Source organism: Corallococcus sp. bb12-1, assembly GCF_026626765.1.
GTDB classification, from domain to species: Bacteria; Myxococcota; Myxococcia; order Myxococcales; family Myxococcaceae; genus Corallococcus; species Corallococcus terminator.
In genome coordinates, this window is the sequence record NZ_JAPNJZ010000015.1 from 348,329 (window position 1) to 405,115 (window position 56,787).

The window sequence follows — 56,787 nt, forward strand, 5'->3', positions numbered from 1 at the left end:
TCGGTGAACCCTTCCGCGATGGACAAGGTGAAGGGCAGCTTCGAGGACGCGCTGGACGACGCGAAGCAGGTCGTGTCCCAGAAGTCCGCCAACGCCTCCGCGCCGCGCGAGCGCATCACCGAAGAGGACCGCGCGGCCATCAACAACATCATCGCCAAGAAGAAGTAGGCACCGAACCAGGCGCCGGCCGCGGCTGATCGCACCGCCGCCCCCTTCCGCCCGCCCGGCACCGTTCATACCTTGCGCCGGGGCGTTGGGTTGGACGGTGGTGGAGAGGCGGGCCCATGGGTTGGACGCGGTTCGGGGGCGTCATCAAGGTGGCGGTCTTGGCATGCGCGCTGGGAGCTGCGGCGCGCGCCGAGGCCCGGGACAAGAAGCTGTGGATGGAGGCGCAAAACCGCGCCGTGTCCCGGCAGCACTCCAACATCAGCGAGGTTGCCCGCAAGGCGATGCCCGCCGTGGTGTCCATCACCACGCGACAGGACAGCGCCGACGTCCCCGAGGGCGAGGAGCCCCAGCGCGGCATCGGCTCCGGCTTCATCATCCACCCGGACGGCTACATCCTCACCAGCGCGCACGTGGTGGAGGGGGCCTCCGAGGTCACCATCTCCGTGCGCAGCGCCAACGGCTACGTGGAGGAGTTCCCCGCGACCGTGGTGGGCGAGGACGAGCGAACCGACTGCGCGCTGCTCAAGGTGGACGCGCCCCGGAAGCTGCCGGTGCTCAAGCTCGCGTCCGCGTCCCACGTGGGCATCGCGGACTGGGTGGTCGTCATCGGCAACCCGTTCGGCCTGGCGCACTCCGTGACGGTGGGTGTGGTGAGCTACCTGGGCCGCACCGACGTGACGCCCAACGGGCGCGACGGCGACTTCGACTACGTGCAGATCGACGCGTCCATCAACCCGGGCAACTCCGGCGGGCCGGTGTTGGACCTGCACGGCGACGTGGTGGCGGTGGCCAACGCGGTGAACGTGTCCGGCCAGGGCATCGGGTTCGCCATCCCCATCGACATCGCCAAGACGGTGATTCCGCAGCTCAAGGCCCACGGCCGCATGCGCCGGGGGTGGATTGGCATCAGCGTGCAGGACTTCTCCCCGGAGGTGGCCGCGGCGTTCAACCTGATGCCGCGCGGCCGGGGGGTGGTGGTGACGGACGTGGTGGAGGACAGCCCGGCGGATCGCGCGGGCCTCCGGGCCGGCGACGTCATCCTCGACCTGGACCGCCGGACGGTGGAGCGCGCGCACACCCTGCGCTGGCAGGTGGCCGCGCGGGGCGTGGGCCAGCACATCCGCCTCCAGGTGCGCCGCGTGGGCCGCCCCATGACGATGCGGGTGAAGCTGGACGCCCTGCCCTTCACGGAAGCCGACGTCCCGCCGGCCACCCTGGCCTCGAACGCCGCTCCGGGCGGACGCTCGGCGGAGGCGAAGTCCGTCCTGGAGGACCTGCTGTCCCCGGTGCCGCGTGCGAGCGCGGGGCAGGCGGCCGGCCAGGGCACGGGCGGTTCCGGGGGCTCGAAGGGCACGCCCGTCCCCTGACAGGACGGACCTCCGGGGCCCCTCCGGGCCGCCAGCCTCCTTGCGTTCCGCGAAATCGGGCGATACACCGTGCGCCTTCCATACTGCGGCGGGTCCACCCACGTGGCGCCGCGGGTTTTCGCGCATCGATTCGCAGGAGAGTCCGCACCATGGCCGAGGCCACCCAGACGAAGAAGTCCACCCATTGGCCGCGTACCGCCAAGGGCAACGGCAAGAAGGCGTGCACCGTGGAGGGCTGCAAGCGCCCCTACCGCGCCAAGAACTACTGCTTCTTCCACTACAAGCAGTGGCGTCAGGGCGACCTGCCGCACTCGCGCTACCGCGTGTGCTCCAAGCCGGAGTGCCGCATCAAGGTCCTCAAGGGCGGCCTGTGCGAGAAGCACTACGCTGAGACGTACAAGAAGGACGCGGCTTAAGTCGCCCGTCGTTCCCGCTTCACGTGGCGCCGGCCGCCCCTCCCGCCCTCACTCGCGGGAGGTCCCCGGCGTCACCGCGCGGCCCAGGTGCTTGAAGGCGTTGAGCCAAAGCTCCGCTTCCCGCTGGGTCAGCCGCGAACGCATCAACGTCTGCTCCAGTTCGTGCAGCACATGGTCCGGCGCCTGCCGGTTCAGGAAGTCCGCCGCCAGCATCGTCTCGCGCATGCGCTTGCTCAGCGCGCCGAGCGTCCCCAGCCGCGCCCCGGGCTCCTCCGCCGGCGGGCCGGAAGGCTCCACGCCCTGACGGTGGCAGAGGTACAGCAGCACCGACGCCGACTGCGCCAGGTTCATGGACGGCTGCACGTCCGACGTGGGGATGACGAGCACGTCCGCGCAATGCGTCAGGTCCTCATCGGACAGCCCGCGCTGCTCGCCGCCGAACAAGAGCCCCACCCGGCCCCGCTTGCTCTCCTCCGCCAGCCGCCGCGCGGCCTCCTCCGGGGTCAGCGCAGACCGCCCCACGACCTGGGTGCGCGACGTGCTGCCCACGACGTACACGCAATCCTGCACAGCCTCCCCCAGCGTCGGGGCGACGGTGAGGGCCTTGAGGACGTGGTCACTTTTGACAGCCAGACGTTCCGCGCCGGTGAAGTCCCGGGTGATGGGCTCCGAGAGGACGAGGCGTTGGAAATCGAAATTCGCCATGATCCTGCAGACCGCCCCAAGGTTGTCGGGTGAGCGGGTCTGATGAAGGATGACGGTGAGTTCCGAACCTGGACGCATGCCCCCGAGTTTAGCTGGTGGTGCGTCAGGGTGATCGGTATATTCCCGCTGATGCGTCGCTGGGTCCCTGGCTTGCTTCTGTCGCTGTCGCTCCTCACCACCGCGTGCGGTGGCGCGGGCACGCCCGTGCGTCCGTCGCTCACGTCGCGGCAGGCGCTCACCAGCTCGCCCGAGGTGGTGGAGTTCGAGTCCCCGGCGGTCCGCTTCGAGCTGTTCCGGGACATCGCCCGGCAGTCGGAGCAGGAAGCCGGACAGTCCGCGCAGGGCGTGGCGCTGTTCCCCATCATCCAGGGCAACGAGTTCGTCGCGGCGCCGGGCTTCGAGGCGCGCGCGGACCTGCTCCAGCCGCCGGACGCGGGCAGCAACCTCCAGTTCGTCTTCGACGGCCGGGCAGCCGAGCGGTGGCCGGAGGATCGGCGGGAGAGCCTGCAGGGGCTGTCCGAGCGCGAGGCCGCGGAGCTGGTGGCGCGCACGCTGCTGGCACTCTGGGACATCCACCCGGAGGGCGTGGTGCAGGTGGACCGGGCCGCGGGCGCTCCGTACGCGGTCGCCTACGTGGACGGCATCCTGCGGATCAACCCGGCGTTCCTCTATCTGGCGTCGGCCTACGGTCCCGCTTCCATGGCGGCGGGCCTCCAGTAGAGTCGCGCGCCTCATGAGCTGGCCCCGCTCCCGCCCCTTTCCGGCGGAGTGGCCGGGGCCGCGAGGCGCCTCCGACGTGAACACCCCCGCCCTCCACGCGCAGCTTTCCCACACGCTCCGGCAGACGGACCTGCCGACACTCGGCCAGCCCTACAAGGGCAAGGTCCGCGACACGTACCGCCAGGGCGACAAGCTCATCCTGGTGACGAGCGACCGGCTCTCCGCCTTCGACCACGTCCTCACCACCATCCCCTTCAAGGGCGAGGTGCTCAACCGGCTGGCGGCCTTCTGGTTCGAGCGCACGAAGCACATCTGCCCCAACCACGTCCTGGACGTGCCCGACGCGAACGTCACCGTGGCGCGCGCGTGCGAGCCGTTCTCCGTGGAAGTGGTGGTGCGCGGCTACCTCACCGGAAGCCTGTGGCGCGACTACGAGAAGGGCACGCACACCGCCTACGGCCTGCCCTTCCCGGAAGGCCTGCGCAAGGACAGCGCGTTCCCCACGCCCATCCTCACGCCGTCCACCAAAGCCGAGTACGGCAAGCACGACGAGCCCATCTCCGAGAAGGAAATCCTGGCGCGGGGACTCGCGACGCCGCGCGACTGGGCCCGCATCACGGAAGCCGCCCGGGGCCTATTCCAGGAGGGCCAGAAGTGGGCGCTGACGCGCGGCCTCATCCTCGTGGACACCAAGTACGAGTTCGGCAAGGTGGGCGACGAGCTCTTCGTCATCGACGAGATGCACACCCCGGACTCCAGCCGCTACTGGGTGGCGGACGAGTACGAGGCGCGCTTCGCCAAGGGCGAGGACCAGCGGATGCTCGACAAGGAGAACATCCGCCAGTGGCTCATCCGCGAGCGGAACTTCTCCGGCCACGGGGAGCTTCCCGCCATCCCCGACGACGTGCGCGTGGACCTGGCCACCAAGTACGTGGCCGCCTACGAGCGCATCACCGGCACGTCGCTCGCGCTGACGCCCGGGGACGTGCACGCGCGCATCGAACAGAACCTGCGGGCGAAGGGCTATCTGTAGGCCCCGTCGCCCTTTCTGGCCCTTCAGCTCGGAGACGCCGCGCTAGCTCGCGCGGCCGAACACGCGCTGGAACACCGCGTCCATCTGACGCGTGTGGTAGCCCGGGGAGAAGCAGTCCGAAATCTCCTCGGGCGACATCATCTTGAGCAGGTCCGCGTCCGCGAGCAGCGCCTGCCGGAAGTCCACGCCCTCCTCGAACATCTTCATCGCGTTGCGCTGGACGACGACGTACGCGGCCTGCCGGTCCATGCCCTTGCGCGCCAGCTCCAGCAACAGCCGCTGCGAGTTCACCACGCCGCCCAGCAGGTCCAGGTTCTTCTTCATCTGCTCCGGGTAGACGCGCATGTTCTCCACCAGCCCCGCGAAGCGGTGGAGCATGAAGTCCAAGAGCCCCGTGGCGTCCGGCCCGATGACGCGCTCCACGGACGAGTGCGAGATGTCCCGCTCGTGCCACAGCGCCACGTCCTCCATGGCGCTCACCGCGTAGCCGCGCAGCAGGCGCGCGAGGCCGGTGAGGTTCTCCGACAGGATGGGGTTGCGCTTGTGCGGCATCGCGCTGGAGCCCTTCTGGCCCGGCGTGAAGGCCTCCTCCACCTCACGCACCTCCGTGCGCTGGAGGTGACGGATTTCGACGGCGAACTTCTCCAGGCTGGAGCCGACGAGCGCGAGCGCGGTGAAGAACTCCGCGTGCCGGTCTCGCTGCACCACCTGGCTGGAGGCGGGCGCGGGCTTGAGGCCCAGCTTCTGGCAGACGTGCTCCTCCACCGCGGGCGGCAGGTGCGCGAACGTGCCCACCGCGCCGGAAATCTTCCCCACCGCGATGGTGTCCCGCGCGTGCTCCAGGCGCGTGCGGCCCCGGCGCAGCTCGTCGTACCAGATGGCCAGCTTGTGCCCGAAGGTGATGGGCTCCGCGTGGATGCCGTGGCTGCGGCCCATCTGCAGCGTGTGCTTGTGCTCGAAGGCGCGCTTCTCCACCGCGGCCATCACGCGGTCCATGCCCTTGAGGATGAGGTCCACCGCGTCGCGCAGGGTGAGCCCCAGCGACGTGTCCAGCACGTCCGAGGACGTCATCCCCAGGTGCAGCCAGCGCGCGCTGGGCCCCACGCGCTCCTCCACGAAGGTGAGGAAGGCGATGACGTCGTGCTTGGTGGTGCGCTCGATTTCGTCGATGCGCGCGGCGTCCTCGGTGGAGAAGTCACCGGCGCGGGCCAGGCAGTCCTCCAGCGCGTCCTTCGGGGCGAGTCCCTGCGCGACCATGCCCTCCAGCGCGGCGAGCTCCACGTCGCGCCAGCGGCGGTAGCGGGCGACGTCGGACCAGAGGGAGGCCATCTCCTGACGGCTGTATCGTGGAATCACTCGTAGACCTTCACGGCAAAGTCCCGGCGCGCCGCGAACCGGAGCACTTCCAGCGCGACGTCACAGGACGGACCTGACTTCTTCGCGGCGGTGAGGTTGAACGAGAGGTCCAGGCCTTCAGGCCGCGCCACCGCCAGCGCACCGGGATCGACCCTCTCGTGGATGATGCGGTTGGCGAGCCTCCCCGCCTGCTGTCCGAGCGCCAGCGGGGCCGGCGAGAGGGCAATCGTCGCGCCCTCCTTCACCTGGCTGGCCGTGAGCGCCACCAGCGGGATGCGGCGGGCGGCGCTGAAGGCGATGAGCGCCTGGACGACGGACGCGTTGCCCACGGTCTTGTCCGCAACCATCAAGAGGCCGTCCACCTTCCCGACGGCGCCCTCCAGCACTTCACCCACGCGCTCCTGCGACTCCACGGCCAGCGGAACGATGCTGAGACCCAGCCCACTTCCCGCGGAGCGCGCCTGCGTCACCGAGCCCGCCGAGGAGCGCGGGTCGTGCAGGATGCCCACGCGCTTCGCGGCCGGAGCCAGGGCCTTGAGCGCGGCCAACTCCGGCCCGAAGTCGCTGGTGAGCGCGATGCCGGTGACGTGCGGCGCCTCCAGGCCGTACTTCTCGTGATACGGCACCATCGCGAACAGCACGGGCACGTCACCGCCCAGCGAGCGCCGCGCGGCATTGGCCGCCAACGGGCCCAGGGCCAGCACCAGCGCCGGCTTCTGCGCGGCCAGCGACTTGAAGACGCGCGCGGCCTCCGTGGGGCTCTCTTCCAGCGTCACCTCGGTGACGTCGGCGCGCGCCTCCGAACTGAAGCCAGCGAGGAAGGAGGCGTACGGCGCGAGGCTCGCGGATTTCACCGCGACCACGCGGGGACGGGCGGGACTGCGCGACGGGGCCTGCGCGAGGACGACGACAGGCAGGAGGAGCGTCAGGAGCGGGAGGCCCCGGAGCCACCTCATGGCAGCACGTTCGCGCAGCAGCGGAAGCCCAGGTCCGGGGCCGTCATCTTCGGAGCGCCCTGCTTGCGCGCGGCGCACCGGGACGTGTCGCTGGCGCCCATGAAGGAGCCCCCCTTGATGGTCATGTCGGCACCACCCTTCTTGAACTGGGTGTCGGTCCACTCCGCCGCGTTGCCCGACATGTCCGACGGCAGGAATTCAGAGTGCTGGCAGGACGGGAAGCCCCCGGCGTGCGCGAGGGTCGCCGCGGAGCCCGTGGCCGTGCCGGTGTTGCAGGCCGTAGGGCTGTCCTCCCCGCGCGAGTAGCGCGCGTTGCCCGGGCCCTTGCAGGCCTTCTCCCACTCATCCTCCGAGCACAACCGCTTGCTGGCGGCCTCGCAGAGGGACTTCGCATCGAGCAGGCTCACGGAGACCCTGGGCAGGCGGCCCCGCTTGTTGGGGAACTCGAATTCGTCCACGCAGAACGAGCCCACCATGACGCTTTCGAGCGCCAGCTCGTCACTGGAGCCGGACGACTGCCGGTCCTCCTTGGTGGAGCCCCGCTTGAAGGTGCCTCCACTCACCAGCTTCATGCCGGGGGGACATTGCCCCGTCGCCATGAGGCCGCCCGCTGTACCGGCGGCGGCGCCGGGCGTGGCGGGCACGGTCGCGTTCTTCGCGGCCCGGGCCTGACGGATGCGCAGCCAGGCATAGCCGCCACCCGCGCCGAGCACGATGCCCATCACCGCGAGGATCACCATCCACATCATCGAGCTCGGACCCGAACGGGCCGGCTTCGGCTGCGTGGCGCGAGTGGACGGCATCGTGTGCAGGCCGGAGACCGAGGGCGGCAGGTTGCGCGACGAGGCGCGGCCTCCCGACGGTTCGCCCTTGCGGGCGCGTCCGCCCGTGGAGTTCTCGCCCTGCGCGTTGGTGGAGCGGGCCGGGCCCTGCGCCGCGGGGGCGCGCGAGGAACCGCGAGGCGCGGCGGCCTCCGCACCGCGTGAGGCGTTCGTGCTCCGGGGGTTGCGACCGCCCCGGCTCGACGAACGGGACTCGGAGGACTCATCGTCGTCGGAGTTCCGGCCGCCCTGGCGTCCGTCGCTTCCCGTCGCGTCCGTGCCGCGACCTGACCGCGCGTCCTGGCTGGACTCCGCACCGCGACCGCCCGAGCGCCCATCGCTGGACGAAGCTTCTCCGCTGCGGCCGCCCGCGCGCGAGTCCTGGCCGGCCTCGGATCCGCGCCCCCCTGAACCGCCCTCGCCGCTGCGACCCGCGCGCGCGTCCTGACCGGAGTCCGTTCCGCGTCCGCCCGACGAAGCCTCTCCGTTGCGCCCTTGACCGGAGTCCGTTCCGCGTCCGCCCTGCCGTGCATCCCCGGACGAAGCCTCACCTCCGCGCCGTGACTCTCCGGCGGAAGCCTCGCTGTTGCGACCCGCCTGACGCCCCTCGCCAGTGGCCCCCTCCGCGCTCCGGTTCCCCTGACGCGCGTCCGCACCTGACTCCGAGGAGCGGGACGCCGCGCGGGGATCCGCCGGGAACGAGGGCTCCTCCGCCTTCGCGAAGATGCGCATCACCGGCTCAGCGGCCTTCGCCGCCGGAGGACGCGCCTCGGGAGCCGCCGCTCGGGGCTCCTGCTGCGTCGCCGCATCCGGCGCCTGGCCCAAGAGCCGCGGATCCTGCGCAGCGCCAGCGTCCGCGCCACGCCCACCACCGCGCCCCGTGGGACGCTCCGGCACCGCGCGCATCTCCTGCTGCGTCGACGCATCCGAAACCGAGCGCGCTTCGGGGCCCGTGATGTAGTCGAGCGCCTTCGCATTCGAGCCCAGGATGGCCGCCAGCGTCGCCGCATCCAGCGGCTGGGTCGCATCCGGAGGCGGCGCTTCCTCCTCCGCCTGCACGGGCTCGGCAGGTGTAGGCACGGTCGCGATGGGCAGCATGCCGGTGGGCACCGGCGGCAGCGGCTTGCTCGCCGCTCGCGCGGCCACCGCGGCGGCGGGAAGCGCGCCCGTGGGCGGCACCGCGCGCGGCCGGGACGCGGCGGCCGGGTGACGCTGCACCAGCGCCGCGAACTCCGCGTGCAGGTCTCCGCCTGACTTCGGACGCGCCAGCGGGTTCTGGTTGAGCGCACGCCGGTAGAGGGACTCGAACGCGGGCGGCAGGTCCGGGTGGCGCACCGTCACCTCCGGCACACCGCCGTCCTCCGGCAACAGGCCGGTGACCATCTCCCCCATCAACACGCCCAGCGAGTACACGTCCATGCGCGTGTCCAGCTCCGCGCCATTCACGTACTCGGGCGCGATGTACGCCGCCGCGCGGTGCCCCCGCTGCGCCTGCACGAAGGGCAGGTGCGGCACCGCGAGCCCCAGCCCGTAGTCCGTCACCTTCAACAGGTCCGGCAGGACGAAGACGTTCTCCGGCTTCAGGTTCGAGTGCGGCCCGAAGCGGTGCGCCCCGTCCAGCGCCGCCGCCATCTGCGCGAGCAGCGGCTCCACTTCCTTCAGCGAGAACAACTGCCCCTTCGTCGCGCGTTGCTCCATCATCCGGCGCAGCGTGATGCCCTCCAGCAACTGCATCGCGAACCAGGGCCGGTCCCCGTCCACGCCCTCCTCGTACACGCGCACCAGGTTGGGGTGGTTGAGCTTCTTGCCCACCCGCATGGACAGCGCGAACTGCGTGCGCTCCTCTGGCTGCTGCACCAGCCGGGGCTGGATGACCTTCAGCGCCACCTCCACGTCGATGGCCTGGTCCTGCGCGCGGAAGACGAACCCCAGCGGCCCGGAGCCGACGACCTCCTGGATGGAGTAGCGGTTGGCGACGACGTCGCCCGGCTTGTAGGGCGCGCCCTCCGTGCCCCGTTTGCGCGCCGCCCCCGCGGCCTGACGCGCGGCCGCGTCGAACTTCTGGCCACACGTGGCACAGGTTTCACTCGTGTCGGGGACATGGCTGCCGCAGCGATAGCAGAGCAAAGCAGTGAAACTCCGGAACGAGGTCGCGGGGGGGGCGACCTCCCGGCGGACGGCCGGGGGACTCCATTCTGCCCGCTCTGGCGCCGTTGCGGAACGACGTTGCGCGCCGGGCCTCAACGACCCGTGGAACCGAAACCTCCGTCACCCCTGGAAGTCCCTTCCAACACGTCCACCTCCTGGAGCGCCGCCAGGGTGACGGGGGCCACCACCAGTTGGGCCACCCGGTCCCCCCGACGCAGCGTGAAGGGCGCATGGGACAGGTTGATGAGCAGCACCTGCACCTCCCCCCGGTAGTCCGAGTCCACCGTCCCCGGGGAGTTGAGGCACGTCACCCCGTGGCGCAGCGCCAGCCCGGAACGGGGCCGCACCTGCCCCTCGAAGCCCGGGGGGAGCGCGAACGCCAGCCCCGTGGGCACCGCCATCCGCTCCAGGGGCTGGAGCACCCGCTCCCCGTCGATGTCCGCCCGCAGGTCCATGCCAGCGGCCTGCTCCGTCTCATAGCGGGGCAGGGGCAGCGGGTCGGGATGCGAGCGCACCCGGCGCACGGAGACGGTCAGCGTGGAGGCCATGCGCCCACGCCCTAGCATGCGTCCCCCGCCGTCTTCCAGGGGACATCCAACGTCACGGGTCCTCCCGGAAACGCGGGAGGTCGGAGTGCTCAGAGCTCGGTCGCGCCGCCGTCCGCCACGCGCAAGGCGGTGCGGAACCCGAACGGGTCCACGGGGCGCGCGGCCAGCTCCAACTGGTAGTGCAGGTGGGGCCCCGTGGAGCGTCCCGTGCTGCCCGACAGGGCGATGGCCTGCCCCTTCTCCACGCGGGTGCCGGCCTTCACCAGCAGCTCGGAGTTGTGACAGTACGCCGTCGTCACGCCCCGCCCGTGGTCCAGCACCAGCACGCGGCCATTCACCGAGTCCTCGCTCGCGCGGCGCACCACGCCCGCCGCCACGGCGGACACGGTGGTGCCGGTGCGCACCGCCAGGTCCACGCCCGTGTGCATCCGGCGCGTGCGCAGCGTCGGGTGGACGCGGTAGCCGAACGGACTCGTCACGTGGGCGCTCTCCGCCACCGGCCATCCGAGCATCAGCGCCGTCGACAGCGCCAGCGCCTGCGCCGCCCCCACGGACGAGCCGTCGAAGCCTGGAGGCAACTGCTTCGCCAGCCGCTCCAGTGTGGGCACACCCCCCTCCGCGTCCACCCGCTCCATCGCGAAGCGCGCGGGCACCCGCCCCGCGAACACCGCCGTCAGCCGCGCCTCCTCCGAAGGAAAGTCCTTCGCCAGCGAGTCCAGCAGGCGCCGCGTCGCCGCGAGTCCCTTCGCCGGATCCAACAGCGTCTCCGGAGCGATGCCCGCCTCACGGGCCAGGGCCAGCGCGGGCTCGCGCGCCTTCGGCTCAAGGCCCTTCAGCGCCGAGTGCGTCCCCCACGCCAGGGCTTCCGCGCTCGTGGGCACCCGCGTGAGCATGGAGGCCGGCAGCGCGCCCGGCGTGGGCACCGACGTGCCACTCACGCCGTCGTAGTACGCCAGCAGTGGCCGGGCCGTGGTGCGCGTGTTGAAGGCCCAGGCTCCCGCGCGCCGCAGCAGCGCCCCCGCGGGCGTGTGGTGGTACGCGCACCACACGCACAAGAGGGCGAAGGTGAAGTCCAGCAGTCCCCGGGCGCGTTGAGCGAACATGCCAGGGCCCTCAGCGAAGGAAGGACAGCACCGGAGACGCGTCCCACACCGCGGCCACGCCCAGGGGTGCCACCAGCACGCAGCCCAGCAGCCCACGCGTCCACGCCCTCCGGGGGCCCACCGCTTCGCAGGCCTCGTCCGCGTGCTGGAGATTGCGCAGCACCGCGCGCCACCCCAGGGACACGCTCACGCCACACAGCGCCGCCACCGCCAGGCCGCGGGCGGACAGGTCCGCCACGGCGTCACCGAACAGCGGCCGCCACGACAGGTACACCGTGCCCTGGACCAGCCGCGCCACCGTGCACGCGCCCGCCAGCACCACGCCCGCGGTGGCCAGGGGCCGCACCCACCGCATCGGTGTGGGACTGCGCAGACAGCGCCGCAGCAGCCCCCGCCACGACGCGGGCCCCGAGGCCTCGGGTTCCGACGCCTCCAGCATCGACCGCCAGGCTTCCACCGGATTGGGCGCCGCCACCTCGCGGTAGCCCAGCGCGGGCATCGCCAGGAGCAGGTCCGCCGCCAGCTCCCATCCCAGCGCGAGTGCCTTCGCGAGCCGCGTGCGCCGCTCCAGCGACACCCAGTCCACCAGGGACGCCGTCACCTGATACCGGCCCACGAACGCGTCGAACGCCGAATCCAGGCGGTCCACCACCGTGAGCAGCCGGTCATCCAGCGTGTCCGCCGCCGCGTGCACGCCCACCGCCACCAGCGCCAGCAGGCCCAGCGGCATGAACGCCCAGCGGAACGCGCCCAGGAAGCGGGACACGTCCGTGAAGAAGCCGCTCGACGGGGCGGAAGAGCTGGACGGATGGGACGGCATGCACGCCTCCAGGGCCATCCCCCATCAACGCGGGAAGCCCCTCGGAGGGTTTAAACCACCGGCCCCCGCAACGAAAACGCCCCGCCCCTTCGCCCGGAGGCGAAGGAAACGGGGCGCCTGGGTGGAGCCTTCACGAACAGCGACCGTCGCGAAGGCTCCAGCCTGAATCAGGCCTTCGCGTCGGGCGTGGGCGCCGTGGGGGCCGCGGCCGGAGGAGGCGTCTGCGCGGCGGTGCGCTCGGCCATGGCCTCCTTGCGGGACAGGCGGATCTTGCCCGTCTTGTCGATGCTGACGACCTTCACCAGCACCTCGTCGCCCTCGCTCAGCACATCCGACACCGCCTTGACGCGCTTGTCGGACAGCTCGGAGATGTGGATGAGGCCGTCGGTGCCCGGGAACAGCTCCACGAAGGCGCCGAACTCGGCGATCTTCCGCACGGTGCCCGTGTAGATCTTCCCGATCTCCGCCTCACGCGTGAGCGCCTGGATCATCGCGATGGCGGCCTTCACGGCCTCGCCGTTCGCGCTCGCGATGTCCACGCGGCCCGTGTCCTCGATGTTGATGGCGGCGCCCGTGCGAGCGATGATGTCCTTGATCACCTTGCCGCCCGGCCCGATGACGTTCTTGATGAACTCGGGACGGATCTGGATGGTGGTGATGCGCGGCGCGAACTGGCTGATCTCCTTGCGGGGAGCGTCCAGCGTCTTCGCCATCTCCGCCAGGATGTGCACGCGGCCCTGACGCGCCTGCTCCAGCGCGCGGCTCATGATCTCCGTGGTGAGGCCGGTGATCTTGATGTCCATCTGGATGGACGTGATGCCCTTGGACGTGCCGCAGACCTTGAAGTCCATGTCGCCCAGGTGATCCTCGTCACCGAGGATGTCGGAGAGGATGGCGATCTTCTCGCCCTCCTTCACGAGGCCCATGGCGATGCCGGCCACCGGCGACTTGATGGGGACGCCCGCGTCCATCAGCGCCAGCGTGCCACCGCACACGGAGGCCATGGACGAGGAGCCGTTGGACTCGAGAATCTCCGACACCAGCCGCACCGTGTACGGGAAGTTCTCGCCCGCCGGCAGCATGTTGCGCAGCGCGCGCTCCGCCAGCGCGCCGTGGCCAATCTCACGCCGGCCGGGGCCGCGCAGGGGCTTGGTCTCGTTCACGCTGAACGGCGGGAAGTTGTAGTGCAGGAGGAAGCGCTTGAAGGCCTGGCCGCTCAGCAGCTCCAGCCGCTGCTCATCCTCGCTGGTGCCCAGCGTGGCCACCACGAGCGCCTGCGTCTCGCCGCGGGTGAACACCGCGCTGCCGTGCGCGCGGGGCAGCACGCCCACTTCGTTGGTGATGGTGCGCACCACGTCGTGGCCACGGTCACCGATGCGGCCACCGTTCACGGTGAGCTCACGCATGTGGTCGTACTTCAGGTCCTCGACGACCTGCTTGGCGTGCTTCTCCACCTGCGGGGTGAACTCCGCGCCCAGCTTCTCCTTGAGCGCCGCCACGGCCGCCTTCTTGGCCTTGGAGAGCGCCTCGTAGCGCGCGCCCTTCTCCTTGATGGCGTAGCCAGCCTTGACGCCGTCCATGGCCAGGGCGCGCACCTGGGTGCGCAGCCCCTCGTCGATGGTGGCCGGCTTGTCGTAGGAGCGCACCTGCTTCTTCAGCTCCGCGCGCATCTCGTCCTGGAGGTCCAGGGCGGGCTTGGCCGCGGTGCGGCCGAACTCCAGCGCGGCCACCATGTCCGCCTCGCTGACCTCCTCCGCGCCGCCCTCCACCATCACGATGGCCTCGCGGCTCACCGCCATGACGAGGTCCAGGTCGCTCTGCTCACGCTGCTTCGCGGTGGGGTTGGCGACGAACTGGCCACCCACGCGGCCCACGCGAACGCCCGCGATGGGGCCGTTGAACGGGATGTCCGACACCCACAGCGCCGCGGAGGCGCCGGTGAGACCGTGGATGTCGCCCTCGTTGTCCGGGTCGGAGGAGATGACGCTGATGATGACCTGCGTCTCGTACGCGTAGCCTTCCGGGAACAGCGGACGGCAGGAGCGGTCGATCAGACGGCTCGTCAGCGTCTCCTTCTCCGTCAGCCGGCCTTCGCGCTTGAAGAAGCTGCCCGGGATGCGGCCCGCCGAGTACAGCTTCTCCTGGTACTCCACCGTGAGGGGCAGGAAGTCGATGTCCTTCTTCTCCCGGGCGCTCACCGCGGTGACGAGCAGCATGGTGTCGCCGTAGCGGACCACCACGGAGCCATCGGCCTGCTTGGCCAGACGGCCCGTCTCGATGCTCAGCTCGCTCTCACCAATCTTGACGCTCTTCTTCAACATGTCGTGTGGCCTCTGTGCCTGCTTCGCGTGCGAAGACCCGCGTCAGCCACGGCCGGCCCGCATGAATGGGGCCGGGCCGCCCGACAGGGGCCCTCTAGGGAATGAGCGGTCGCCAGGGCCTTGAAGCAGGCACGTGCCAGACCACCGCTGCCTGTACTGCGGAAATGGGCTCCATTGCGGAGCGCCGGAGGGATGGCTCGAACCTCTTGATCCCTGATCACACCCGCCCACCCGTTGCTTCAGGTCGGCCGGTCTGAACGGAAACCAAAAGAGCCCGTCTCCACCACTCCCTTGCCCGCCACTCACCCACACCCGCGCTTCTTGAAACACTTCCAACAACCCACCGCCCGGAGCATGGAACACCGGGCGATGGAAAAACCTTGCCGCACAAACGCGCGGGGCGCTGGTGAATGCCAGCGCCCCGGGTGCTTGCGAGTGCCTACTTGCGGATGCCGAGGCTCTCGATGAGCTTCTTGTAGCGCGCCACGTCCTTGGACTTGAGGTAGTCCAGCAGACGGCGGCGCTGACCGACCAGCTTCAGCAGACCGCGCCGGGAGTGGTGGTCCTTCTTGTGGGTCTTGAAGTGCTCGGTGAGCATGTTGATGCGCTCGGACAGCAGCGCCACCTGCACCTCGGGGGAGCCCGTGTCGGACTCGTGGGTGCGGAACTTCGAGACCAGCTCGCTCTTGCGATCCTGATGCAGAGACATGGGGGCTTCTTCCTGAATCCCACTCCGGGATGATCGCTCGTGCCGCCTGGGTCCGCGGAGGGGTACAGACCCGGCCATTGTTCTTCTAACGAGCGGGCCGCTTATAAGCTTCACCCCCCGTAGGGTCAACCTTCGCCGGCTGCCCGTCCGCCCCTCGGCGGCCTGGAGAGTGCGAAGACGTACAGCCGGCAGCCCGTCGGAAGTCCCGCCTCCCCCGTCGCCAGTTCCTGCGCGGACGCCGCGTCCAGGGCCACGTGCAGGTACAGGCCGCCGGGTTCGCCGCCGTCGCCCGCCAGGAGCGAGCGCGTGCGCGGGTACAGCCTGAGGAGGGCCTCCACCACGTCGCCGATGCCCGCCGCCGCCGGCACGCCCAGCGTCAGCTCGCGCCGGCCGTCGAAGGCGCTTCGCAGGCCCGGAGCGACGCTCACGGAGATGTCATGCGAGCGGGTGGCCACTCAGAGGAAGACCCGCAGGTAGCGCAGCCGCCCGCCCACCACCTCGGCCATGGCGAGCAGCGCGTCATCCGGGCCCAGCACGCGCACCTTGCCCGGCTGGGGCGCGACCTCCACGGGGACGCCGTGCGACACCCGCTTCGCGTCCTCCGCGCCCACCCGCACCAGGGGCAGGTCCGTCAGCGCGTCGCCCAGCGACACCAGCCGCCCCGCCACGGTCTCCCGCGACAGCGACGCCAGCTCCCCCAGGGGCAGCGCGCGCGACAGGTTGAAGGGACCGCTCGCGGTGCGCCGCAGGGCCTCCAGGTGCGCCCCACAGCCCAGCGCGCGGCCAATGTCGTACGCGAGCGTGCGCACGTAGAAGCCCTTCGAGCAGCGCACCGACAGCGTCAGCCGGTCCGCGGAGAAGTCGCGCAGCACCAGTTCGTACACCGTCACGGTGCGGCTGGCGCGCTCCACCTCTTCGCCCGCGCGCGCCAGTTCGTACAGCCGCTTGCCGGCGATCTTCACCGCCGAATACATGGGCGGCACCTGTTCGAAGGTGCCCCGGAAGGGCGCGAGCACCGCCTCCAGCACCGTGGCCGTCAGGGGCGGCACCGGCGCTTCCGCCGTGGGCTTGCCCTGGGCGTCCTGGGTGTCCGTCTCGGTGCCAAGGCGCACCACCGCGTCGTAGGCCTTGTCGCCTTCGGTGATGTAGCCCGCCACCTTGGTGGCTTCCCCCAGGCACACCGGCAGCACGCCGGTGGCCATGGGGTCGAGCGTGCCGGTGTGGCCCGCCTTCTTCACCTTCAGCAGGCTGCGCACCTGGCGGACCACGTCGAACGACGTGGGACCGAGCGGCTTGTCGATGACGAGGACGCCGTCCATGACCTGGGTTCTACCAACCTTCCTTGCTGCGCACCTCCCGCAGGAGGCGGTCGATCTTGTCGCCCTCTCCCACGGAGGCGTCGAAGGCGAAGAAGACCTCCGGGGACACGCGCAGCTTGACGGCGGACGTCACCGCGCGGCGCACGAAGGGCTTCGCCGCATCCAGCCCTGCCTGGGTGGCCTTCTTCTCCTCGTCGGTGCCCATCATCGAATAGAAGACCTTCGCCACGCGCAGGTCGGGCGACACCTTCACGCCGGTGATGGTGATGAAACCGATGCGCGGGTCGCGCAGCTCCCCCCGCGTCAGCAGGGCGCCAATGGCCGCCTGGATTTCCTGCCCCACGCGCTCGGGTCGTGAATGCGTCGTCATTTCTTCTCCCAATCTCGCGGGTTGCGCAGCGCACGGGCACGGGCCCTCGCGTCGTCCAGCGTCAGGTTTCCACTTTCGGCGGCAGGCCGGGAAGCCCCCGGGGCCGCGCCTTCATGCCGCTGATCCCAGGAGCCCAGCCCTTCGGCCTCCGCCAGCGACCGGTCGCTGCGCAGGAAGCGGGCAATGGCCGCCTCCGAGTGCGCGTGCGCAGCCTCGGGCGACAGCCCCGCCTCCGCGTCCAGGTCCTCATCCGGCACCTTCGCCGGAGCCCGGAACATCCCCGCGCCGCTGTCCGGATGGAGCTGGTCCCCAAAGGCGAGGATCTCCGTCTCCCGGGCCATCAGCGGCGCGACGTACATCTCTTCGATGAAGTGGATGATCTTCTCCAACTGCTCATCCACGTGGCGGCGCTCGTTGCCTACCACCGCCAGCGCGACCGACGCCTTCTGCCAGAGGTCCTGGTCATCCACCTCGGCGACGGCCACGTTGAAGCGGGCCTTCACCCGGTCCGTCACCCGGCGGAGCACCTGCCGCTTGGACTTCAGCGAGGCGCTCTCCGGAATCTGGAGGGTGAGGCGTGCGACACCCACGAACATAAAGGTCCCCCAGGCCGGCAGCGGCGCGACGCGTCAACCGCGCGCGCCGACCGCCGGCACATCGTCATTCCCCCGGAGAAGGTGGGGCCTTCCCGGGGGTCCGTCGAGTGCGTACCGCGGGGCTCAGGAGAGGCTCTGACGCGTCTCCTCGATCTCGTAGGCCTCGATGATGTCGCCGGCCTTGAGGTCGTTGAAGTTCTCGATGCCGATACCGCACTCGAAGCCCTGCGCGACCTCCTTGACGTCGTCCTTGAAGCGACGCAGCGACGCCATCTTGCCGGAGAAGAGCTGCTTGTTCTCGCGCATGAGGCGCACGAACGAGCCGCGCTTGATGACGCCGTCCAGGACGGCCGCACCGGCGATGGTGCCCAGCTTGGGCACGTTGAAGGTGTTGCGCACTTCCGCACGGCCCAGCTTGCGCTCGGTGCGGATGGGCTCCAGGAGGTTCTCCATCTCCAGGCGCACACCGTCGATGAGCTCGTAGATGATGGAGTAGCTCTGCAGCGTGACCTGCTGGACCTTGGCAGCGGCCTCGGCACCGGACTCCGGCTTCACGTTGAAGGCGAGCACGACGCCCTTGGAAGCAGCGGCGCGCATGACGTCCGTCTCGGTGACGGCGCCCACGCCCGCGTCGATGATGACCACCCGCACCTTGTGCGTGGTGAGCTTCTCCACCGCCTGGCGCACTGCCTCCGCCGAACCCTGCACGTCCGCCTTGATGACGACGCGCAGTTCCTTGGGACCGCCGCCCGCCTTCGTCTTGGCGAACAACTGCTCCAGGGACTCGCGGCTGACCTTGCTGAGCTCCTGCTGACGATCCTTCATGCCGCGGTGGTCGGCGATCTGCTTGGCCGCCTTCTCGTCCGCCACCACGTTGATGGCATCACCCGCGGTGGGCACGCCGGACAGACCGATGACCTCCGCGCAGTAGCCCGGCTTCACTTCCTTCACGGACTCGCCACGGCTGTTGTTCATGGCGCGGACGCGGCCGTAGTGCGTGCCGGTGACGATGGCGTCGCCCAGCTTGAGCGTGCCCTCCTGCACCAGCACCGTGGCCACGGGACCGCGGCCACGATCCAGCTTGGCTTCCACGATGGCGCCCACGGACGGACGGGTGGGGTTGGCCGTCAGCTCCAACACCTCCGCCTGCAGCGCCAGGTTCTCCAGGAGGAGGTCCAGGTTCTGCTTCGTCTTCGCGGAGACGGGCACCATGATGGTGTCGCCGCCCCACTCTTCCGGGACCAGTTCGTGGCTGGCCAGGTCCTTCTTCACGCGGTCCAGGTTCGCGCCCGGCACGTCGACCTTGTTGATGGCGACGACGATGGGCACTTCCGCCAGCTTCGCGTGCTTGATGGCCTCGATGGTCTGGGGCATCACGCCGTCGTCCGCGGCCACCACGAGCACCACGATGTCCGTCACGTTGGCGCCACGGGCGCGCATGGACGTGAAGGCTTCGTGACCCGGCGTGTCCAGGAACGTGACGTCGCCGCGCGCCGTCGTGACGCTGTACGCGCCGATGTGCTGGGTGATGCCGCCCGCCTCGCCCGCGGCCACACTGGCCTGGCGGATGGCGTCGAGCAGGGACGTCTTGCCGTGGTCGACGTGGCCCATGATGGTGATGACCGGCGGACGGGGACGCTCGTCCTCCACCTTGGCCGCGACCTCCGGCAGGTAGTCCTCCACCTCGAAGCCCACGCGCTCCACCTTCCAGTGGTAGTCGGTGGCGATCAGCTCCGCGGTGTCCGCGTCCAGGATGAAGTTCGCGGTGGCCATCTTCTGCATGGCCATCAACTTCTTGATGAGCTCCGTGGTGCGCACACCCATGCGCTGGCCCAGGTCGGACACGCTGATGCCCTCCTGGAGCTTGATGACCTTCTTGTCGTCGGCCATCTGGGTGATCTGCGTCTTGGCGCCCTTCTTGGTCGGCTTGCGCTTCTTGCCACGGATCGGAATCGCGATCCGGCCCCAGACCATGTCGGACAGCTCCTGCTTCGACACGGTCGTCGTCTCAGGCCCCCCCGTGCGCTTGCGCTGGCCACGCTCCTTGTTCTTGGAGACGTCCACCAACTCGCGGCCGCGACCCAGGTGATCCGGGACGACCTTGTACTCACGCTTCTCGGTGCCGAGCGCCGTGCGGCCCGGGGCCATGGGGTACTGCTTGGCCTGGGTCGTGGTCGGCGTGACGCGGCGGACCTGGATGAGCGGGCGCGAGATGACCACGGCCTGGGTGGCCGTGGGGCGCGCCTGGGCGCCCGGCGTGGGCGCGACCTGGGCGTGCGGCACGCCGCCCACCATGATGGTCGGACCGCTGGGCTGCACGGGGGCCCCCGCGGCGCCCGGAGGCGGCGAGGACGGACGCACCGGACCCGTCTGGCCCGGACGCGCCTGCATCGGCGGCCCACCCGGACGGCTCTGCATCGGCGGCCCACCCGGGCGGCCCTGCATGGGCGCGCCAGGACGGCTGCCCGGCCCGCCAGGGCCTCCCGGACGACCGCCCGGCCCGCTCGGACCACCGGGGCGGCTGCCCGGAGGACCACCCGGACGCCCACCCGTGGAACCCGGACGCTGCACGTAACCGGGACCTCGGGAGATGACCGTCGCGGACGTCGACGTGGAAGGCGTCCGTGCGGTGGGCGGAACCGGCGAGCGCGTAGGGGGGTTGGGCAAGTGGGTGCTCTCCTGAGCAGGGGTGCGCGGTGTCGCCGGAGCCTGGGTCGGCGCGGCGGCCCGCGGCGTCTCCACCACGGCCGCGGTCGGCGGAGTGGAAGGCGGCGTCACGGGCTGGGTGGCGGAAACAGATGCGGTCGTCGCCGGGGTCTCGGGGGCGGACGGCGCCTCCGGTGCGGCGGGGGTGGCGGAGGCTTCCGTGGGCGCGGCCGTCACGGCCGGTGCCTCCGGGGCGGCATGCGCCTGGGGAGCCTGCTCCACGGCAGCGGGAGCGGTCTCCATGGCGGAAGCCTGGGCGGCCTCCGTCTGCTCGGACTGCTCGTACGAGGTGTCGGGATTGTCGTAGCCCTGGTCGTTCGACTGGGCGTAGGCGTCCTGGGCCTCCGTGTGGGTGGCACCCGCGGGCGGACCCACCCGACGGCGCACCACGAACCCCTTGGCGGCGACGGGCGCGGCGGCCTGCTTCGGCTTGCGCTTGTCCAAAATCTTCTGGACCGCGGCAGTGGCCTGGTCGTCATCCAGAGAGGACGAGTGGCTCTTGACGTCGTAACCCAGCCCAGAGAGCTCGGTCACGACCTCCTTGTTGTCGAGCTCAATCCCGTGGCTCTTGAGCTCCTTGGCGATTTCGTGAACGCGCTTCTTCGACATACCTTGATTGGCCTTCTGCTCCGCCAGCGACGAGGCCGAGCACCCTAGTCCAAAGCCGAAATTGTGTGCGAGTGGTGCTTAACAGCCACCTTCCCCCGCAACCTCTCCACCCACCCGCCCTCACTCCCAAGCCTGTCCGAGCTGCAACGGGTCAACCTGCCCCGCCTTGCCTCGGAAGGCCCTGCCCAGCGCCTTACGCTTGAGCGCTGCCGTCAAACAACCGGCACCGCACAGGTACGCCCCCCGCCCTGGCAGCCTCCGCCGCCTGTCCGCCACCACGCCGCCCTGGGGACCTACCACGAACCGGGTGAGTTCCGCCTGTGCCTTGCGCGAACCGCACCCGACGCAGGTCCGGACGGGACCTGACGTCGTGATTTCAATCGGATGTATCCCAGGCCGTTTCGTTGCGCGGCGCATCTCCCCGTCCCCCGTGAGCTTACGGTGCCTTGGCCGCTTCCGCGCCCTCCGAGCCGCCGGCCGATGCCAGCAGACTCCTCTCCGCGTTCAGTTCGGCGCGGAGCTTGACCTCTTCCACAAGGTAGTTCTCGGCCGCGCTCTTGAGCTGGCGGGCCTTCTTGATGCCCACCCCTGGCACGTCGCCCAGGCGGGTGAGGTCCTTCTCGTTCGCGATGTCCTCCACCGTGCGATAGCCGGCGAGGATGAGCTGCTCGATGGTCTTCTCGCCGACGCCGCGCACGCGCGCCATGCGCTCCGGCTGGGACAGCTCGTCCGGGTGGCGACGGGCCTCGGCCAGCCGGGCCTGCTCGCGCTCGTGGTCCATGCGCGACAGCTCCTGCTGGTCCTCGACCATGCGCTTGCGCGCCTCCTCCTGCATGGAGGGGATGCGAGCGGGGTCGATGCCGGGGATCTGCGCCAGCATCTCCGCGTTCGCGTCCGCCACGTCCCGCGCCTGTCGGAAGCCGTGGGCGTAGAGCGTCTCCACCAGCATCTCGTTGACGCCCGGCAGCGCGCCCAGCGAGCGGCTCGCGAACTCGCGCATCTCACGCACGCGGCTCTCGCTGTTGATGTCCAGCTTCCAGCCCGTCAGCTGGGCGGCCAGGCGCACGTTCTGCCCGCGCCGACCGATGGCGAGCGAGAGCTGGTCGTCCGGGACGATGAGCTCCATGGCGTGGTTGGCCTCGTCGATGATGACGCGGCTGACCTCCGCCGGGGCCAGGGCCGAGCACACGAAGCGGGCCGGGTCCTCGTCGTAGGGGACGATGTCGATCTTCTCCCCGCGAAGCTCCTGCACCACCGCCTGCACGCGGCTGCCCTTCATGCCGACGCACGCGCCCACCGGGTCCACGTCCGAGTCGCGGCTGGACACGGCGATCTTCGCGCGGCCACCGGGCTCGCGGGCCGCCGCCTCGATGACGACGATGCCTTCGGCGATCTCCGGCACCTCCATCTCGAAGAGCTTGGTGAGCAGGTTGACGGACGCGCGCGACAGGACGATCTGCGGGCCCTTGGACTCGCGCAGCACGTCCAGCACGTAGGCCTGGACGCGGTCGCCCGGGCGGTAGGTCTCACGCGGGACCTGCTCGCGCACGGGCAGCACGGCTTCCGCGCGGCCCAGGTCCACCACGATGTTGCCGCGCTCGAACCGGCGGGCGATGCCCGTCACGATCTCGTTCTTGCGGTCGCGGTACTCGTTGAAGACGTTCTCGCGCTCGGCGTCCCGCGTGCGCTGGAGGATGACCTGCTTGGCCGTCTGGGCCGCGATGCGGCCGAAGCCGCGGCGGAAGGTCTTCAGCCGGAGGATGTCCCCGTACTGGTCGTCCTGGGCCTTGGCCTCCGCAGCGTCCTCGTCACGGTAGAAGATCTGGAAGACGAGCTCGTCTTCAGCTTCGACCTCCATGCCCTTCTTGTGGGCCTCTTCCATGGCGATCTGGTTGACCGCCTGGATGGGGTCGACGATCTGCTCGACGACGGTGATGGCCTGGAACAGCTCCACCACGCCCTTGTCCGGGTCGTACTTGGCCTCGAGGTTGCGCTCCTGGCCAAAGTGCTTCTTGGCCGCGGTCTTCATCGCGTCTTCGAGGGTCGCGATGAGCACAGCCCGCTCGATGCCCTTGTCCTTGGCGACCTGGTCCAGAACGAGGTTGAGGTTGACGGCCGGGTTGGCTGGGGTTGCCATGACGTTCTCCTAAAATGGGTCCACGGGCGGCCCTGGCGCGATCAGGGTCCCCTGTATGTCGACAACTAGAACTCGAACTCCAGATTGGCCTTGGCGATGTCCTTGAAGGGGATGCGGAAGTTGCCGCCCCCTTCCACGTCCACGGAAATGGCGTCGGCCGCCACGTCGGTGAGCGTTCCGGCGAAGTTCTTTCGCGGAGGATCGCCCAACGGACCGAAGGTCTTCACCTTGACCTTCTGTCCCTTCACCCGCTCGAAGTGCGCCGGCTTCCTCAACGGCCGGTCCACCCCGGGGCTGGAAACCTCCAGGTTGTATTCCTGGGGGATGAAGTCCTCCACGTCGAGCACCAGTTCCACGGCGCGCGACGCCTGGGAGCACTCTTCCAGACCGACCCGGCCGCCTGGCTTGTCGATGAACAACCGCAACACCCAGCCCTCACGCTCGCGGACGTACTCCAGGTCCACCAGCTCCAGGCCTTCGTTCGCCACGATGGGGTCGAGCAGCGTCGCCGCCTTCTCTTCCACCGTCTGTTTGATGTTCTTCGACTCCATACCGGGATGCAGGTCTCCAAAAACGCGAAAAGCGGGCACGGCGGCCCACTTTTCGATGTCGTGCGTCGAAAAATGTCGGGGCGTCCGTAACACACGCCCCCTCGGGGTGTAAAGGAAGGACACACCCCGAGGCGCCTGATCAACGCGGCCCTGGATTGAAGGATTCCCAGGGGTTCGCGAGCCCCCCGGTGGCGTTATAACGGCCGCCATGCACCTCATCGCCGCCGCCCAGATGGTGTCCACCGCGGACAAGGGCCACAACCTGGACGTGGCTGCCCGTCTCGTGCGCCAGGCCGCTGCCCTGGGAGCCCGCCTGGTGGGCCTGCCCGAGAACTTCTCCTGGATGGGCCCGGAGCCCGAACGCGCCAGCGCCGCCGAAGCCCTGGACGGCCCCACGCTCAGCCGGATGGCGGACCTGGCCCGGGAGACGAAGCTCACCCTGCTCTCCGGCTCCATCCTGGAGGAAGGCGCGCCCGGTGGCCGGCTCTACAACACCAGCGTCCTGTTCGGCCCGGACGGCGCGCGGCTCGCGGTGTACCGGAAGATGCACCTGTTCGACGTGGATGTGGGTGATGGTGCCACCTATCAGGAGTCCGCGGCGGTGGCGCCGGGGACGGAGGTGGTGGCGGCGGACACGGAGGTGGGACGGCTGGGGCTGAGCGTCTGCTACGACCTGCGCTTCCCGGAGCTGTACCGCCGGCTGTCCAAGGACGGGGCGACCCTGCTGGCGGTGCCGGCGGCTTTCACGATGATGACCGGCAAGGACCACTGGGAGGTGCTGCTGCGCGCCCGGGCAATTGAGAACCAGGCGTACGTGCTGGCGCCGGCCCAGGGCGGGCGGCACTCGGCCCAGCGGCTGACGTACGGGCACGCGATGGTGGTGGACCCGTGGGGGCTCGTCACGGCGCGGGCCTCCGAGGGCGAGGGGCTGGCGGTGGCGCCGGTGGACCCGGAGCTGCAAGCACGCATCCGGCGCAATCTTCCATGCCTGGCGCACCGGCGGTTGGACTAGGCGAAAGCGCGTCCGGGGCGGCCCCCTTTCCGGGGGCGCTTTGGGGTTAGACTCCCGTCCCACGGTGGTGAACAGAAGACGCTGGCCTCCCCTGTTGCTCATGGTCGCACTCGCGGCCCTCCCTCCCGGCTGCACGGCCGATGAGAAACCGCGTGGGCCCACGGAAGCGCCGCTTCCGTCCCCGGTGCCGCGCGCGCACCTGCGGGATTTGACGGGGGATGTGCAGATCAAACGCGCGATCGCCGACGAGTGGAGCGCCGCCCGGAACGAGCTGCCCCTGTACGAGAACGACAAGGTGCGCACCGAGTCCGGGGCCAGTGCCCAGGTGGTGTTCGCCAACGGCAGCGCGGTGCACCTGGGGGGCGATTCCCTGGTGGGAATCGCGGAGAGCAAGCTGCGCACGGATGTCACCGTCCTTCGGGGACGGGTGGATGCCACGCTGGAGAAGCCGGCCACGCAGTCCTTGTCCGTCACCACGCCATCCGCCACGGTTCGGGCTGGCAGGAAGATCGAGTTCCAATGAAGGCCGCCCTCTGGCTCAGCGCATGGATGGGGCTGTCCGCGGTGCCGTCGGCCCCGGCGGTGGTGGGACGCGAACCCGCGGAGCCCCCCGCCCTTCGCGGCAGCGGGGGTTCGGGGACCCCGACGAAGTCGCCGGGCGCGGAGCCGCAGACGGCGCTCAAGGCGCTGGAGATGTCGCGCGCGGCGGTGAAGGCCGCCCCGGAGGATGCGCGTCGCCGCGAGGCGGAAGGCCGGCTGAAGGACGCCGAAACGCACTTCCAGCAGGCGCGCTATGCGGACGCGCTGCACAAGGCGGACGAGGCCTGGGCGCTGCTCAACCCGCCCCAGCCCTCCCTCTTCACGGTGGAGGTGGGCAAGGATGGTGGCACCACCACCGTCACCCACCGCCAGGGGCCGCCCGTCACGGTGGAGGCCCAGCACGCCACCCGCATCCTCGCGAAGGGCGAGTCCGTACGCGTGCAGCAGGGCACCGTCCTGCCGGAGCCGCCCTCCGCGCCCCAGCCGGTGCAGCCCACGGACAAGTACCGCTTCACGCTGAAGCCGTCGGCCGGAGGCCTGCTGGGGCCGGTGACGCTGTCGTGGGCCGCGGTGGAGAGCGCCACGCGGTACGAGGTGGAGGTCATCGCGGAAACGGTGGAGGCGGGCCCCCTGCCCCTGCCCGTGCGCGAGGTGCTGGACGCCCGGAAATGGGCGTTGCCGGCGCTGCCAGCGGGCCGTTACCGCTGGACGGTGACGGCGGTGAGCCCGGGACAAGGCCGGTCCGTCCCTTCTCCGGCACGGCGTTTCGAGCTGGCCGCGGATGCGCTCGAACTCAACATCAAGGTGAAGGACGGCTGGCAGAAGTAGCCAGTCGGTGAGGAGCGACCGCCCGTGCGTCTTTTCAAAGCCATCCTCCTGCTGATGCTCGTGGTCAGCATCATCCCCACGGTGATGGTGGGCTGGTTGTCGGTGTCCCATACGCGCGAGCTGCTCATCCGCGACGCGCAGGAGCTGGCGCAGGAGCGCGTGAAGCAGCTGCGGCTCAAGGCGGAGCGCTTCCTGGAGGACCCCACGGAGATGGTGGTGGGGCTGTCCAGCGTGCCGGGCGGCTTCTTCACCCTGCCGCGCGACACGCAGCGCTCGCACATCGCCGCGGTGCTCAACCAGCGCCAGGAGGTGCTGGCGCTCACCGTGTTCGGCGCGGACAAGCAGCGGCAGCCGGGCCTGCAGGCCTTCGCGGTGCACGACATGGCCCCCAGCGCGGTGGCCGAGCACGAGGAGCGCGCCCGGGCCCTGCTCGACGCGGGACTCACCGGGGTGCGCTATTCGGACGTGGTGGCGTCCCCGGGCGGCGGTGGCCCGGTGGTGACGCTGGCGTTCCCCGTGGGCGACCCGGTGCAGGGCTACATGGCGGCGGACCTGACGCTCGCGGGCCTGCGGCAGATGCTGGCGCAGGAGCGCGTGGGCAGCACGGGGTTCGCGTATCTGGCGGACCGGCACGGACGGCTCATCACCGGCGGCGGAGACCTGGGCGCGGTGGGTGAGGACGTGTCGAAGCGGACGCCGCTGGCGCATCTGATCAAACAGCGTGAAGGCTCGCCCGACACGGAGCTGTTCCACGTGGGCAACTTCGGCGAGGGACGCGACGCGGTGGTGGCGGCGTACTCCGTGTTGCCGGAAGCGGGCTGGGCCATCGTGTCCGAGCAGCCGGTGGAGCATGCCTACCGGCAGGTGGAGACGATGGAGCGGCGCATCCTGGCGGGCCTGGGCGGCGCCATCCTGGTCGCGCTGGTCCTGGCGGCCATCTTCTCCCGCAACCTGACGCAGCCCTTGAAGACCTTCATGGCGACGTCGATGGAGCTGGCGCGCGGCAAGTTCGGCGTGGAGGTGAACCTGCGCCAGAAGAACGAGCTGGGGGAGCTGGCCCAGACGTTCAACTACATGAGCAAGCAACTGCTCGCGTACGACATGGAGACGCGCGGCCTCTACGAGAGCCTGGAGAAGGGCTACCTGGAGACCATCGTCGCGCTCGCCAACTCCATCGACTCCAAGGACGCGTACACGCGCGGCCACAGCCAGCGGGTGGGCGACGTGGCGGTGGAGATCGGCAAGGAGATGAAGCTCACCGAGCGCGAGCTGCGTCAGCTCCAGTACGGCGGCATCCTCCACGACATCGGGAAGATTGGCATCGTGGAGAGCATCCTCACCAAGCAGTCCCGGCTGACGGACCAGGAGATGGCCACGATGCGCGAGCACCCCGCCATCGGCGACGCCATCATCGGGCCGGTGACGTTCCTGGGCCCGGTGCGCGCGTGCGTGCGCCACCACCACGAGCGCTGGGACGGCACGGGCTACCCGGACAAGCTCAAGGGGGAGTCCATCCCGCTGCTGGCGCGCATCGTGGCGTGCGCGGACACCTTCGATGCGTGCACCTCCACGCGCCCGTACCAGAAGGCCATGCCGCTGGAGAAGGCGATGGAGATTTTGGACAACCTGAGCGGCGCGCAGTTGGACCCCAAGGTGGTGCTGGCCCTGCGCGCGGTGCTCGCCCAGCGGGGCGTGCGAGTGGAAGGTCACCGGCAACCGGTCAAGCTGGCGTCCTGAGCGCATTCCGTCCGCGCGCCTTGCTCCGGCGCGTGGCGAGGCCCCCACCCCGCCGGAAGGATGGTAGGGAGGGGGCTTCCTGCCCAAGACTCTGGAAGGTGGATCGGTGAGCAACTTCTGGGACCGCATCAAGCCCGCGGCCAAGCCCATCAGCGCGACGGACGCCAAGCTGTCGCCCGACGGTGAGGCCCTGACGCTCACGTGGGATGACGGCGTGACAACGACCGCCACCGCGCAGGTGCTGCGTCAGCAGTGTCCGTGCGCCGCGTGCGTGGACGAATGGACGGCGAAGCGCACGTTGGATCCCGCGCAGGTGCCCGCGAACCTGCGCGTGTTGCAGATGCAACCGGTGGGCAACTACGCGCTCGCGTTCGTCTTCAGCGACCAGCACAACACCGGCATCTACCCGTGGAAGCACCTGCGCGACATCACCCAGTCGCAGGGCTGAAGCCTTCAGCCCCCTGGAGCACTTCGTGACTTCGCGCTATCGGCTGCTGCAACCACTGGCCACGGGAGGCATGGCGGAGTTGTTCCTGGGGGTGGCGAAGGGCGCGGAGGGCTTCGAGCGCACCGTGGCCATCAAGCGCGTGCTGCCGCACCTGGCGCGCGAGCCGGGCATCGCGAGCATGTTCGTCGCGGAGGCGCGGCTGTCCATGCTGTTGCAGCATCAGAACATCGTCACCGTGCACGACGTGGGCGAGGGCTCCGAAGGGCTCTTCCTGGTGATGGAGCTGGTGGATGGGTGGGACCTGGGCGCCATCCTCCGGGCGGTGAACCGGCAGGGCCTGCGCATCCCGCCGCACCTGGCCGTGTTCATCGCGAGCCAGGCACAGGCAGGGCTCCAGCACGCATACCGACGCCAGCACGACGGACAGCCGGTGATGACCGCGCACCGGGATGTGTCCCCGTCCAACCTGCTGGTGTCCCGTGAAGGCGAGGTGAAGGTCACCGACTTCGGCATCGCGCGGCTGGAGGGCATCTCGCGCACGGAGCCCGGGGCCTTCAAGGGCAAGGTGCCCTATGCCGCACCGGAGGTGTTGCAGGGAGAGCCCGCCACGGCGCTGAGCGACCAGTTCTCACTGGGGATCATCCTGTCGGAGCTGCTCGCCGGGCAGCACCCGTTCGGTCCGGCCGCGGAGCCGGTGGCGGTGGCGTACTCCATCCTCAACCGGGCGCCCGCGTCGCTGCCGGACGTGCCGGCATCGTTGGCCACGCTGGTGCTGCGCATGCTGTCGCGCGATCCGACGAACCGTTTTCCGGAACCGGAGGATGTGTCCGAGGCGCTCGCGCGGTGGCTGGCGCAGACAGGCGAGCCCGCGTCGTCGCATGCCCTGGCCACGTTCCTGCGCGGGGTGCGGCTGCCTCCGTCCGTGGGAGAGCTGGCCCGGGCCGCGGCCCAGCAGGGCGCGCAGGCACCGTCCGTGTCGTTCGTGACGTCCAACCCGGAGCCTCGCCAGGGTGCGGAGGCCTCTTCCGTTCCGTTCGCGGCGTCCGTCGGGCATCGCGAGGGCGTGGGTCCGAAGGGGGGCTCAGGGACGGCGGCTTTCGGCTCGGGCGGAGCACCGTGGAAGGCAGCGGGGCCGGCGTCCGTGCCCGTGAGCGCAGAAGAAGAGGAGCCCTGGAGCCCGAGCCCCGGCGGCGTGGCGCTGTCCGCTTCGGGCGAGGTGGTCCATGCCTGTGCGCTGTGCGGTTTGGCCCTGGCTTCGCTCGATTCGCCCTGTGAGGCGTGCACGCAGGGGCCTGCTTCATCGCCCTGGAGTTCCGCCACCGAGACTTCGAGCGCCGTGGGCATTCCTTCCGCGCATGGACGTTCAGCAGCATCGCGGGTGTCACCTCCTGACGCTTCGGCTTCGTCTGGCGGAAACGCTTCGGGTCATGGCGTGCCTGGAGGCGGCTCGCAGGGCCGGATGACACCGGGTGCTTCGGGCCCGGGAGGCACTGGGAGCGGAGCGCCAGGCAGGACAGCTCCCGGAGGTGTGGCTTCCGCTGGACGCCCTTCCCTCGGCGTCACCTCCGGCGGTGCGCCCCGGGGCTCACCTTCAGGTGGTGGAACATCCGCGTCGGGCGCTTCCTCCGGCCCCCGCGTGGACAACGCAGCGCCGTCCTTTGCCGCGCAGTCGCTCGCGGACATCGATGAGGCCGCTCCCAGGAACCGCCCCAGCATCCAGCAGGCGGGCTCGGGCGACCTGGAGCTCGAAGACCGCGCTCCCCGGCCGGAAGGCACGTCGTGGGAGCTGGAGCCCCCTGCCTCCGCCCTTCCCCGCGGGCGTGGACGGTGGGGACTCGCGGTGGCGCTGTTCACCGTCGCCACGGTGCTCGCGGGGGGCGTGGTGTTCTTGTGGCCGCGCTACGAGGCCCAGGTGATGAACACCCTGCGCGGCGGCCAGACGCCTGCCCTCACCATCCGCAGCGAGCCTTCCGGGGCGAAAGTGATGGTGGACGGCGTGGACATGGGCGTGACGCCGCTGGTGATGGACAACGCCTACCCGGCGCGCTCCATCCCCGTGCAGCTCAAGCTCCGGGGACATCGCACGTGGACGGGCTCGTTCATGGGCGGCATGAAGGCGGACGTGGACGCGCAGCTCTCACGCTGACGTCCGCCGTTCCGCCCTTCGCCGGGGCTGACCCTACTTCACCAGCCGCAGGTGACCGCCGCGACGCGGGGGCTGGGGCTCCTCGGGCGGGCCACCCTCGGGCGGGGGCGCGGCCGCGACTTCCGGACGCATCTCCGGCTCGTCGGAGTGGTCGCTCTGCACCTCTCGCAGGAAGGTGCGGGGCCGCTCCGCGGCGACGGGCATGGGCACCGGCGCGGGCTGCGGCGGACGCGCGACGGAGGCGGACGCCACGGGTGGCTGCTGAAGCAGCTCCGGCGGCATCTCCTCCGGGTACATCCAGAACTCCTTCGTCACGTGGCTGGCGATGGCGAACAGCGCCGACCAGGGCACCGCCACCGTGAAGCGCGAACCGGAGAAGCTCAACGTGGAGCGCACGCCCCACTCGCCCACCGTGAGGTCGGGCGGCTCGAAGCGGTAGGAGAGGTTGAGGCGCAGGTGCGCTTCGCCTCGGAGGCTGGCGGGGACGAGCACGCCGGGGCGGCGCGCGTCCAGGTGGATCATCACCATCCCCTGATCCAGCGCGGCCAGCAGCCGCTCCTTCTTGTCGGAAACCTTCTTGTCCATTCCAGCCTGTCCGGCGGGGGAAATTCGGGCGCGCCCTTCAACGACGGCGCACTTCCCGGTCCATCTCCCGCTTCGTCTCCCGTTCCTTGATGTCGTGACGGCGATCTTCGTGCGTCTTGCCGCGGCACAGTGCCAGTTCCACCTTGGCCCGTCCCTTCCTGAAGTACAGCACGAGCGGGATGATGGAGTAACCGCGCTCGCGAACCTTCGCCGTCCAGCGGTCGATCTCCGCCCGGTGCATCAACAGCTTCCGGCCCCGGGTGGGGAGGTGGTCGAACACGCTCGCCGCCTTGTAGGAGCCGATGTGCGCATTGAGCAGGAACAGCTCCGTGCCCTTCTGCAGCGCATAGGCGTCCGACAGGTTGGCGATACCACTCCGCAAAGACTTCACCTCGCTCCCGGTGAGCGACAGTCCCGCTTCGATCGTGTCGTCCACCGTGTAGTCGAAGCGCGCACGCCGGTTCTCGGCAATGACCTTCACCCCCGGCTCCGCACCCACACCCTTCGACTTTCCGGCCATAACGTGTCCCGAGTCTCCTAACCGCCCAGGGGCATGTTGTCGATGAGCCGTGTGGCGCCCGAGAAGGCCGCCACCAGCATGCGCGCCGTCTGGCCCGGCGCCACCGTCCCGAGGGGCGAGAGCGTTTCCGCGTCCCGCACCTCCACATAGTCCTCGCGCAGGTCCGCCGCCTTCAGCTCGCGCCGGGCGACGTCCACCAGCGCGCCCGTGTCCCGCGTACCCGAGGCCAGCAGCGCCTGGGCTGCCCGCAGGCCCTTCGACAGGGCGAGCGCCCGCTGCCGCTCGTCGGCGGACAGGTAGGCATTGCGGCTGCTCATCGCCAGCCCGTCCGCTTCGCGCACCGTGGGCATGCCCACGATGTCCGCCCCCAGGTGCAGGTCGCGGTTGAGCGCCCGGATGACCTGGAGCTGCTGGTAGTCCTTCTCACCGAACAGGGCCACCGCGGGCCGGAACAGCGACAGCAGCTGCGTGACGATGGTGGCGACGCCCCGGAAGTGTCCGGGACGCCGCTCGCCGCACAGCCCCTGGCTGACGTCGGTGACGTCCACATAGGTCTGGTAGCCAGGCGGATACATTTCAGCGGGCTCGGGCGCGAACACGGCCTCCACGCCCGCGCTCGCGCAGCGGCCCAGGTCCCCCTCGAAGTCGCGCGGGTAGCGCGCGAGGTCCTCGCGGGGACCGAACTGCGTGGGGTTCACGAAGATGGAAGCGGCCACCACGTCCGCGCGCCGGCCGCCCTCCGTCATGAGCGAGACGTGGCCCTCATGGAGGAAGCCCATGGTGGGCACGAGCGCCAGGCGACGGCCCTCCTTCTGGAGGGTGGCCACCCAGGCCTTCACTTCCGGCACGGTGCGCAGGACGCGAGGGGCCATGGCTAGACCGGAGCCCCGTAGATGGCGCCGACCTTCTCCGCGCCCTCGACGGGCGCATCCGCTTCCGGGCCCACGGGCGTCGCGGCCACGAGGCGGACGTTCTTGTTCGCCTTGAAGCTGTGGTCCTCGTCGGGGAACGTGCCCGCACGGACCTCCGAGAAGAACGTGCCCGCCGCTTCGGTGATGTTGCCGTGCAGGTTGGCGAAGCGCTTGACGAACTTCGGCTTGAAGTCCGGGTTCATGCCCAGCAGGTCGTAGCAGACCAGCACCTGTCCATCGCAGTGCTTGCCCGCGCCGATGCCGATGGTCGGAATCTTCAGGCTCTGCGTGATGGTGCGCGCCAGTTCCAGCGGCACGCCCTCCAGCACCAGCGCGTACGCCCCGGCCTCCTCCAGCGCCAGCGCGTCATCCAGCATGCGGCGCGCGGCATCCTCATCGCGGCCCTGAACCACATAGCCGCCCATCTTGTGCACCGACTGCGGCGTCAGCCCCAGGTGGCCCATGACGGGGATGCTGGCGCGCACGATGGCGCGCACGGTGTCGGCGAACTCCGCGCCGCCCTCCAACTTCACGCTGCCCACGTTGCCTTCGGCCACGAGCCTGCCCGCGTTGCGCACCGCATCCTGCGGCGACACCTGGTAGCTCATGAAGGGCAGGTCGCCCACGACGTGCGCCCGCTTCGCGCCCCGGCTCACCGCCGCCGAGTGGTAGACCATCTGGTCCATCGTCACCGGGAGCGTGGAGTCCTGCCCCTGGATGACCATGCCCAACGAGTCACCGACCAGGAGGACATCCGCTCCACCCTCGTCAAGGATGCGCGCGAACGTCGCGTCGTAGGCGGTGACCATGCAGATCTTCTGGCCGGACTGCTTCAGGCGCTTCAGCGTATGGATGGTGACCTTATCCTTCACGGTTCACCTCCTGTGGAGACGGGTGGGACAGCCTCGTGGAGCTTCAGGCCCCTCGCCGTCCCCAGAGGGGATCGCCGGAGGCCGGGGCTCCACGAAGGTGCACTCTAACGCCCCTCGGGGCTTCGTGGGGGATCACCGCGATATGAACAGCCGGCCAGGCGGGCGGCGTCAGGGCCGCCGGGACGCCTTCGGCACGTAGTGCTGCACGCCGGGCTTCGCCGACTGGATGGCCTGCATCAACTCCTCGCGGTCGGCTTCGTTGTGCACGAAGTCGATTTCCGAGGTGTTCACGATGAGCAGCGGCGTGTCCGTGTAGTGGGAGAAGAAGTCGTTGTAGGCGTGCGTCAGCGACTCCAGGTAGCCCGCGTCGAACTTGCGCTCGAACTCGCGGCCGCGCTTCTTGATGCGGTGCAGGAGCACATCCAACTGCGCCTGGAGGTAGATGACCAGGTCGGGCCGGGTGACGCGGGGCCCGAGCGCCTCGAAGACGCGGTCGTAGAGAGCCAGCTCGTCCGACGCCAGCGTGAGGTTGGCGAAGATGCGGTCCTTGGCGAACAGGTAGTCGCTGACCGTGACGGAGCGGAACAGGTCCTGCTGGAAGAGCTCCTGCTGCTGGCGGAAGCGCGACAGCAGGAAGAACACCTGCGTCTGGAACGCGAACTTCTGACGGTCCGCGTAGAAGCTGGAGAGGAAGGGGTTCTCCTCCACCACTTCCAGGATGCGACGGCTGCCCAGGCGCTCCGTGAGGAGGTTGGCGAGGCTCGTCTTGCCCACGCCGATGGGCCCTTCGACGACGATGTAGCGGTGGTCCATCGGCCCGAGGCCTCCGCCCCCGGTGACAACGCATGCGACGCATGCGCGCGGGGGGCGGATAACACAACCATGACCCCGTGCATCCGGCAATTTTCGCCGGCCCATCCCGGCCTTGCACTGCCCCCGGGCCATCCCCTACGGTGCCCGCCAACACGCACGAGAATCACGGGAGTGTTCGGCCAGATGCGCGGCAGGCAGCGGGTGAAGACGGCGGTGGTGGAACTGGAGGCGCACGAGGAAGCCGCGCCCGCACAGCGCCAGGCCACGGCCCCGCCCGCACCTCCCGTGGACGTGGATCCACTCTACGGCGTGGCCCTGCTGAAGACGGCCTTCGAATTGAAGCGCCGCCCGGAGGGCTCCGTGGACGAAGTGCTGAGCGCGGTGCTCGCGCGCCTGCGCATCGACGAGGGCGAGTTCCGCGCCTTCCTCGCCCAGCAGGGTGGGCTCCTGGCCGCGCTGGGCCAGAAGCACTGAATCCCTAATCCGCGTCCGGTCCGGAGTCCGCTTCGGGCTCGGGTGCGTCCGGAGGCGGCGGCGCCATCGCGGTGACAGGCCCGAGCGCGCGCTCGATGGCGGCGAACTCCGCGGGCGACAGCGTCTCCGCGCGGCGGCCCGGATCCACGCCCGCCGTCTGGAGCGCGGCCAGCATCACCTCTGGCGTCGCGAGCCCCTTGTCGGACTTGAGCGAGTTGATCAGCGTCTTGCGGCGCTGCGCGAAGCCGGCCTTCACCAGCCGCGTGAAGCGCGCTTCATCCACCAGCGGCGCACGGGGCTTGGACAGCCGCGTGAGGCGCAGCACGGCGGAGTCCACCTTCGGGGGCGGATGGAAGCGCCACGCCTCCAGCGTGAGCACCTGCTCGATGTCGAAGTGCAGGCCGAGCAGCACCGTGAGCAGGCCGTAGTCGCGGTTGCCGGGCTCCGCGGCCAGGCGCACCACGACCTCCTTCTGGAGGGTGAAGACGGCGCGCGACAGGTGGGCGCGCTGCGCGAGCACCTGGAAGAGGATGGGGCTGGTGAGGTGGTACGGCAGGTTGCCCACCAGGGCGATTTCGGGCGCGCCGGCCACCTGGGCGAAGTCCACCGTGGCGGCGTTGCCGGACACCACGCGCACGCCGGGGATGGCCTCCTTCTCCAGCACGGCCACCATGTCGCGGTCGCGCTCCACGGCCGTCACCTGCGCGCCCGTGGCGGCGAGGAAGCGCGTGAGGTGGCCCAGGCCCGGGCCCAGTTCCACGACGGGCTCACCGGGACGCAATTCCAGCGCATCCGCGATGGACTGGAGCGCGTCCGCGTCTCCGAGGAAGTTCTGGCCCCAGCTGTGCTTTGCGCGCAGTCCGTGGCGCTTGAGGATTTCGCGCGGCGATTCCACTTGGGGGATTCCCTTCCCTACTCCATGCGCCAGGCGGGGTCGGCCGCGAGGCGGAAATCACCGCGCAGACCGCGGCGCCACGCTTCATACCCCGCGACGGCGATCATCGCCCCATTGTCCGTGCACAGCCGCACCGGGGGCAGGAACATGCGCAGCCCCCGCTCCTCCGCGCGCTGCTTGCACAGGGCCCTCAACCGGGAATTGGCCGCCACGCCGCCGCACAGCACCAGTTGCGTGTGGCCCAGCCTCTTCGCCGCGGCGACGAGCTTCTTCGACAGCACGTCCGCCACCGCCTCCTGGAACGACGCACAGAGGTCGTGGAGCGCCTGGCCTTCCGGCACGCCGTGCTTCTGCACGTGGTGCAGCACCGCTGTCTTCAGGCCGGAGAAGGACACATCGAAGTTGTCGCCCGGCAGCGCGCGCGGGAAGCGGATGGCCTCCGGATTGCCCTTCTGCGCCAGTTCGTCGATGGGCTGCCCGCCCGGGTATGGCAGGCCGAGGATGCGCGCCGTCTTGTCGTAGGCCTCGCCCGCGGCGTCATCGCGCGTGCGGCCGATGAGCCGGTAGTTCCCGTAGTCGCGCACCTCGTAGAGGCTCGTGTGGCCACCGGAGACCACCAGCCCGAGGAACGGCGGCGATGGCGCGTCCTCCAGCAGGCGGATGGCGAGCAGGTGCCCTTCCAGGTGGTTGGCGCCGACGAAGGGCTTTCCGGTGGCGAGGCTCAGCCCCTTGGCCACCTGGAGTCCCACGAGCAACGCGCCGATGAGGCCGGGGCCGGACGTGACGGCCAGCAGGTCGATGTCGTCCAGCGTCTTGCCCGCGCGGGTGAGGGCCTCGTGGAGCACGGGCATCACCTGGACGATGTGGTTGCGGCTGGCCAGCTCCGGCACCACGCCGCCCCAGCGACGGTGGATGTCCACCTGCGTGGAGACGACATCCGACAGCACGCGCCGGCCGTCCTCCACGACGGCGGCGGCGGTTTCATCGCACGAGGTTTCGAGTCCGAGGACGAGCACGACGACTCCAGGAGGACGGGAAGGCGGAAGGACGGTCGCCTAGGTACCCATCCCCTTGAGCAGGACGCGCACCTCTTCCGCCGAACTTCCCGTCGGTTCCAGGTACAGATACTTCTTATAGGCCTCGGCCGCTCGGGGTTCCTGTCCGGAGAGCTGGAGCGAGCTGCCCAGCCAGAACCAGGCCCTCGCGTTCTTGGGCTCCTCGCGGACCACGTCCTGGAGCAGCTTGGCCGCCTCGCGGAAGCCCGCCTCGCTCGCGTTGCTGTTGTTGGCGAGCGAGATGCCCAGGCCGGCCTTGGCCTCCGTCGAGTTCGCGTCGAGCGCGAGCGCCTTGCGGTAGGCCCCCACCGCCGACTTCCAGCGCTTGCTGCCCATCGCCGTGCGGCCTTCCTTGATCAGGTCGGCGTAGGTGGCGACCTTCGCCGGCGCGGCGTCGGGCGGAGCAGTGGGCGCGACCGCGAGGCCCGCATCGGGGACCGCCGCGGGCTCGGGCGTGGTCGTCGTCACGGGCGCGCCCGCATCCAGGACGGCCGCGACAACCTCCGTCTGGGGAGGAGGCGTGCCCGCATCGACGGGGGCTTCCACGGTCTTCACGGGCGGCGGCGCGACGACGTCAGGGGGCTTCGGGGTTTCCGGAGGCTTGCGCGCCTCCACCGGCTGCGAGGGCTGCTTCGGCTCGGGCACCGGGGGCGTTTCCGTACCCGACCCCCGGGAGATCACCACCGCGGCCACGGCCGCCAGGAGGACCAGGCCTCCCGCGACATAGAGCCCCGTGCGCTTGGGCTTCAGCGCGGCCTGGAGCGCCGCGTCGTCCTCGTCGAGCGCCGGCTTCTTCGGCGTCAAAGGCGCGGGCGTGGCGACCGGGGCCGTCACGGCGGGCGTGACAGGCGCGGGGGCGGGAACCTGCTGGGGAGCGGGAGCCTGGGGAGCGGGCTCCGTGAAGGACGCCTCCGATACCGGCAGCTCCTCCACCACCGCGGGCTCCACTGGTGCGCTGGCGGAGGCGGGCGTCTCGAAGGGCGTCGTCGCGGGGAACTCGACGTTGAGGCTCGCCGGGCCCACCTGGGGCGGGACGATGCCGTGCCCCGGATACGGCGGCAGCGCGAGCTGCTGGGGCGGGGCCGTTTCGGAGGCCTCGTCCATCGGCTCCAGGTCCTGGGGGGACATGTCCCCGTGCGAGGACTCATGGCCGCTGACCAGCGTCACCTCGTCCGAGGGCGGGGCCGGTGTCGGCGGCGGCACGTGCGCCAGCGGGCTGGGCGCGATGGCGGCGCCCCCGAAGATGGGCGCCTTGGTGAGCGGCGGTGCGTCCACGGCGGTCGGCACCGGTGCGGCGGCGACGGCGGGCCCCTGCGGCGACATGGGCGCGCGGGGCGCGGGCGACCAGACGGAGCCGGGGCCCCAGGTGCTGGAAGCGCTCAGGCCCTCCGTGTCCACCCGGCCCCAGTCGAGCAGCAGGCTGCGCCGCGCGTGATCCACCGCGCGGTGCGCCGGGGGCGGCTCCACGAGGAAGGAGGAGCCCTCCTGCGACAGCGGCGGGGCGACGGGCTCCGCGGCCTCTTGTCCGAACGCGGGGGGCTGGCCTTCACCGGGACGGGAGCGCGGCGGGAAGAGGATCACCTGCGCCGGCTGCACCGGGGCCGGCGTGGTGGACGCCACCTCCGCGACGGGCGTGACATCCTCCACGGGCACGGGTTCCGGCTCGGGCGCCACGTCCTCCACGGGCGCAGCCTCCGCCACGGGGGCGGGTTCCGGCTCCGGGGCCACGTCCTCCACGGGCGCGGGGGCGGCCTCCACGGGCGCGGGCGAGAGCTCCACCGGGATGGGCGGGGCGGCGTTCAGCCACTGCTCGATGCCGGGCTTGCTGCTCTGCACGGGCTCCAGCGGCGCGTTGCCCAGCTCGCGGATCAGCCCTTCGAAGTACAGCTTGCTGATGATGCCCAGCGCGGCCAGGTCCTCGAAGTCCGAGTCCTCCACCACGCGCGACAGCGCGCGCTTGCCGTCGAACAGGCGCAACAGGCCGTTCACCTCGTCGGGGATCTCCGACAGGCGGTCCGCCAGCTGGTGGTAATCGATCTCGAAGACCGTCTCCAGCGGCGGAAGCTGCTCGAGCATCCGGCCCCACTCGTCGAGCCGGCGCATGCCCTCCATGAGCAGGCCCTGCGTGGAGACCTCGATGCGTTCGGGCCGGTCCAACGTGGTGAACTGCACGTCGAACTGGCCTTCGAACGTGTTGAGCAGCCGGTAGAAGGCGTTCTCGCCCTTGAGCCGGCCCAGCTCCGCGTCCACGACGCGGCCTTCCTTGAAGTAGACGGTGCCGGTGCGCTCACCCTGGATGGCGATGACGCCCGTCTTGCGGCCGATTTCGAAGGTCTGGACCAGGTCCACGACGCCCATGTCGGCGAGGCTGCCCGCGAAGCCGCCCTTGGTCGTCTCGCGCTTCTCGATGCGTTCCTTCTCGGCCTTCTGAAGGATCATCTTCACGCGGGCGACGATCTCTTTGATGTAGATCGGCTTCGTCAGGTAGTCGTCGCTGCCCAGCTCAAGGCCGCGCACCTTGAACTCGACCGACTTCTGGTTCGTCAGGAAGACGAACGGGATGGACTTGAAGCGCTCGTCGGACTTGAGCGTCTTGCAGAGTTCGAAGCCGTCCATCTCCGGCATCTTCGTGTCGGCCAGCACGAGATCCGGAGGGCTGATCTGGACCTTCTCCAGCGCATCCTTGCCGTGGATCGCCGTGGTGACGGAGAAGCCCGCCTTCTTCAGGCTGACCTCCATCACACGCAGGCTCTTCGCGTCACCATCGACCAGGAGCAGGTGCTGCTTGGCCACGTTGCATGCCTTTCAAAACGGGAGGGGCAGCGGATCCAGCGGATGCGCCCCGCAGGGGCAAGCATCGGGCCCGCTTTCCAGGTGTGTCAATGGGCGGGAGTGTCCGGAAAACCGTCCGGTTCCCTCCCTGGAGGACAGGCAGGTCAGCGGAAGAGGCCCTTCTTGGGGGGGTTCTTCTTGCGCATGTCGATGAGCCGCAGCTCCTGGTTCGCTTCCAGGTGCTTGGGGTTGGCGCGCACCGCCTCGCGGAAGTGGCGCTCGGCGCGGTCCATGTCGTTCTCCACCCGAGCGATGACGCCCAACTGGTAGTGGGCGCGATCACAGTTCGGGTCCGTGCGCACCGCATCCGCCATCCACTGTTTGGCGCGGGCCATGTCGGCCTTGCGGCTGGGGTCCATGTAGATGGCCCACGCGCGGGCGGCCAGGTACAGGGGCCTGGGGTCCAGCGTGTGCGCGCGCTCGTAGTGCTCGTTGGCGGCGACGAAGTCGCGCTTGCGGAAGTAGACCTCCGCCATCTTGAAGAGGTCCTCCGCGTTCGCCGGGCCCCGGGCGGCGGGGCGGCCCGGGGTCGCCTGCTGCGGCGGGGGCTTGGGCGCGGCCTGGGCGCCCTGCAACGACTGGAGGTAGCTGTTGCGGCGCGTGTCGTCGTGGAGGACCTCGTAGGCCTCGCGGATGGACTCGAAGACGGAGGTGATCTTCTGCGCCAGGTGGGGCAGCGACGGGGGCAGCCGGTCCGGGTGGTAGAGCTTCGCGAGGCTGAGGAAAGCGGCCTTCACGGTGTCGCGCGAGGCGTCCTGGGGCACGCCGAGCACGAGGAAGTGGTCGCGCTTGGCCTGGATGTCCGCGAACCGCTGTTCGATCTGCTGCGCGAGCCGGCCCTCATCGGGCTTGGGGGGTTCCGGGGGCGCGACGGGCGCGGCGGCGGCGGAAGGGTCGCCGCCAGTGGCCGGGGTGGGAGCAGCGGCGGGCGGGAGGGGGCGTCCTCCGAGCGCACCCATGTTCTCCATGGCGCGGCGCAGGAGGCGCTGGCGCCGGAGCTTGGAGGCTTCGTCGGGATTGGAGGGGTCTTCGGCCGCCACGTCGTCCTCGTCAAAATCCCAGTCGTCCAGGTCACCGGACAGCTCGGATTCATCAGTCTGGCCAGAACCCCCTCCGTTGTCACCGGGGAAGGCGGCGAACCGGGGGGAAGGGAGGGGTTCGAAGGTTGCTTCCGGTTCGAACGTTGTCTCGACGATGGCTTCGACGAGGAATTCATTCGCTTCGCCCGCCGCCGACCCGACGTCCGAGCGGATGAGCGCTTCCAGGTGGGCATCCACCTGCTGGAGGGCGGCTTCGAAGGACGCGGTGAGGTTCTGGGCGGGGTCGTTGGATTCGTCGAAGGAGACGATACGCCACAGGTCGTCCTCGCTGGCGCGCACGGGCCCCAGGCGCAGCGGCGGGGTGGCGGCGGCGGGGAACTTCGGGGGCTGGACGGACCAGAGGTCCGGCTGGGGCGCGGCCTCGGCGGGGATGACGGAGGGCGAGGGAGCGGAGTCGACGAGGGCGGGAAGAGGCGAGGCGATAGGAACGACGTCGCCCCAGCTCTCCGGTTCCAATTCGAGGAGCGGGAGGTCGGCTTCCGGAGGCGGAGCGACGGGGAAGCGCGAGGGCTCCTCGGTGAGCCACGGATCCAGGGGTTGTGACGCCGAGCGGCGCAGGGCCTCCGCCATGTCCTCGAGCAGGGCCGCCTGGGCGCGCTTGCGGGCGTCACGAAGGGCGGAGGTATTGTCGGTGGCGGGCAGTTCCAGCGCATCGCGAGGGGACGCGGGGATGGAGTCCGCCCACGAGTTCGCGTCGGTGGACGGTTCGGGCTCCGCGGTGAGGACGATGTCCTCGGGTTCGAGCGACAGGAGTTCCGGCTCGTCCGCGGCGACAGGGACGAGGACGGGGGGCGGCGTGGCGGGCGCGGTCGGACGTGCACGCCGGGGCAGCGCCGGAGGTTGGGCGGGTTCCTGGGCGCGGCGGGCCTGCTCAGCCTGAAGCTGGGCTTCAGCGGCGCGGGCTTCCTCCGCGAAGCGATGGAGTTCGGCCTGACGGGCCAGTTCAGCCTGTCTCAGGGATTCTGCGCGCTGGGCTTCGGCGTGGAGGCGAGCCTCTTCGGCAAGGCGAGCCTCTTCGGCGAGGCGGGCCTCTTCGGCGAGGCGGGCTTCTTCTTCACGAAGCTGCGCCTCTTCCGCGAGACGGATCTCTTCAGCGATCCGTGCCGTTTCCTCGACACGACGCTGAGCCTCTTCGGCGAGGCGGGCCTCCTCCGCGACGCGGGCCTCTTCAGCGAGACGGGCCTCCTCCGCGACGCGGGCCTCTTCAGCGAGACGGGCCTCCTCCGCGACGCGGGCCTCTTCAGCGAGACGGGCCTCCTCCGCGACGCGGGCCTCTTCAGCGAGGCGAGCCTCATCGGCGAGCCGGGCCTCATCGGCCAGCCGAGCCTCTTCCGCGAATCGAGCCTCTTCGGCCAGTCGGGCCTCTTCGGCCAATCGAGCCTCTTCGGCGAGCCGGGCCTCTTCCGCGACGCGGGCCTCTTCGGCCAGTCGGGCCTCTTCCGCGAGGCGTGCCTCTTCGGCCAGTCGGGTCTCTTCCGCGACGCGTGCCTCTTCGGCCAGTCGGGTCTCTTCCGCGACGCGTGCCTCTTCGGCCAGTCGAGCCTCTTCCGCGAGGCGGGTCTCTTCGGCCAGTCGAGCCTCTTCGGCCAGTCGGGCCTCTTCCGCGAGTCGGGCCTCTTCGGCCAATCGAGCCTCTTCGGCGAGCCGGGCCTCTTCCGCGAGGCGAGCCTCTTCGGCCAGTCGGGCCTCTTCCGCGAGGCGTGCCTCTTCGGCCAGTCGGGTCTCTTCCGCGACGCGTGCCTCTTCGGCCAGTCGGGTCTCTTCCGCGACGCGTGCCTCTTCGGCCAGTCGAGCCTCTTCCGCGAGGCGGGTCTCTTCGGCCAGTCGAGCCTCTTCGGCGAGGCGGGCCTCCTCCGCGACGCGGGCCTCTTCGGCGAGACGGGCCTCCTCCGCGACGCGGGCCTCTTCGGCGAGACGGGCCTCTTCGGCGAGCCGGGCCTCTTCCGCGACGCGGGCCTCTTCGGCCAGTCGGGCCTCTTCGGCGAGTCGAGCCTCTTCGGCGAGTCGAGCCTCTTCGGCGAGTCGAGCCTCTTCGGCGAGACGGGCCTCTTCGGCGAGTCGAGCCTCTTCGGCGAGTCGAGCCTCTTCTGCGAGCCGGGCCTCTTCGGCGAGGTGAGCCTCTTCGGCGAGGTGAGCCTCTTCGGCGAGCCGGGCCTCCTCCGCGACGCGGGCCTCTTCCGCGAGGCGCGCCTCCTCCGCGACGCGGGCCTCTTCGACCAGTCGGGCTTCTTCCGCGAGGCGAGCCTCCTCCGCGACGCGGGCCTCTTCGACCAGTCGGGCTTCTTCCGCGAGGCGAGCCTCTTCTGCGAGGCGAGCCTCTTCGGCGAGACGGGCCTCTTCCGCGACGCGGGCCTCTTCCGCGACGCGGGCCTCTTCGGCCAGTCGGGCCTCTTCCGCGATGCGGGCCTCTTCGGCCAGTCGGGCCTCTTCGGCCAGTCGAGCCTCTTCGGCGAGCCGGGCCTCCTCCGCGACGCGGGCCTCTTCAGCGAGACGGGCCTCCTCGGCCAGTCGAGCCTCTTCGGCGAGCCGGGCCTCTTCGGCGAGCCGGGCCTCCTCCGCGACGCGGGCCTCTTCGGCGAGACGGGCCTCTTCGACCAGTCGGGCCTCTTCCGCGAGGCGAGCCTCTTCGACCAGTCGGGCCTCTTCCGCGACGCGGGCCTCTTCGGCCAGTCGGGCCTCTTCCGCGAGTCGAACTTCCTCCGCGAGGCGAGCCTCTTCGGCCAGTCGAGCCTCTTCGGCGAGCCGGGCCTCCTCCGCGACGCGGGCTTCTTCCGCGAGGCGAGCCTCCTCCGCGAGGCGAGCCTCTTCGACCAGTCGGGCCTCTTCCGCGACGCGGGCCTCATCGGCCAGTCGGGCCTCTTCCGCGAGTCGGGCCTCTTCCGCGAGTCGGGCCTCTTCCGCGAGTCGAACCTCCTCGGCGAGGCGAGCCTCTTCGGCCAGTCGAGCCTCTTCGGCGAGCCGGGCCTCCTCCGCGACGCGGGCCTCTTCAGCGAGACGGGCCTCTTCGGCGAGACGGGCCTCCTCCGTGACGCGGGCCTCTTCGGCGAGTCGGGCCTCTTCGGCGAGACGAGCCTCTTCCGCGAGTCGGGCCTCTTCGGCCAAGCGGGCCTCTTCGGCCAAGCGGGCCTCTTCGGCCAGGCGGGCCTCTTCGGCCAGGCGGGCCTCTTCGGCCAGGCGGGCCTCTTCGGCCAGGCGCGCCTCTTCGGCCAGGCGCGCCTCTTCGGCCAGGCGCGCCTCTTCAGCCAGCCGTACTTCTTCGGCAAGCCACGCTGCTTCTTCTACGCGAAGCCTCTCTTCATCAGCGAGTCTTGCTTCGTCGGCGAGCCGAGCTTCTTCCTCACGAAGCTGAGCCTCTTCTGCAACACGGATCTCTTCCGCGAGCCGTGCTTCTTCCTCCGAACGAAGGCGAACCTCTTCCGCGAGACGGGCCTCTTCGGCGAGTCGAGCCTCTTCCGCAAGGCGCACTTCTTCAGCGAGCCAAGCCTCTTCAGCCAGCCGAGCCTCTTCAGCCAGCCGAGCCTCTTCGGCGAGACGGGCCTCTTCCGCGAGGCGCACTTCTTCAGCGAGCCAAGCCTCTTCAGCCAGCCGAGCCTGTTCGGCGAGTCGAGCCTCTTCCGCGAGGCGCACTTCTTCAGCGAGCCAAGCCTCTTCGGCCTGCCGGGCCTCTTCGGCGAGGCGGGCCTCTTCGGCGAGACGAGCCTCTTCCGCCAGCCGAGCCTCTTCGGCGAGACGAGCCTCCTCCGCGACGCGGGCCTCTTCGGCGAGACGGGCCTCTTCGGCGAGACGGGCCTCTTCGGCGAGACGAGCCTCCTCCGCGACGCGGGCCTCTTCGGCGAGACGAGCCTCCTCCGCGACGCGGGCCTCTTCAGCGAGTCGAGCCTCTTCCGCCAGCCGAGCCTCTTCGGCGAGACGGGCCTCTTCAGCGAGACGGGCCTCTTCAGCGAGTCGAGCCTCTTCAGCGAGTCGAGCCTCTTCCGCCAGCCGAGCCTCTTCGGCGAGGCGGGCCTCTTCGGCGAGACGGGCCTCTTCAGCCAGCCGAGCCTCTTCCGCCAGCCGAGCCTCTTCAATCGCCCGAAGCCGAGCCTCCTCCGCCAGCCGAGCCTCTTCAATCGCCCGAAGCCGAGCCTCCTCCGCCAGCCGTGCTTCCTCCGCGAGCCGAGCCTCTTCCGCCAGCCGCGCTTCCTCCACCGCGCGCAGCCGGGCTTCCTCGGCGAGCCGGGCCTCCTCAATCGCCCGAAGCCGGGCCTCCTCCTCCAGCCGAGCCGCCTCGATGCGCGCCAGCTCCGCGAGCCGGGCCTCTTCCGCGAGCCGGGCCTCCTCCGCCACCCGCTCCGCCTCGACGCGCGCAAGCTCCGCCAGCCGCTCCGCCTCGATGCGCGCAAGCTCCGCCAGCCGGGCCTCTTCCGCCCGGCGCGCCGCCTCTTCGCGCCGGAGAGCCTCCTCGATGATCCAGGCCTCCTCCTCCGCCTGCCGCAGCTCCTCCTCACGCCGCAGCCGCTCGCGCTCCTCCCAGTCCTCCACCGACAGGGCCTCGATGCGGCCCTCGCGCTCCAGCACGCGCAGCAGCGCCTGCTGCGCCCCCGTCAACGCCTCCGGCCTCCGGAACGCCCCCAGCGTCTCCAACAACTCCCGCTCGGACGCGTCCGTCAGCCACGGCTCGCACGCGGCCACCTCCGGGCACCGGTACACCCGCGCCGGCACCGCCTCGCTCGGGGTCGGCTCCAGCGCGGCCCGCACCACCCGCACACCCGCGATGGGCGCGAAGTCCTTCGACGCGTCCACCGCCTCCGCCGCGAAGTCCGCGCGCTCCGCCAGCTCGCTCAGGCGCCGCACCTGCGCGAGCACCTGCTGCTCGTGCACCACCGACAGCTTCAGCCCGCTGTCCTCCAGCAACTCCTCGTCCGGAGCCCCCGCCCCACCCCGCGCCCACAGCGCATCCAGGGCGTCCACGCCCAACAGCCCGTTCTGGAACAGCGCCTGCGCCGGACTCTGGTAGCCAAAGCCCAGCTTCGCGCCCACCAGGTCGCCCTCGCGCAGCCACAGCGCGGACTCGCGTCCACCGGCGTGCAGCGTCAGCCGGCCGGTGGCTCGGGACTTGTGGGCGGCGTACAGCGCTTCGGCGACCTGCGAGGCGGACATTCGGCCCGGGAGTGTAGCCCTTCCCGCCCGACCCTCAATTCGACGGCGGTGCCTGCCCGCCCGCCGCCCCCAGTTGCACCTGCCGCAGGGCCTCGTAGGCGCCAATCCCCACCGACGTCGAAAGATTCAAGCTCCGGCGCTCCGGCAGCATCGGGATGGACACCGCCGTCCCCGTCCCCCCCGCCATCACCTCCGGCAACAGCCCTGTTACCTCCGAGCCGAACACCAGGTGGTCCCCCGCCTGGAACCGGGCCGCGTAGAGCGACGTCTCCGCCCGGGCGGAGAACAGCCACCGCCGGGCGGCCGGGTACTCCGCCACATAGGCGTCGTAGGTCGGGTACAGCTTCAGGAACACCTTGTCCCAGTAGTCCAGCCCCGCCCGCTTGAGGTTCTTGTCGTCGATGGAGAACCCCAGGGGCTCCACCAGGATGAGCCGGCAGCCCGTCACCGCGCACAGCCGGGCCACGTTGCCCGTGTTGGGCGGAATCTGGGGGGAGACCAGGACCAGATGCAGGGGGGACGCCAGGGGCTCAAGCATGGGGTAGAACACGGGACATGCACTGGAGGGTGACCAACGAAACGCGGCAGCGGCTGCTCGCGGACAACGCCGAACGGGCCGAGTCCTTCGTCGAGCGCTTCCAGGGCCTCATGGGCCGCGCCTCGCTGCCGATGGGGGCCGGGATGCACATCGAGCCCTGCAACTCCATCCACACGTTCTTCATGCGCATCCCCATCGACGTCGCCTTCCTGGACGCGGAAGGGCGCATCGTCAAGCAACTGTCCGCGCTTCCCCCGTGGCGTGCCACCTCCATCTACCGCCGGGCCCGCTCGGTGCTGGAGCTGCCCTCGGGCGTCCTGCTGGCGAGCGGCACCCAGGAGGGTGACCGGCTGCTGTTCGCGCCAGCGGAGACTGTTACCTCCTGAAAAGGAAGCATCGCTCCCGCCTCCCCGCCCACCCACACCCGGAGGGTGGGAACTTCATCGACGAGAGCTTTTTGACCCCTTTCCGACCGCTTTGTTAACGTCGCGGCCCGATTTTCACGCCTCTCCCGGAAGAGTCCCCACGCATGCGCATCGAGGTCGCCGGCAGCACCCACGTCGGGATGAAGCGGAACCACAACGAGGACAACTACCTCGTGCTCACCGAGGAGAACCTCGTGGTCGTGGCGGACGGCATGGGCGGTCACTCGTCCGGTGAGATCGCCAGCCGCATCGCGGTGGACGAGCTGGGTGAGTTCTTCCGCATGACGTCCAAGGACCAGGACGCCACCTGGCCATTCAAGATGGACAAGCAGCGCAACTACGATGAGAACCGGCTGTCCACCGGCATCAAGCTGGCCAACGCCCGCATCTTCGAGCGCGCCACCGTGGACACCAAGTACAAGGGCATGGGCACCACCATCGTGTCCGTGCACTTCGCCGACAGCGCGGTCTATGTGGGCCACGTGGGCGACAGCCGGGTGTACTTCTTCCGCGGCGGAATGCTCCAGCAGGTGACGGAAGACCACTCGCTGCTCAACGACTACCTCAAGGCGAAGAAGCTCTCGCCGGAGGAGATTGAGAACTTCCCCCACAAGAACGTCATCGTGCGCGCGCTGGGGATGAAGGAGCAGGTGCAGGTGGACGTCACCCGCGTGGATCCGCTGGAGAACGACGTCTTCCTGCTGTGCTCGGACGGCCTGAGCGGCATGGTCACCGACGCGCAGATGCAGGACATCCTGTCGCGCACGCCGGAGCTGGAGAAGGCGTGCGGCCAGCTCATCGACCTGGCCAACGCGGCGGGCGGCAACGACAACGTCACCTGCGTGCTCGCGCGCTACCACGCCGCCTGAAGCCCATGACAAGGGCCCGGACTCCCAAGAGGAGGACGGGCCCCGTCAGCGGAAAGCCCGAAGCCTCAGCGCCCCGCGAGTGAAGCGGGCACCCTGTGCGGGCCCCACGCGAGCACTTCGGTGAGCGACTCACCGGGCGCCACCTGCGTCTGCTCGAACACGGCGCAGCGCTCCAGCCGAGCCCCCTGCCCCACCCGGGCCCCCGGCCCCACGGACACGCCCGGGCCCACGGAGGCCCCCGCGTCCACGACGGCCCCGGCGCCCACGTACGCGGGCCCGCGCACCGTCCCCGCGACGCGAGCCTCCGGATGCACCCACACCCCGGCGGCATCCGCCTTCAGCCCCGCGAGCGGAGAGTCCGTCCCCAGCGCCGCCAGCGGCACGCGCCCCTCCAGCACGTCCCGCACGGTGGCCAGGTAACGCGAAGGCATGCCCAGATCGGACCAGTACGCGTCCACCGCGTGCCCACGCACCTTGAGCCCCGCCTGCATCACCCGCACGTAGACCTCGCGGTTGATGTCCTCGGGGCCTTCGGCCGTCATGAAGTCGAACACGCTGGGGGACATCACGTGCACACCGGTGAAGTGCCAGGGCTTGAGCCCGTCGCCGCCCGGCCCGTACCCCGCGATGCGCTTCACCTGCATGCCCGCGTCCGCCTCCACCGCCGCGTACGTCTCCCCTTCCGGCATGGGCAGCAGCACCATCGTCGCCACCGCGCCGGACTCCCGGTGCGCCGCGACCACGGGCTTGAGGTCCACCGGGAAGAGGATGTCCCCGTTGAACACGACGAAGTCCTCGCCCGCGAGGAAGTCCTTCAGGCCGCGGATGCCGCCGCCGGTGCCCTGGATGACGGGCTCGTGCACGACGTGCAGGGACAGCCCCGCGCGCTCGCACTCCGCGCGGGCCACCGCCGCCATCGTGTCCGGCAGGTGGTGCGTGTTGATGCCCACCGCCGTCACGCCCGCGGCCTTCAGCACCGCCAGGTGGTAGCGCAGCAGCGGCTGGCCAAGAAACGGCATGGCCGGCTTGGGCCACCGCTCGGTGAGCGGGCGCAGGCGCGTGCCCAGACCCGCGCAGAGGACCATGGCCTTCATGCGCTCAGGCCGCCAGCTCGGGCACGTACTTCGCCACCAGCGCCTGGAGCTTCGACAGCTCTGGCCGGAGCGCGAACGCGTCCTTCACGTAGCGCAGCGACGCGGGGATGGACACCAGGAAGCCCGGGTTGCCCTTCACGCGGTTGATGAATTCGAAGCGGCCCGCGTCCTTCAGCTTGCGCTGGATGGTGAGCAGGTCGAAGAACGCCTTGAACGCCTTCGCGTCGATCTTCTCCCCGCTCTCCTGCTCGAACGTGGCGATGTAGACATCCAACATCGTGTCCACGAACGCGCGGTCCAGCTCCACGTAGCTGTCGCGCAGCAGCGCCACCAGGTCGTACTGACGGGGGCCCTGGAGCGCGTCCTGGAAGTCGATGACGATGAGCTCGCCCTCCTTCACCATGATGTTGCGGCTCTGGTAGTCGCGGTGCGTGAAGCCGCGCGGCGCGGCCGCCAGTTGCTTCGCGATGTCCTTGAACGTGGCGTCCAGCTCAGCGCGCTCCGCGTCCGTGGGCTTCTTGCCGCTCCAGGCCTCCAGGCCCCACTCGCGGAAGTGGTGCAGCTCCCAGTCGTACAGGTCTTCATCGAAGGCGCGCGTGAAGGCCAGACACTCCGGATCCTGCTTCTTCTCCGCCTGCACGCGCAGGCGCGCCAGCAGTTCGACGGCGCGCGTGTAGAGCGCCTGGTTGTGACGGCCCCCCTCCAGCGCGGACTCGAAGGTGATGTCGCTCAGGTCCTCCAGAATCATGATGCCGGCGGGCTCGTCGTAGCGGTGGATGCGCGGCACGCGAACGCCCAGCCCGCTCAGGTAGCGGTGGACGTTGACGAAGGGCAGCTCCTTCGGGGGCTCGCCCTTGGTGGCCTCGTCGCTCTTCTTCGTCGCGTCCGGCGGCATCACCATGGCCACCCAGCTCTCCGGGGGCGCGCCGACGCGGTAGTAGGAGCGACTGCTCGCCTCGCCCTTGAGCTTCGTGATGGGTGCGTCGGGAACGGGACGGCCAATGGCCTGTCCCACCTGGTCGCGAAGGGCGGCCTCAAGTTCCATGGGGGGCGGGTGCTCCAGCGGGGGAAGGAAAATCGCCCGCGAGTATCGGAGGCACGGCGCGGCGGGTCAAAGCCCGCGTGGGCCGCTGGCCCGGCGACCGTCCGGCCTGTCGCCTAAGCGACGAGGGGACGCCTGCCCCGGGGGGCCCTGCCTGGCACGGGCCGGGAGGCCGCAACGCTTTGCGTCCTCACGCGTCAGGAAGCCTGGGGCCTCCGGGCATGTTCCCCCTGACGGGGCGGAGCACGTATAAGGCCCCGATACCCCCCTTTTCGGGAAGCCACGCACGATGGACATCCAAGAGAACATCCTCACCGCCATTGGCCACACGCCGCTGGTGAAGCTCAACAAGCTGGTCGGTCCGAACGACGCCACCGTGCTCGTGAAGTGCGAGTTCATGAACCCCGGCGCGTCCATCAAGGACCGCATGGCGCTCTACATCATCGAAAAGGCCGAACGGGCGGGCACGCTCAAGCCCGGCGGCACCATCGTGGAGAACACGTCCGGCAACACCGGCATGGGCGTGGCGCTGGCGGCGGCGGTGAAGGGCTACAAGTGCATCTTCACCATGCCGGACAAGATGTCCCTGGAGAAGATCAACCGCCTGAAGGCCATGGGCGCCCAGGTCGTCGTCACGCCGACGAACGTGCCCGCGGAGGATCCTCGCAGCTACTACGAGACGTCCAAGCGGCTGGCCAAGGAGACCCCCGGCGCGTTCATGCTGAACCAGTACCACAACCCGGACAACATCGAGGCGCACTACCACACGACGGGTCCGGAGATCTTCGAGCAGACCGAGGGCAAGTTCGACTACTTCGTGTCGGGCCTGGGCACCGGCGGCACGATGAGCGGCGCTGGCAAGTTCCTGAAGGAGAAGATCCCCGGCCTGAAGAACGTGGGCGTGGATCCGGAGGGCTCCGTCTACGAGGGCTACTTCAAGACGGGCAAGCTCAGCGAGCCGCACGTCTACAAGGTGGAGGGCATCGGCGAGGACATGCTCTGCGGCGCGATGGACTTCTCCGTCGTGGACGACGTGCGCCAGGTGGATGACCGCCAGTGCTTCAACGCGGCCCGCCGGCTCGCGCGCGAGGAGGGCATCTTCGCGGGTGGTTCCTCCGGCGCCGCGGTGCACGTGGCGGTGGAGTTGGCGAAGGAGATTGGCAAGGGCAAGACCATCGTGGTCGTCCTGCCCGACTCCGGCAGCAGCTACATCTCCAAGTTCCACTCCGACGAGTGGATGCGCGACAACGGCTTCATGCAGGAGAAGGGCGCCGGCACCGTGCGCGACATCATCGGCGCGAAGCCCCGCGAGCTGAAGACGGCGAAGCGCGGGGACCGCGTGGACCGCGTGGTGGAGACGATGCGCAGCCACGGCATCAGCCAGATGCCGGTGGTGTCCGACGACGGGCGCGCCGCGGGCATGGTGCACGAGTACGACCTGCTCAACGCCCTGGTCGCCAACAAGGTGAAGTTCCAGGACACCATCGACCCCATCGTCGCCCCGCTCCAGGGCGCCGTGGCCGCCGAGGCCAGCATCGACCGGCTGCGTGAAATCTTCGCGCGCGACAACGTGGCCGTGGTGAAGGACGGCGAGAAGGTCATCGCCATCGTCACGAAGATCGACCTCATCGACTACCTGCACCGCACCGCCGCTTAAGGCGACGCGGCAGGCGCCGCAAAACACCGAGGGCCCGGAAGGAGGAAAAACCTCCCTTCGGGCCCTTCGTGCATCCATCTCTTCAGCGGTGCTTCAGGGATCCGGCTTCGTCAGGTCCAGGGCCACCATGTGGAAGCCAGGGCCCACGTGGATGAAGCCGAAGCGCTTGGCGCGCTCCATGATGACGTCCAGCTGCGAGTAGCCCAGGAGCAGCTTGAAGCCCAGCCGCCGGGCCTCGTCGCGAATCGCGGCGACGATGGCGTTGACGGCCTCGTTGCGAACTTCCTTGCTCAGCCCGGGGGCGGCGATGATCCCTTCGATCAGCGCCACCGAGCTGTCCGTCCGGTACAGAAAACCCGCGGCCTTGTCCGGGACCACGAAGCCCGTCTGAGGAAGGGCATCCGGGGTCATGGTCTCGTCCCATGGCTTGCGCCACAGCTCGAGCAACCCATGGTGCAGCTTGGGGTCGAAGGGAACGGGCTTCATGGACTAGGCGACGAACGTCGACATGCGCTGCGCGGCGAGCTCCGCCGTGTTGCTCATGCCGATGTCGGTGAGCGGGCTCTTCTTGTTCGACTTGAACAGGTCGCCGATGACGTCCGTGACCTTGCTCTTGCCGGTCGCCAGGTTCAGCGCGCCGGACAGCAGGCTGTTGCCGCCCGCGCCGTCCATCAGGCCGGAGTTGGCGAACATGCCCATGGCGTTCTTGAGCACGCCGCCGCCCGGGATGAGGTCGGTGGCCGCGCCCAGCAGCGACTGGAGGGGGTTCTTGCCCTGCATCAGGCCGCTGGCGAAGCTCATCGCCGCGCCGAGCAGCGGGTTCACCATCGTCACGAACGGCTTGACGATGTCCATCACCTTGCCGAGTGCCTTGCCGATGCCGCCCATGGTCGAATCCTTTTCGGGGAGGACCGCCAGGCGGCCCTCGAAGTGAAACGTTGAAGGATTGTCGGTCCGAGGGGCGATTAGTTTCCGGTCCTGGAATAATCAGGATTATTCCGGGAAAACCCCTGGAGTTCCGAGGGTTTGCGGAACTCAGCCCCGGATGGGGCCCTTCTTGGTGGTGGCCGGATCCGCGGCGGGGGTGCCGGGCTTCGGGGCCACGGTCTCGCCGGGCTTGTTCTCGCTGCCGAGCGCGGCGCTGTAGCGCTGATCATGGCTCTTGTCGCTGCTGAAGCCGTCGCGCTGCTGGGCGGGGCTGATGACGACCTCGCCGTCGATGATCTTCTGCAGGTGGGCGCCGATCTCCTCCACCGTGGCGATCTTCGGGTCGCGCGCCTTGAGCTCCTCGTCGGGGACGATCTGGAGCTGGGGCGGCTTGTCCGGGTGGATGGCGTAGTCGAGGATCTTCTCCACGTACGCCTCGACGGGGAGCTTGAGCATCTCCGCCTGCTGCTTCACGTCCGCGTCGGCCAGCAGCTCCGCGCGCACCACCTCCACCGGACGCTTCAGCCGGCTCGGCGCCGGAGGGGCAACCACTTCGTTCTTGTCGGACATGGGCATCTCCTTGGGGGCTATTGCTAGCCCAGGTTGCCCCTGGAACTCAAAGTGTCCCGGTTTTCGTCAGGGAGCCGGCGGGCGACGCGCGAAGAGGGCGTTGGCGATCTCCGTCATCACCACGTCGCCCTGCTGGTTGACGACCTCGAAGCGGAACTTGATGGCGCCCCGGTCCGGCTTGCTCGCGGAGGGACGGGCCTCCAGCGTCTCGACGCGCACCTTGAGTGAGTCGCCCGGGCGCACCGGCTTCTTCCAGCGCAGCTCATCCAGACCCGGGGAGCCCATGCTGGCGGACGTGCTCAGCAGGTCTCGCACGAGGAGCTTGTGGCAGATGGAGGCGGTGTGCCAGCCGCTGGCGATGATGCCGCCGAAGATGCTCTGGCGCGCGGCGTCCTCGTCGACATGGAAGGGCTGGGGGTCGAACTGGTGCGCGAACGCGAGGATCTCCTCGCGCGTCACCACATACGGCCCCAGCTCCACGATCTCACCGATGGGGAAGTCGTCGAAGTAGCGCATGGTGTCCCTCGGAAGGTGCCGGCCCGCCGGCGGTGGAAGGGGTGGAACGGTGTCCGCCCTTCCCTACCTTCCGGCGGGCCCCTTCGGCTACTGCGGAAGCGGCTCTTCGGGATCCGCCACGGACTCCAGGGTGTCCGCGGGCGGCACTGGCCGGAGGACGCGAGGTTCCGCTCGGTCATCCGTCGGTCCCGGAGGCGTGTCGTGGGCCTCCTCCGCCGCGGCCTCGTCCGCGCTGTTCGCCACCCGGGCCGCGCTCTTCGCCAGGGTCTTCTTCAGGGTGAGCGTGTCGCGCACGGTGTTGCTGGAGGTGATGAGCCGCGCCGTCAACGTGCCGCCATCCACTGTCACGTCCAGGAAGCCGTAGGCCTGGTTGTCGCGCAGCGCCGTCCACGCGGGCTGGCTGGTGGCGAAGGGACGCAGCGTCGCGCCACCACTGCCCACCACGAGGTACGGGATGCCGCGCTGGCTCCCCGACGCCACGTTGTCGCCGAACATCGGCTTGCTGCGCTCGTAGTCGTGGTCATGCCCGGTGAGCACCAGGTCCACGCCGTACTTCTCGAACAGCGGGCCGAACTGGCGACGCATGGTGAGCTGCGAGCCGTGCTCACCGCTGGACCAGGACGGGTGGTGGAAGAAGGCCACCGTCCACGGGCGCGTGTTCGCGGCCAGGTCACTCTCCGCCCACGCCTTCTGCGCCGCGAGCGTGCACCGGTCCGCGGACGCGAGCCCCACCGCGCAGTTGGAGTCCAGCGAGATGAAGTGCACCGGACCCCAGTCGAAGGAGTAGTAACGCTCCGTGCCCGCCGGGTTGTTGGCCGGCAGGTAGAGGTTGTCCAGGTAGGGCTGCGCCTGGTTCGTCACGTACTCGTGGTTGCCGGGCGTGGCGAACATGGGCACCTCGCGCAAGAGCGAGGCCATGGGCGTGAAGAGGTGCGCCTGGAACTCCGCGTCGGTGCCATCCGGATAGGCGTTGTCGCCCAGCGCCAGCAGCAACTCCGAACGCCACGCGGGCGTGGACATCACCGCCATCACCTTCTTCTGGAAGCTGCCGCCCGTGCCGAAGTCACCCATCGCGGTGAAGTGGACCTTCGTGGCGCCAGAGGGGGTGGACGTCTGGAACCCGCGCAGGCCCGTGGTGCTGCCGCACGCGGACACCACGTAGCCGTAGGTGCGGCCCGCGGTCAGGTCCGACAGCTTCACCGCGTGGCGCGTGCCGGACACGCCCGCGCTGACCGTGTTCGTCAGGCTGGTGCCTTCGCCGTAGCGCACGGTGGGCGTGCAAGCGCCGGCCGTGCGGAAGGCCACGATGGCGGAGGTCTGCTTCACGCTCTGCAGGTAGGGCAGCCGGGGCAGCACGGGGCCGGAGTCGGATGTGGAGGCAGGCGGAGGAGCCGCGCCCGCCGCGCACGCCCGGGTCTCCGCGATGGAGTTCCAGTCGTTCACCGTGTTGCCGTTGACGGTGATGCGCACGTAGCGCGCGTTGCGAGCGGAGAAGGACGTCGTCTGCGCGGAGGCGTTGAGGGCGCTGTCGCCCGCGTACGCCTGCGTGAAGGTGAAGCCGTCCGTGGAGGTGGCGAGAACGAAGTGGTTCTGGCGCTCGTTGCCCCGGTGCCACGCGATGGTGGTGCCGGTGAGGGACTGCACGGAGCCCAGGTCCATCTGGAGCCAGACGCCCTGCCCCTGCGCGCTCCAGCGCGTGCCCAGGTTGTCGTCCTGCGTGTTCGCGGCGACGTTGCCGTCATCCCCGCTGGCCGTCACGGCCTTCGGGGCGAGCTGGTTGCAGTTGGACGCGGAGAGGGACGCTTCTTCGTCTTGGGCCGCCGGCGCGGGAAGCGCGGCGGGAGGGTCATCGGAGTCAGTGGGAACAGGCGGGGACTCGCAGCCAGTCGCGAGCCACGCGCCCAGGAGGCCGGTGGAGACAAGCAGTCGTTTGCGCATCGCGGCGAAAACGTTGTGCTCCAACCGACATTCCTCCTGCCCTGGAGGGCATCCAGGCAAGCCTGGAGAGGAGGCAGGCGTGGGCCGCGCTCCGGGGCCGGAAACGACGAAGGGCCTCCACGCGCCCGGTGTGGGGGAGCGTGAAGGCCCTGCGTTCGGGAGGCTTCGGAGTGCGGGACTACTTCACCCGCTCGAGCGCCTGCGCGAGGTCGTCGATGAGGTCCTGCGAGTCCTCGATGCCCACGGACAGGCGGATGAAGCCGTCGGTGATGCCCAGCTTCTCGCGCGTCTCCTGGGGGACGGAGGCGTGGGTCATGATGGCGGGGTGCTCGATGAGGGACTCGACGCCGCCCAGGGACTCGGCGCAGGCGAAGACCTTCACCGTTTTGAGGAAGGTGCGCGCCGCCTCCAGGCCACCGTGGATGTCGAACGTCAGCATGCCGCCGAAGCCGGTCATCTGCTGGCGCGCAAGGGCGTGCTGCGGGTGCGTCTCCAGGCCCGGGTAGGTGACCTTCTTCACCTGCTTGTGCGTGGCCAGGTACTGGGCGACCTTCATCGCGTTGTGCGCGTGGCGGTCCATGCGCACGTGCAGCGTCTTCACGCCGCGCAGCACGAGGAAGCTGTCGAAGGCGCCGGACACGCCGCCCACCGCGTTCTGCAGGAAGTACATCCGCTCCGCGACGTCATCGCGGCTGGTGCAGACGAAGCCGCCCACCACGTCGCTGTGGCCGTTGAGGTACTTCGTCGTGGAGTGCGCGACGACGTCGAAGCCCAGCGCCAGCGGCTTCTGGAAGTACGGCGTCATGAACGTGTTGTCCGCGACGGACAGGATGCCGCGCTTCTTGGCGATCTCCGCGATGCGGCCCAGGTCGATGAGCTTGAGCATCGGGTTCGTCGGCGTCTCCACCCAGACCATCTTCGTCTTGGGGGTGATGGCCGCTTCGAAGTTCTCCGGCTTGGAGAGGTCCACGAAGGAGTACGTGATGCCCGCGCGCTTCCACACCTTGTCGAAGAGGCGGAAGGTGCCGCCGTACACGTCGTCGGAGACGATGACGTGGTCACCGACCTCCAGCATGTGCATCAGCATGTCGGTGCCAGCGAGGCCGGACGCGAACGCGGCGCCGTACTTCGCGCCTTCCAGCGCGGCCAGGCAGTCCTGCAGGGCCTTGCGCGTGGGGTTCTGCGTGCGGCTGTACTCGTAGCCCTTGTGCTCTCCTGGCCCGTCCTGGACGTAGGTGGAGGTCAGGTAGACGGGCGTCATGATGGCGCCCGTGGTGGGGTCCGGCTCCTGGCCGGCGTGGATGGCGAGCGTGTCGAAGCGCATGGCCCGCGAACTAACACAGTCCCACGTGCCGCGCAGCGCTCCCGGGTGCCTTTGGGTGCCTACTCGAACTGGCCGTGCCGGCCCGCTCCCCCGGCGAAGCGCGTGGCCCCGGCGATGGACTCCGATTGGAGAACCTTCACCCCCTCCTGGAACTCCTGGCGCAATGCGTCTTCCAGGCCGAGCCCGGCCTGCGCGTAGGCAGAAAGCCGGTCCGCGTTCATGCACGCCTGGGGGAACGCGGCCAGTTGGTGCGCCAGGGCCTCCGCCGCCGACCGGGCCTCGCCCTTCGGCACCACGCGGTTGATGAGCCCCATGCCCAGCGCTTCGGCGGCGGGCACGGGGCGGCCGGTGAGGATGAGGTCCAGGGCCCGGGACAGGCCAATCAGGCGGGGCAGGCGCACGGTGCCCCCGTCGATGAGCGGCACGCCCCAGCGGCGGCAGAAGACGCCCAGCACCGCGTCCTCCTCCGCCACGCGCAAATCACACCACAGGGCCAGTTCC

51 protein-coding genes (2 of these 51 only partly in view) are annotated in these 56,787 nt (G+C 70.0%); 15 read left to right on the top strand and 36 right to left on the bottom strand.

What is annotated here, in order from left to right:
* The 3 genes from OV208_RS18720 to OV208_RS18730 all read left to right on the top strand — a co-directional run.
* A protein-coding gene (locus OV208_RS18720) for a hypothetical protein (protein WP_267575202.1) crosses the window boundary here: on the top strand, positions 1-168 show its 3' portion. 120 nt of this gene lie to the left of the window's left edge; the window shows 168 of its 288 coding nt (coding positions 121-288); the start codon falls outside the window, past its left edge; it ends in the stop codon at positions 166-168.
* A 116-nt stretch (positions 169-284) separates the two neighbouring features.
* Positions 285-1,535, top strand: coding sequence for a S1C family serine protease (locus OV208_RS18725; RefSeq protein WP_267575203.1), 1,251 nt, complete (start codon positions 285-287; stop codon positions 1,533-1,535).
* Between the two features lie 149 nt (positions 1,536-1,684).
* The gene (locus tag OV208_RS18730; RefSeq protein ID WP_193430859.1) at positions 1,685-1,951 is read left to right on the top strand and encodes a vegetative protein; all 267 of its coding nucleotides are present in this window, start codon (positions 1,685-1,687) and stop codon (positions 1,949-1,951) included.
* A 48-nt stretch (positions 1,952-1,999) separates the two neighbouring features.
* Here the strand turns inward: OV208_RS18730 and OV208_RS18735 are convergent, their stop codons facing one another.
* Positions 2,000-2,734 carry an RNA methyltransferase gene (locus OV208_RS18735; RefSeq protein WP_267575204.1) on the bottom strand — a complete coding sequence of 245 codons (735 nt, stop codon included), beginning with the start codon at positions 2,732-2,734 and terminating at the stop codon, positions 2,000-2,002.
* Positions 2,735-2,806: 72 nt separating this feature from the next.
* Here OV208_RS18735 and OV208_RS18740 point away from each other — a divergent pair, with 72 nt between their 5' ends.
* Positions 2,807-3,376 carry a hypothetical protein gene (locus OV208_RS18740; RefSeq protein WP_267575205.1) on the top strand — a complete coding sequence of 190 codons (570 nt, stop codon included), beginning with the start codon at positions 2,807-2,809 and terminating at the stop codon, positions 3,374-3,376.
* Positions 3,377-3,452: 76 nt separating this feature from the next.
* Positions 3,453-4,409, top strand: a complete 957-nt coding sequence (locus OV208_RS18745; RefSeq protein WP_267575206.1) for a phosphoribosylaminoimidazolesuccinocarboxamide synthase — start codon at positions 3,453-3,455, stop codon at positions 4,407-4,409.
* Between the two features lie 42 nt (positions 4,410-4,451).
* Here the strand turns inward: OV208_RS18745 and purB are convergent, their stop codons facing one another.
* The 16 genes from purB to rimP form a co-directional block, all read right to left on the bottom strand.
* Positions 4,452-5,765 carry an adenylosuccinate lyase gene (gene purB, locus OV208_RS18750; RefSeq protein ID WP_267575207.1) on the bottom strand — a complete coding sequence of 438 codons (1,314 nt, stop codon included), beginning with the start codon at positions 5,763-5,765 and terminating at the stop codon, positions 4,452-4,454.
* Complete coding sequence (locus OV208_RS18755) at positions 5,762-6,721, bottom strand: ABC transporter substrate-binding protein (RefSeq protein ID WP_267575208.1); 960 nt, start codon at positions 6,719-6,721, stop codon at positions 5,762-5,764. The genes purB and OV208_RS18755 overlap by 4 nt, the downstream gene beginning before the upstream one ends.
* Positions 6,718-9,669 (bottom strand): protein kinase domain-containing protein, encoded by a 2,952-nt coding sequence (locus OV208_RS18760; RefSeq protein ID WP_267575209.1) that lies wholly within the window; start codon positions 9,667-9,669, stop codon positions 6,718-6,720. Before OV208_RS18760 ends, OV208_RS18755 begins: the two co-directional genes overlap by 4 nt.
* A gap of 113 nt (positions 9,670-9,782) precedes the next feature.
* Positions 9,783-10,238, bottom strand: coding sequence for a dUTP diphosphatase (dut, locus tag OV208_RS18765; protein WP_120541431.1), 456 nt, complete (start codon positions 10,236-10,238; stop codon positions 9,783-9,785).
* Positions 10,239-10,327: 89 nt separating this feature from the next.
* Positions 10,328-11,341 carry a M23 family metallopeptidase gene (locus OV208_RS18770; RefSeq protein WP_267575210.1) on the bottom strand — a complete coding sequence of 338 codons (1,014 nt, stop codon included), beginning with the start codon at positions 11,339-11,341 and terminating at the stop codon, positions 10,328-10,330.
* Between the two features lie 10 nt (positions 11,342-11,351).
* Positions 11,352-12,161, bottom strand: a complete 810-nt coding sequence (locus tag OV208_RS18775; RefSeq protein WP_267575211.1) for a hypothetical protein — start codon at positions 12,159-12,161, stop codon at positions 11,352-11,354.
* Positions 12,162-12,328: 167 nt separating this feature from the next.
* Complete coding sequence (gene pnp, locus OV208_RS18780; protein WP_267575212.1) at positions 12,329-14,482, bottom strand: polyribonucleotide nucleotidyltransferase; 2,154 nt, start codon at positions 14,480-14,482, stop codon at positions 12,329-12,331.
* Positions 14,483-14,921: 439 nt separating this feature from the next.
* Positions 14,922-15,191 (bottom strand): 30S ribosomal protein S15, encoded by a 270-nt coding sequence (gene rpsO / locus OV208_RS18785; protein WP_120536218.1) that lies wholly within the window; start codon positions 15,189-15,191, stop codon positions 14,922-14,924.
* A gap of 125 nt (positions 15,192-15,316) precedes the next feature.
* Positions 15,317-15,619, bottom strand: coding sequence for a hypothetical protein (locus OV208_RS18790; RefSeq protein WP_244238170.1), 303 nt, complete (start codon positions 15,617-15,619; stop codon positions 15,317-15,319).
* A 27-nt stretch (positions 15,620-15,646) separates the two neighbouring features.
* Entirely contained in the window at positions 15,647-16,510 is an 864-nt protein-coding gene (gene truB, locus OV208_RS18795; RefSeq protein ID WP_267575213.1) for a tRNA pseudouridine(55) synthase TruB, read from the bottom strand.
* 10 nt (positions 16,511-16,520) lie between these two features.
* Positions 16,521-16,880 carry a 30S ribosome-binding factor RbfA gene (gene rbfA / locus OV208_RS18800; protein WP_120541437.1) on the bottom strand — a complete coding sequence of 120 codons (360 nt, stop codon included), beginning with the start codon at positions 16,878-16,880 and terminating at the stop codon, positions 16,521-16,523.
* On the bottom strand, positions 16,877-17,476 hold the full coding sequence (locus OV208_RS18805; protein ID WP_267575214.1) for a DUF503 domain-containing protein: 600 nt from the start codon (positions 17,474-17,476) through the stop codon (positions 16,877-16,879). The genes rbfA and OV208_RS18805 overlap by 4 nt, the downstream gene beginning before the upstream one ends.
* Positions 17,477-17,599: 123 nt before the next feature.
* Entirely contained in the window at positions 17,600-20,791 is a 3,192-nt protein-coding gene (infB, locus tag OV208_RS18810; RefSeq protein ID WP_267575215.1) for a translation initiation factor IF-2, read from the bottom strand.
* A gap of 120 nt (positions 20,792-20,911) precedes the next feature.
* Positions 20,912-21,208: a YlxR family protein gene (locus OV208_RS18815; protein ID WP_147448841.1), complete on the bottom strand. Its 297-nt coding sequence runs from the start codon at positions 21,206-21,208 to the stop codon at positions 20,912-20,914.
* A 19-nt stretch (positions 21,209-21,227) separates the two neighbouring features.
* Complete coding sequence (nusA, locus tag OV208_RS18820) at positions 21,228-22,928, bottom strand: transcription termination factor NusA (RefSeq protein WP_267575216.1); 1,701 nt, start codon at positions 22,926-22,928, stop codon at positions 21,228-21,230.
* Between the two features lie 65 nt (positions 22,929-22,993).
* Complete coding sequence (gene rimP / locus OV208_RS18825; RefSeq protein WP_267575217.1) at positions 22,994-23,479, bottom strand: ribosome maturation factor RimP; 486 nt, start codon at positions 23,477-23,479, stop codon at positions 22,994-22,996.
* 208 nt (positions 23,480-23,687) lie between these two features.
* Between rimP and OV208_RS18830 the strand changes: the two genes are divergently transcribed.
* The 6 genes from OV208_RS18830 to OV208_RS18855 all read left to right on the top strand — a co-directional run bounded on the left by OV208_RS18830 (position 23,688) and on the right by OV208_RS18855 (position 30,190).
* Positions 23,688-24,491: a carbon-nitrogen hydrolase family protein gene (locus OV208_RS18830; protein ID WP_267575218.1), complete on the top strand. Its 804-nt coding sequence runs from the start codon at positions 23,688-23,690 to the stop codon at positions 24,489-24,491.
* Between the two features lie 220 nt (positions 24,492-24,711).
* Positions 24,712-25,014, top strand: coding sequence for a FecR family protein (locus OV208_RS18835; protein WP_267575219.1), 303 nt, complete (start codon positions 24,712-24,714; stop codon positions 25,012-25,014).
* Complete coding sequence (locus OV208_RS18840; protein WP_267575220.1) at positions 25,011-25,859, top strand: peptidoglycan-binding protein LysM; 849 nt, start codon at positions 25,011-25,013, stop codon at positions 25,857-25,859. The genes OV208_RS18835 and OV208_RS18840 overlap by 4 nt, the downstream gene beginning before the upstream one ends.
* A 24-nt stretch (positions 25,860-25,883) precedes the next feature.
* Entirely contained in the window at positions 25,884-27,596 is a 1,713-nt protein-coding gene (locus OV208_RS18845) for an HD domain-containing phosphohydrolase (protein WP_267575221.1), read from the top strand.
* A 106-nt stretch (positions 27,597-27,702) separates the two neighbouring features.
* A complete protein-coding gene (locus OV208_RS18850; RefSeq protein ID WP_267575222.1) occupies positions 27,703-28,044 on the top strand; it encodes a DUF971 domain-containing protein in 342 nt (113 codons plus the stop codon).
* Between the two features lie 25 nt (positions 28,045-28,069).
* Positions 28,070-30,190 (top strand): protein kinase domain-containing protein, encoded by a 2,121-nt coding sequence (locus OV208_RS18855; RefSeq protein ID WP_267575223.1) that lies wholly within the window; start codon positions 28,070-28,072, stop codon positions 30,188-30,190.
* Positions 30,191-30,223: 33 nt separating this feature from the next.
* Here the strand turns inward: OV208_RS18855 and OV208_RS18860 are convergent, their stop codons facing one another.
* From OV208_RS18860 to OV208_RS18880, 5 genes are all read right to left on the bottom strand, one after another.
* Complete coding sequence (locus tag OV208_RS18860) at positions 30,224-30,775, bottom strand: ClpXP protease specificity-enhancing factor SspB (RefSeq protein WP_267575224.1); 552 nt, start codon at positions 30,773-30,775, stop codon at positions 30,224-30,226.
* Between the two features lie 37 nt (positions 30,776-30,812).
* Positions 30,813-31,295 carry an SsrA-binding protein SmpB gene (smpB, locus tag OV208_RS18865; RefSeq protein WP_267575225.1) on the bottom strand — a complete coding sequence of 161 codons (483 nt, stop codon included), beginning with the start codon at positions 31,293-31,295 and terminating at the stop codon, positions 30,813-30,815.
* A 17-nt stretch (positions 31,296-31,312) separates the two neighbouring features.
* Positions 31,313-32,167, bottom strand: a complete 855-nt coding sequence (gene panC / locus OV208_RS18870; protein ID WP_267575226.1) for a pantoate--beta-alanine ligase — start codon at positions 32,165-32,167, stop codon at positions 31,313-31,315.
* A gap of 2 nt (positions 32,168-32,169) precedes the next feature.
* The gene (gene panB / locus OV208_RS18875) at positions 32,170-33,078 is read right to left on the bottom strand and encodes a 3-methyl-2-oxobutanoate hydroxymethyltransferase (protein WP_267575227.1); all 909 of its coding nucleotides are present in this window, start codon (positions 33,076-33,078) and stop codon (positions 32,170-32,172) included.
* Positions 33,079-33,246: 168 nt separating this feature from the next.
* Positions 33,247-33,891 (bottom strand): deoxynucleoside kinase, encoded by a 645-nt coding sequence (locus OV208_RS18880; RefSeq protein WP_267575228.1) that lies wholly within the window; start codon positions 33,889-33,891, stop codon positions 33,247-33,249.
* Positions 33,892-34,074: 183 nt separating this feature from the next.
* Here OV208_RS18880 and OV208_RS18885 point away from each other — a divergent pair, with 183 nt between their 5' ends.
* The gene (locus tag OV208_RS18885; protein WP_267575229.1) at positions 34,075-34,365 is read left to right on the top strand and encodes a hypothetical protein; all 291 of its coding nucleotides are present in this window, start codon (positions 34,075-34,077) and stop codon (positions 34,363-34,365) included.
* 4 nt (positions 34,366-34,369) lie between these two features.
* Here OV208_RS18885 and rsmA read toward each other — a convergent pair whose 3' ends face one another.
* From rsmA to OV208_RS18910, 5 genes are all read right to left on the bottom strand, one after another.
* A complete protein-coding gene (gene rsmA / locus OV208_RS18890) occupies positions 34,370-35,260 on the bottom strand; it encodes a 16S rRNA (adenine(1518)-N(6)/adenine(1519)-N(6))-dimethyltransferase RsmA (RefSeq protein WP_267575230.1) in 891 nt (296 codons plus the stop codon).
* Positions 35,261-35,277: 17 nt separating this feature from the next.
* Entirely contained in the window at positions 35,278-36,276 is a 999-nt protein-coding gene (gene tsaD / locus OV208_RS18895) for a tRNA (adenosine(37)-N6)-threonylcarbamoyltransferase complex transferase subunit TsaD (RefSeq protein ID WP_120542971.1), read from the bottom strand.
* Between the two features lie 39 nt (positions 36,277-36,315).
* Positions 36,316-39,108: a response regulator gene (locus OV208_RS18900; RefSeq protein ID WP_267575231.1), complete on the bottom strand. Its 2,793-nt coding sequence runs from the start codon at positions 39,106-39,108 to the stop codon at positions 36,316-36,318.
* A 143-nt stretch (positions 39,109-39,251) separates the two neighbouring features.
* Positions 39,252-45,386 (bottom strand): J domain-containing protein, encoded by a 6,135-nt coding sequence (locus OV208_RS18905; protein ID WP_267575232.1) that lies wholly within the window; start codon positions 45,384-45,386, stop codon positions 39,252-39,254.
* Positions 45,387-45,420: 34 nt separating this feature from the next.
* A complete protein-coding gene (locus OV208_RS18910) occupies positions 45,421-45,924 on the bottom strand; it encodes a tRNA (cytidine(34)-2'-O)-methyltransferase (RefSeq protein ID WP_267575233.1) in 504 nt (167 codons plus the stop codon).
* A 17-nt stretch (positions 45,925-45,941) separates the two neighbouring features.
* On the opposite strand from OV208_RS18910, the gene OV208_RS18915 reads away from it, so the two are divergent.
* Positions 45,942-46,310 carry a DUF192 domain-containing protein gene (locus OV208_RS18915; protein WP_267575234.1) on the top strand — a complete coding sequence of 123 codons (369 nt, stop codon included), beginning with the start codon at positions 45,942-45,944 and terminating at the stop codon, positions 46,308-46,310.
* Positions 46,311-46,453: 143 nt separating this feature from the next.
* Positions 46,454-47,218: a Stp1/IreP family PP2C-type Ser/Thr phosphatase gene (locus tag OV208_RS18920; protein ID WP_267575235.1), complete on the top strand. Its 765-nt coding sequence runs from the start codon at positions 46,454-46,456 to the stop codon at positions 47,216-47,218.
* 65 nt (positions 47,219-47,283) lie between these two features.
* Here OV208_RS18920 and OV208_RS18925 read toward each other — a convergent pair whose 3' ends face one another.
* Positions 47,284-48,312, bottom strand: a complete 1,029-nt coding sequence (locus OV208_RS18925) for a nucleotidyltransferase family protein (RefSeq protein ID WP_267575236.1) — start codon at positions 48,310-48,312, stop codon at positions 47,284-47,286.
* Positions 48,313-48,316: 4 nt separating this feature from the next.
* Positions 48,317-49,357, bottom strand: a complete 1,041-nt coding sequence (locus OV208_RS18930; RefSeq protein ID WP_267575237.1) for an aminoglycoside phosphotransferase family protein — start codon at positions 49,355-49,357, stop codon at positions 48,317-48,319.
* 286 nt (positions 49,358-49,643) lie between these two features.
* Between OV208_RS18930 and OV208_RS18935 the strand changes: the two genes are divergently transcribed.
* Positions 49,644-51,011, top strand: coding sequence for a pyridoxal-phosphate dependent enzyme (locus OV208_RS18935; RefSeq protein ID WP_267575238.1), 1,368 nt, complete (start codon positions 49,644-49,646; stop codon positions 51,009-51,011).
* A 93-nt stretch (positions 51,012-51,104) separates the two neighbouring features.
* Here OV208_RS18935 and OV208_RS18940 read toward each other — a convergent pair whose 3' ends face one another.
* The 7 genes from OV208_RS18940 to OV208_RS18970 form a co-directional block, all read right to left on the bottom strand.
* Positions 51,105-51,497, bottom strand: coding sequence for a hypothetical protein (locus OV208_RS18940; protein WP_193349504.1), 393 nt, complete (start codon positions 51,495-51,497; stop codon positions 51,105-51,107).
* Between the two features lie 3 nt (positions 51,498-51,500).
* The gene (locus OV208_RS18945; RefSeq protein ID WP_267575239.1) at positions 51,501-51,899 is read right to left on the bottom strand and encodes a hypothetical protein; all 399 of its coding nucleotides are present in this window, start codon (positions 51,897-51,899) and stop codon (positions 51,501-51,503) included.
* A gap of 147 nt (positions 51,900-52,046) precedes the next feature.
* Positions 52,047-52,508, bottom strand: coding sequence for a hypothetical protein (locus OV208_RS18950; protein WP_267575240.1), 462 nt, complete (start codon positions 52,506-52,508; stop codon positions 52,047-52,049).
* A gap of 66 nt (positions 52,509-52,574) precedes the next feature.
* Positions 52,575-53,024 (bottom strand): MaoC family dehydratase, encoded by a 450-nt coding sequence (locus tag OV208_RS18955; RefSeq protein WP_267575241.1) that lies wholly within the window; start codon positions 53,022-53,024, stop codon positions 52,575-52,577.
* Between the two features lie 87 nt (positions 53,025-53,111).
* On the bottom strand, positions 53,112-54,962 hold the full coding sequence (locus OV208_RS18960) for a discoidin domain-containing protein (protein ID WP_267575284.1): 1,851 nt from the start codon (positions 54,960-54,962) through the stop codon (positions 53,112-53,114).
* Positions 54,963-55,140: 178 nt separating this feature from the next.
* The gene (locus OV208_RS18965) at positions 55,141-56,286 is read right to left on the bottom strand and encodes a cystathionine gamma-synthase (RefSeq protein WP_267575242.1); all 1,146 of its coding nucleotides are present in this window, start codon (positions 56,284-56,286) and stop codon (positions 55,141-55,143) included.
* A gap of 59 nt (positions 56,287-56,345) precedes the next feature.
* Positions 56,346-56,787: the 3' portion of a crotonase/enoyl-CoA hydratase family protein gene (locus OV208_RS18970; protein ID WP_267575243.1), read on the bottom strand. It continues 320 nt past the right edge of the window; the window shows 442 of its 762 coding nt (coding positions 321-762); the start codon falls outside the window, past its right edge; it ends in the stop codon at positions 56,346-56,348.

Bases quoted from the DNA above. Each gene is read 5' to 3' on its own strand.
- OV208_RS18955 (WP_267575241.1), bottom strand. From the start codon at position 53,024: ATGCGCTACTTCGACGACTTCCCCATCGGTGAGATCGTGGAGCTGGGG.
- pnp (WP_267575212.1), bottom strand. From the start codon at position 14,482: ATGTTGAAGAAGAGCGTCAAGATTGGTGAGAGCGAGCTGAGCATCGAG.
- truB (WP_267575213.1), bottom strand. From the start codon at position 16,510: ATGGACGGCGTCCTCGTCATCGACAAGCCGCTCGGTCCCACGTCGTTC.
- OV208_RS18930 (WP_267575237.1), bottom strand. From the start codon at position 49,357: ATGGAACTTGAGGCCGCCCTTCGCGACCAGGTGGGACAGGCCATTGGC.
- rimP (WP_267575217.1), bottom strand. From the start codon at position 23,479: ATGGAGTCGAAGAACATCAAACAGACGGTGGAAGAGAAGGCGGCGACG.
- nusA (WP_267575216.1), bottom strand. From the start codon at position 22,928: ATGGCAACCCCAGCCAACCCGGCCGTCAACCTCAACCTCGTTCTGGAC.
- OV208_RS18925 (WP_267575236.1), bottom strand. From the start codon at position 48,312: ATGAAGGCCATGGTCCTCTGCGCGGGTCTGGGCACGCGCCTGCGCCCG.
- OV208_RS18950 (WP_267575240.1), bottom strand. From the start codon at position 52,508: ATGTCCGACAAGAACGAAGTGGTTGCCCCTCCGGCGCCGAGCCGGCTG.
- smpB (WP_267575225.1), bottom strand. From the start codon at position 31,295: ATGGCCGGAAAGTCGAAGGGTGTGGGTGCGGAGCCGGGGGTGAAGGTC.
- OV208_RS18805 (WP_267575214.1), bottom strand. From the start codon at position 17,476: ATGTTCGTGGGTGTCGCACGCCTCACCCTCCAGATTCCGGAGAGCGCC.
- panC (WP_267575226.1), bottom strand. From the start codon at position 32,167: ATGGCCCCTCGCGTCCTGCGCACCGTGCCGGAAGTGAAGGCCTGGGTG.
- OV208_RS18860 (WP_267575224.1), bottom strand. From the start codon at position 30,775: ATGGACAAGAAGGTTTCCGACAAGAAGGAGCGGCTGCTGGCCGCGCTG.
- OV208_RS18910 (WP_267575233.1), bottom strand. From the start codon at position 45,924: ATGCTTGAGCCCCTGGCGTCCCCCCTGCATCTGGTCCTGGTCTCCCCC.
- rbfA (WP_120541437.1), bottom strand. From the start codon at position 16,880: ATGACGACGCATTCACGACCCGAGCGCGTGGGGCAGGAAATCCAGGCG.
- OV208_RS18920 (WP_267575235.1), top strand. From the start codon at position 46,454: ATGCGCATCGAGGTCGCCGGCAGCACCCACGTCGGGATGAAGCGGAAC.
- OV208_RS18735 (WP_267575204.1), bottom strand. From the start codon at position 2,734: ATGCGTCCAGGTTCGGAACTCACCGTCATCCTTCATCAGACCCGCTCA.
- OV208_RS18770 (WP_267575210.1), bottom strand. From the start codon at position 11,341: ATGTTCGCTCAACGCGCCCGGGGACTGCTGGACTTCACCTTCGCCCTC.
- rpsO (WP_120536218.1), bottom strand. From the start codon at position 15,191: ATGTCTCTGCATCAGGATCGCAAGAGCGAGCTGGTCTCGAAGTTCCGC.
- OV208_RS18840 (WP_267575220.1), top strand. From the start codon at position 25,011: ATGAAGGCCGCCCTCTGGCTCAGCGCATGGATGGGGCTGTCCGCGGTG.
- OV208_RS18815 (WP_147448841.1), bottom strand. From the start codon at position 21,208: ATGCGCCGCGCAACGAAACGGCCTGGGATACATCCGATTGAAATCACG.
- dut (WP_120541431.1), bottom strand. From the start codon at position 10,238: ATGGCCTCCACGCTGACCGTCTCCGTGCGCCGGGTGCGCTCGCATCCC.
- OV208_RS18730 (WP_193430859.1), top strand. From the start codon at position 1,685: ATGGCCGAGGCCACCCAGACGAAGAAGTCCACCCATTGGCCGCGTACC.
- OV208_RS18905 (WP_267575232.1), bottom strand. From the start codon at position 45,386: ATGTCCGCCTCGCAGGTCGCCGAAGCGCTGTACGCCGCCCACAAGTCC.
- OV208_RS18960 (WP_267575284.1), bottom strand. From the start codon at position 54,962: ATGCGCAAACGACTGCTTGTCTCCACCGGCCTCCTGGGCGCGTGGCTC.
- OV208_RS18725 (WP_267575203.1), top strand. From the start codon at position 285: ATGGGTTGGACGCGGTTCGGGGGCGTCATCAAGGTGGCGGTCTTGGCA.
- OV208_RS18965 (WP_267575242.1), bottom strand. From the start codon at position 56,286: ATGCGCTTCGACACGCTCGCCATCCACGCCGGCCAGGAGCCGGACCCC.
- OV208_RS18775 (WP_267575211.1), bottom strand. From the start codon at position 12,161: ATGCCGTCCCATCCGTCCAGCTCTTCCGCCCCGTCGAGCGGCTTCTTC.
- OV208_RS18880 (WP_267575228.1), bottom strand. From the start codon at position 33,891: ATGGACCACCGCTACATCGTCGTCGAAGGGCCCATCGGCGTGGGCAAG.
- OV208_RS18885 (WP_267575229.1), top strand. From the start codon at position 34,075: ATGCGCGGCAGGCAGCGGGTGAAGACGGCGGTGGTGGAACTGGAGGCG.
- OV208_RS18755 (WP_267575208.1), bottom strand. From the start codon at position 6,721: ATGAGGTGGCTCCGGGGCCTCCCGCTCCTGACGCTCCTCCTGCCTGTC.
- OV208_RS18830 (WP_267575218.1), top strand. From the start codon at position 23,688: ATGCACCTCATCGCCGCCGCCCAGATGGTGTCCACCGCGGACAAGGGC.
- OV208_RS18940 (WP_193349504.1), bottom strand. From the start codon at position 51,497: ATGAAGCCCGTTCCCTTCGACCCCAAGCTGCACCATGGGTTGCTCGAG.
- infB (WP_267575215.1), bottom strand. From the start codon at position 20,791: ATGTCGAAGAAGCGCGTTCACGAAATCGCCAAGGAGCTCAAGAGCCAC.
- OV208_RS18945 (WP_267575239.1), bottom strand. From the start codon at position 51,899: ATGGGCGGCATCGGCAAGGCACTCGGCAAGGTGATGGACATCGTCAAG.
- OV208_RS18935 (WP_267575238.1), top strand. From the start codon at position 49,644: ATGGACATCCAAGAGAACATCCTCACCGCCATTGGCCACACGCCGCTG.
- OV208_RS18915 (WP_267575234.1), top strand. From the start codon at position 45,942: ATGCACTGGAGGGTGACCAACGAAACGCGGCAGCGGCTGCTCGCGGAC.